This window comes from Bacillus sp. GW823-FHT06A11 (assembly GCF_058795355.1).
The window spans coordinates 803306-859936 of sequence record NZ_JBXAHS010000001.1 but is presented as its reverse complement, the minus strand read 5'-3'; the positions used below and the strand labels follow the sequence as shown (position 1 = coordinate 859936).

The window sequence follows — 56631 nt, the reverse complement described above, 5'->3', positions numbered from 1 at the left end:
TCTATACATTTTGCATACAAAGCTTTACAGTTGTTCACATAAGATTGAAGGGGAGATTTTTATGTATCGAACCACTATTGACGGAAAAGAAATTATCATTACGTTAGCGCCAAAAATCCGAAAAGAAATTACTGATAGAAATCCACTATATGAGGCGGTATTTCATAATGCTGCAAGATTGCTACAAACAAAGCAACCGACGTTTGCAGTAAATCATGAAATATTTGGTCTCATTATTGGAGAAGTACAAAGAGGAGAAGTAACAGTGTTTGCAGTGGAACATATTATTCCGAAGCAAAATATATTTGGACCAAATAATTTTTTCTCGACAATAGAACAGCAGGCAAATTTGTAAAGTGAATAGAATAAGAATAGAAAAGAAATAGTCGTAACGATATGTTGCGGCTGTTTTTTGGGAAAAGGGGGAAACAAGATGAAGAAAGTGGGGAAAGAGTTCTTTTTACAACATGATATCGTTATTATGTATAGCATTCTATTTATTTTCATTATTATTTTAAAAATGCAATTTTTCTCTTGGGTTGGCATGTTAGCATGTATGTTTGGGATTGTTTTCTATACACTTAATGAATATATGACACATCGTTTTTTATTCCATATAAAGCCACCTAAAAACACATTTCTATTAAAAATGTTAAGAAGATTACATTATGATCACCACGTATATCCAGAGGATTTAAAACTTTTGTTTTTACCTGTATGGTTTAGTATACCTAGTTTTACTATTTATTTGCTTATAGCATATGGTATTACAAAAAGTGTTACTATTACACTTTCATTTGGAATCGGAATGATTATCATGCTGCTCGTTTACGAATGGAAACATTATATTGCCCATAGACCGATTCGTCCCGTCACTAAGTTTGGAAGATGGCTAAAAAAACAACATATATTACACCATTATAAAAACGAAAAGTTTTGGTTCGGTGTTTCAAATCCAGTATTCGATTTTATATTTGGAACACTTAAAGACGGAAAAGATGTTGAGTTAAGCGAAACAGCTCGTAATTTGGAAAAGGAAAAAAAGACAAAAGTAGTGCGTTAAGCACTGCTTTTGTCTTAATGAAGAAAAAAAGTAAGGTGTCACTTTATTTTGAAAAAGTATATTAAAAATTTGGGGAAATTTGCCGAAAAATGTCTATCGAAAAATCTTTGCATGAATGTATGGATTGTCTAAAATGAGTATAAGTTTCTGAATATTTATAAAATTTAGTCTTTAGGTATGCGAAGGGGAAGTGTATTTCAAGTAAGAGAGGGGATCGGTTAATGAAACGAGATGATACGTCAGCACGTAAGTTGCAAAATGAGGTGAATTATACAGAGGTCGTTCAGTCGGAAGAATTTCAATTGTTATTAAATACGAAAAAGAAGTTTATCGTTCCAATGAGTATTTTCTTTTTTAGTTTTTTTATTGCACTGCCTATTTTAACGTCGTATTCAAAGGTGCTTAATACACCTGCATTTGGTGACGTTACATGGGCGTGGGTATTTGCTTTTTCCCAATTTATCATGACATGGGCACTATGTATGATTTATAGCAAAAAAGCAGAATCATTTGATGAAATCTCCCGAAAAATTCTGCAAAACATGCAAAAAGGGAGGGGCTGAACTTGAATACTACTGCGTTTGCACTATTTTTAATTATCGTTCTTGGTACGCTAGTCATAACCTATTTTGCATCGAAAAAAACGAAAAATGCGAGTGAATTTTATACGGCCGGAGGGGGATTAACTGGTTGGCAAAATGGTCTAGCCATTGCTGGAGATTACATGTCTGCTGCTTCATTTCTTGGTATAGCCGGAGCAATCGCATTAACTGGGTTTGATGGATTCTTTTATAGTATCGGTTTTTTAGTTGCTTATTTAGTTGTACTGTATCTTGTTGCAGAACCGCTTAGAAATTTAGGAAAGTACACTTTGGCGGATATGATTGCAGCACGCTTTGATGCGAAAAAAGTTCGCGGAGTTGCAGCTCTTAATACGATGACGATTTCTATCTTTTACATGATTGCACAATTAGTTGGCGCGGGTGCACTTATTAAATTATTATTAGGGATTGAATATACGACATCTGTATTAATCGTTGGAACACTTATGACGGTGTATGTTATTTTTGGAGGTATGACAGCAACGAGCTGGGTACAAATTGTAAAGGCTGTATTACTTATGGCTGGTACGTTTATTATTTCTGTTATCGTTTTCGCAAAATTCAACTTCAGCGTGACTGAAATGTTCGCCCAAATGAAAACAGCTACACCTTTAAAAGATTCATTTTTAAATCCAGGTGTAAAGTATAAGGATGGTCTTGATACACTTTCTTTAAATTTAGGACTAGTACTTGGTACAGCTGGATTACCACATATACTAGTCCGCTTTTTTACAGTACGTGATGCAAAAACTGCACGTCAATCTGTCGTATATGCGACGTGGTTAATTGGTGCATTTTATATTATGACGATTTTCTTAGGATTTGGTGCGGCAGCGTTTGTAGGAAATGAAGCGATTATTAAAGCGAACCCAGCTGGTAATATGGCGGCACCTTTATTAGCCAAAGCGTTAGGTGGAGACTTCTTATTTGCTTTCGTATCAGCAATTGCTTTTGCAACGATTTTGGCTGTAGTGGCAGGTCTTGTATTAACAGCAGCATCAGCATTCGCTCATGATTTTTATAATGAAATCATTCGTAAAGGAAAATCAACGGAAAAAGAGCAAGTATCCATGGCTCGTTATGCATCTATTGGAGTAGCGATACTATCTATCATACTTGCATTATTTGCCCAAACATTAAACGTAGCATTTTTAGTATCATTAGCATTTGCAGTTGCAGCGAGTGCAAATCTACCAGTAATTTTATTTACAATATATTGGAAGCGTTTTAATACAACGGGTGCTATTTCGGGTATGATTGTAGGTCTTGTATCAGCAATTGTTCTTGTAGCGTTGAGTCCGAATGTTTGGAACCCTGTAGCTGGAAAAGCTATTTTTGTTGGGGAAGCGTTATTCCCATATACGACACCAGGAATTATTTCAATTCCACTCGGATTTCTTGCAGCATATTTAGGAACGGTTTTATCTAGTAAGAAAGAAGATGCAGCGAAATTTGATGAAATTCTAGTGAAATCTAATACTGGTCATGGCATTAGCGATGCGTCTTCACATTAAATAAAAGAGGAGCTTTTCGATAGATAAGAAAAGCTCTTTTTTCTTTTGTCATTTTCTTGTAAATATTACTGATTTGTAAGTAGGATTTGTCTTAATTTTGTGGAATGAAAATAGCAGGGAGAAATTTAAGTCATCATGGCACCAGCGCAGCTTTTGTGAAAAATAAGTTGTTATGGAAGGTGGAAGTAATGATGAAAACGAAGCAAACTGATGAATTATTAGCAAAAGATGAGCAATATGTTTGGCATGGAATGCGTCCCTTTAGTCCAAATAGTACAATGGTAGGGGCAAAAGCTGAAGGGTGCTGGGTTGAAGATATACAAGGAAAAAGATATTTAGATGGTATGAGTGGCCTTTGGTGTGTGAATAGTGGATATGGAAGAAAAGAGCTCGCAGAAGCGGCTTATAAGCAATTACAAACATTATCATACTTTCCAATGTCACAATCCCATGAGCCAGCTATAAAGCTTGCTGAAAAGTTAAATGAGTGGCTTGGGGGAGAGTATGTTATTTTCTTCTCAAATAGTGGTTCAGAAGCGAACGAAACAGCTTTTAAAATAGCAAGACAATACTATGCTCAAAAAGGTGAACCACATCGTTATAAATTTATGTCACGTTATCGTGGGTATCACGGGAATACAATGGCGACAATGGCAGCGACGGGACAAGCGCAGCGTAGATATCAATATGAGCCGTTTGCTTCAGGTTTTTTACATGTAACACCACCGGATTGTTATCGTATGCCTGAAATTGAAGGGCAGCATATTTATGATGTAGAATGTGTGAAAGAAGTCGATCGTGTTATGACGTGGGAATTAAGTGAAACAATTGCTGCGTTTATTATGGAACCTATTATTACAGGCGGGGGCATATTAATGCCACCACAAGACTATATGAAAGCTGTTCATGAGACGTGTCAAAAACACGGTGCCTTGCTTATTAGTGATGAAGTGATTTGCGGTTTTGGGCGTACAGGAAAAGCATTCGGATTTATGAATTATGATGTGAAGCCAGATATTATTACAATGGCAAAAGGTATTACGAGCGCATATTTACCATTATCTGCAACAGCTGTGAAAAAAGAAATATATGAGGCTTTTAAAGGTAAAGGAGAATATGAATTTTTCCGCCATATTAATACATTTGGTGGGAATCCAGCAGCTTGTGCATTAGCACTTAAAAATTTAGAGATTATGGAAAATGAAAATTTAATTGAGCGATCTGCACAAATGGGTTCCCTTTTATTAGAGCAACTAAAAGATGAAATTGGGGAACATCCACTTGTTGGGAATATTAGAGGAAAAGGTCTATTAGTTGGGATTGAATTAGTAAATGATAAAGAGACGAAAGAGCCAATTGATAATGATAAAATAGCAAGTGTCGTAAATGCTTGTAAAGAAAAGGGCTTAATTATAGGACGAAACGGTATGACAACAGCAGGATATAATAACGTTTTAACATTAGCGCCGCCGCTTATTATTTCAAGTGAAGAAATTGCCTTTGTTGTTGGAACTTTGAAGACGGCGATGGAACGTATTTAATAAATAGAGAGAGGAGCGAGCTGTAATATAAGGCTCGCTTTTGTTTTTTAGTAGGAGGGGACTTTTAATGGAGAAATATGATCCTAACAAACATTATCACATCGGATATTATGAAGACGGATATGATTTAGAAGTGACGGCGTACAAAAGAATAAATGAACCAGTTTGGGATGCTTATATTCCGCACTATGAGGCAGACGATTTTTATAAGAAAGTGGAGGGAATGAAGCTAGGTAAATATATAGATGATTATGGCATTATGGTGTATTCATTTGGGAATGATATTGATGATGATGAAGCACGAATTATTTTTGAAAAATGGTTAAAAAAGAACGGGATCGTTTAAAGATAAAACAAAAAGGAGATTGCTATCTTATAAAATAGCAATCTCCTTCTATTATAGTAAACTTATTTACTTGCTTTCATTACTTTATCTTTTGCACCAAAAGTGTATTTTAACATTGGTGGTGTAATCATTGTAGTTAAAATAACGACAATAACGATAGCTGTAAAGTAATCTTGTGCCAATAGACCTGAAGAAAGTCCTGTTCCTGCGATGATAAGTGCAACTTCACCACGAGAAACCATTCCAGCACCGATAATTGCAGAAGACTTAGCGTCAAATCCAGTCATTCGTGCACCGAATCCACAGCCGATTAATTTCGTTAATACAGCGATAACAGTTAATGCTAAGATGAACCAAATTTGATTGCCGATACCGTCAAATGTAATATTCATACCGATACTAACGAAGAATACTGGAACGAACATAGCGTAAGCGATTGGTTCTACTTTCTTTTCTACTTCATGTTTGTAGTTCGTTTGAGAAATAGCAATACCAGCTGCGAAAGCACCGATAATACCAGCAATTCCTAATAATTCGCCGAAATATGCGAATGAGAAACAGATGATAAGAGCCGCGCTCACGATAGACTCAGATACGCGTAGTGGTGATAACCAGCGCATAATGGCAGGAACACCTTTCCATCCGATTAAAATAATAGAAGCGAAGAATACAACTTTCTTCAAGATAACCATTGTTAAGTTAACATCGTCTGTGCCTAAGAAGCTCATTGCAAATGCTAATAAAATAACAACAAGAATGTCATCAAATACAGCGGCTCCAAGCATCGTCGTACTTTCACGTGTTTTCATTTTACCTAAATCACGAAGTGTTTGTACGGAAATACTAACACTTGTCGCACATAGAAGTAATCCTAAGAATACAGCGTTTCCTTGTTCCATTCCCATCACAAGACCGGAAACGTAACCACCTACGAATGGAAGAATGATACCTCCGAGTGCAACTGCTAAAGAAGAATTACGATTTGCGTTTAATTCTTCTAAGTCTGTTTCAAGTCCAGCCATAAACATTAAAAGAATAACCCCGACATTACTTAATTGAGTTAGAAGCTCTGAATTTTCAATCCAACCTAATACAGCTGGACCGATAACGATACCGACAATTAATTTACCTAGTACAGAAGGTTGACCTAATCTAACACTAAGATCACCAGCAAGCTTTGTACTTAATAAAATAAGTGCAATTTGAAAGAAAAATTCGAATTCCATCTGATCCTCTCCTCGTCATTTTTAATTTTATCATACGATTTCTCGGAATTTGCCTAATGAAAATATGTAAAACCCATTAAACAAAAGGGTCTGATTACAAGTTCTTTTGAACTCGTAATTTGAACCTGTAATTAATATATAATAAAATTTATTAAAAATCAATGAAAAAATAGCAGATTTTCATGATGGAATTTGATTTAGGTATGAAGGGAATGGCTATATAATAAGAAGAAATAAGGCAATATTTTTAATGAATTGGAGAAGGAAACATGTTATTAAATAAACGCTTTACAATTGGAGAAATGGCAAAAATGCATAATATCGCAGAATCTACATTGAGGTATTATGATGAAAAAGGAATTTTTCATCCGTCCATTGTTGATTCTCAAACGAATTATCGTTATTATACAATCGATCAATTTTCACTGTTAGATACGATTAAATTTTTACGCCAGTTAAATATTCCGTTAAAGGAAATTAAGAAATATATTGATGAAAGAAATCCAACATACGCACTCAATTTACTGGAAAAACAACAAGAAATGATGCTGAAGAAACAAAGAGAAATTGAATATGCCTTAGCAAAAATGGAACATAGAATTCATTTAATTAAGGAAGCAACAAAAGCAAAAGCTGAACAAATGGTAATTAAAGAGATTCCGCAGCGGAAAATTACAGCAATTGCGGTTGCTCCAAATACGACGGATGATATGTTTGAGTACTACATCCATTCGTTGCAAAAAAATATGAGGCAAATGGATGATAGTTTATTTTCTGGAGATATTGGTGTAACTGTTGCGAAAAAAGGATTAATGCAAAATGAGTTTCAAGCATATAGTAGTGTTTTCATTCTTTTGGATTACATGCCCTTTCAAGTGAATAGTTCAGATGAAATTAAAGCAGGTATATTTGCCTGTGTATATCACCACGGGCCATATGAAGAAACTGATGAAACATATAAGAAATTAATAAAATATATTGATCAAGAAGGATATGAAATAGACGGAGATTCGATTGAGATTGCATTAATTGATTGGTCTGTAACAGAAAATCCAGAGGAGCAAGTAACAGAAATTCAAATTCCTATAATGAAAAAACCAAGCAATAAGTTATAGGACTCGTATAATTACAAATGAGCATCAAACGCGATAATTAAGTTACCTATTTTTTAATTCCCTATTGACCTTCAAGTTACTTGAAGGTTTAAACTGAGGAAAGAGAGTTGAAAAAAGGAGCATATTAGAGTATGGAAGCAACAGAAAAATTAAGAGAAAAACCGATAAAAAGTTTATTTATTTCTTATTTAATACCAGCTGTTCTAGGAATGGTATTAATGTCAGTTAATATTGTAATTGATGCGGTCATGATTAGTAGAGGAGTTGGGGCGAACGGTTTAGCAGGAGTAAACGTGGCTATTCCAGCGTTTTCGATTTTTTTCTCTATTTCATTATGGATCGGAATGGGCGGGGCAACGTTATATTCCATTGCATTAGGTGAAAATAAACGAGAAAGAGCAAGGTCTATTTTTACTCAATCCATGACGGTAGCAGTTGTTATCGTAGGTGTTTTAGCGGCTATTTGTTTATGGAGAATAGAAGATTTAGCGTACTTATTTGGTGCAAATGAAGTGATTTTACCATATGCGTTAGACTATTTACACGTATTATTAACATTTGGAATGATATACGTTTTAGAAAATATTTTAAGTACATTTATACGAAATGATGGAAATCCTAATTTAGCAATGGCAGGTCTTGTTGTAACGGCTGTATTAAATATAGTATTTGACTATATCTTTATTTTTATCTTTGGATGGGGGGTAACAGGTGCTGCTTCAGCGACTATTCTTTCGGCAGCGATTGGTTTCCTTGTATTATTAACTCATTTCTTTAGAAAAAGTAGTATTTTAAAATGGACGAAATTCCATTTTGAATGGGATACTGTCAAACAAATTATGGTGATTGGTTTCCCAAGTTTTACAGCAGAAAGTACGGTTGCAATCGTAACGATTGGTTTTAATATCGCATTCGTCCAATATGCAGGAGAAGTAGGAGTAGCTTCCTATGCGATGGTGAATAGTATTCATGCAATGGCATTACTACTATTCTTCGGTGTAGGTGCTGCATTGCAACCGATTGCTAGTTTCCATTACGGGGCAAACTTATCAGAAAGATTGCGTGAAGGATTGCAGTTTGCTGTGAAAATTGCTGTTGTACTTGGGGGCATTGCGATAATTGTCGGATTATTCTTCGGGAAATATATCATTGGTCTATTTGATGTCCAATCTCCAGAATTATTGGAGTTAACATTAACGGGTATTAGCTTATTCTTTATTCAATACGTATTTTTAGGCTATAACATTGTGTATGGAGAGTACTTCCAATCAGTGCGACAAACGAAGAAATCAGTACTGATTATAATGAGCCGAGGGTTACTATTTATCATTCCATTGTTATGGATTATGCCGAAATTATTTGGGATAAACGGAATTTGGCTCGTTATGCCAGTTGCTGAAGTAATGACAGCAATTATCGTATTTACGATGAATCGTATGAAACATCCTGTTCCATTAAATATGGCAGGAGAGAAAGAAGCGATATGATGAAGAAAATCCCCTTAAGCAATTAAGGGGATTTTTTTATTCCTTTAAACTAATCGCAAAAGATCCATCCGTTTCTTGAACAGAAGCGAAAGCAACGTTTTTAATATTTGTAATTCCTTTTTCTTTTAATTCTTTATATAACCATTTTTCATCTTTATGGATTAACTTTAAGTTATCGTATTGAATTTGTGAATCGACGATAAGTGCAATTGGTAATCCAGCATACTTAACATCTATGTTTAAATCTTTTGGAGTTAATGGTACAAGTTCTCTTTTTGGTAAAATACTAATAGCTCCGTTCGCTTCTAAAATGGCGTATTCAATTTCATGAACACTCGGATATCCTGCAACGCGAAGATTAGAAAGTAGTTCGGCAATGGGATATCTACTTTTTTGTAAGTTCTCAAAAATAATATCACCATGTTTAATTAAAATGATAGGGTGTCCGAGAATAAAACGATTTAGTTTGTTGAATAGGCTTAATTTTGTAAGGAGTAAATGTAAACATGTAATAACAACCATACCGAGAAATGCTTGTAAAGCACCAGAGACGGGTATGGCCTGGAAAGCTAAATAAGATAAAAAGATTATAGCCCCAAAATCATGAGGAGTTAGTTGTGCTAACGCGGATTTACCGAGTAACTTAAGCGATAGTAAAAATAAGATGAAAAAGAACGACACGTTACATAAAAAGAGAAGCAATAGAGACACTCCTTGGTGTAAAGTTGTACTTACTATTCCCGAAAGTAATATAAATATTACCTTTCAGAGGATAATTTAGGGTTTATTGGAATTTGTCTGTATACAAACAAATAAATGGATATTATCATGAAGGAAGTAAAAGAAAATAGGAGTATATGAGTATGAGAAAGAAGAAAATAATAAAGTGTATTTTAGTTGTTATAATGATTTGCGCCGTATATGCGGGGTTTTTACAATATCACATTTATAAGCATGGACATATGAATGCAAGTGACGATGCTGAGTACATAATTGTACTAGGATCGAAAGTAAATGGAACGAAACCATCTTATTCATTGCAATATCGTATTGATAAAGCAGCTGAATATTTAAAATCACATGAGAAAACAATCGCTATCGTATCTGGAGGACAAGGAAAAGGTGAAGACATTTCAGAAGCATTAGCAATGAAACAAGGACTAATAAAACAAAACATCGCAGAAGACCGTATTATAATGGAGGACAAATCTACGAGTACAGATGAGAATATTACATTCTCAAAACCGTTAATTCCAGCCGATATGAAAAAAGGTATGATCGTAACAAACGATTTTCATATGTTTAGAGCGAAAAAAATAGCTGCCAAACAAGGTTTACAATTAGAAGGTCTTCCGGCAAAAACACCGAAACCAATCATCATTCCATCGAATGTACGAGAATATTTAGCCATTACACAGTATTGGTTTATGAATCGAATATAGTGAAAGTGATCCCGTCTGAAACTTCAGACGGGATTTAATTTGAGGAAAATCTTACAAATATGTCACGTTAGTGAAAGGTAAAGCGATAGTTTCTAGAATGATTTCCTGACATAATGAAAGTAACAAAAACTATTTAGAGGTGAATCGGATGAAAGGAAATAATATTTTATCTTCGTTATGTTACTTTAGTATCTTTTTTGCACCATTTTTACTACCAATTATCGTGTACTTTATTGCAGAAGATGAAGTGAAGTATCACGCGAAAAAAGCATTTTGGTCACATGTTTTCCCATACGCAATCTTATTTGGAGGACTAGCAGTATCAGGAATGTACGGTTTAGGTTTCAATCAATCTGACGGTGCTGGAATTGGAATGATTATCACATATACAGTGTTCATTCTTGTAGGAATTTACTACTTCATTTGGAATATCGTAAAAGGTATTAAAGTCTTGAAAACGGCGTAATAAGACAAGAAAAAATTTCATTTAAATTACCGTTAATATAATTTCATTTACCGTATTCATAGACGTTTTAAAAAAAGAGCAATTCAAAAAGAATTGCTCTTTTTGTGCTTATAAGTTGTGAATATTGAAAAAGATGTGTTAATTTTTCATTATGAAGAGAAAAAGGAGTGATTTTCATGAATGAGATAATACATAAGATAGAGCAACACGTTTCAGTTCGTAAATATAAAGAAGAATCAATTCCGAAAGATGTAGTAGAAAAAATGGTGCACGCTGCACAGCATGCGGCTTCATCACATTTTGTACAGGCGTATTCTGTCATATATGTAACAAATCAGGAATTAAAGGCTAAATTAGCAGAGTTATCCGGAAATCGCCATGTGAAAGACTGCGCAGCATTCTTTGTTTGTTGTGCAGATTTAAAACGACTTGAAATTGCATGTGAAAAACATGGTACAGAGATAAAGCATGAAGGGGTGGAAGACTTTATCGTTGCGACGGTAGATGCTTCACTTTTTGCGCAAAACTTAGCGTTAGCAGCAGAGTCATTAGGATACGGTATTTGTTATATTGGTGGTATTCGTAATAATCCGAGAGAAGTGAGCGAATTGCTTCATTTACCAGATAAAGTATATCCTGTATTCGGAATGACAGTCGGTGTACCAGATGAAGAACATGGAGTTAAACCACGCTTACCGGTAGCAGCGGTTCTTCATGAAAATGGATATGATGAACAAAAATATGATGAATTATTAAACGAATATGATGAAACGATGAGCGCGTATTACAAAGAAAGATCATCAAATCAAAAAAAAGTAACATGGACGGAATCAATGAGTTCGTTTATGTCTAAAGAAAAAAGAATGCATATGAAAGAGTTTTTAAGTGAAAAAGGATTAAATAAGAAGTGAGTAAAGAGGCAAACCTGTGATGCGGGTTTGCCTTTTTTGAAAGGAGAAATACCTAAGATCAGAAAGTTGTCTATTCTTTCTGATCTTAGGTATTTCGTTTGTTATCATATATATAGAAATAAAAGTTAATAAATTTTTACAAAAGTGATAGAAAATGAGAATGAAATACCAATAGTAAGTAAAGGCAGCTGCTAAAGGGGAACTGAGGAAGGAAGATGCATATGATTTTCGATTCTGAAGAGGATTTAATTATAGCTATGAAAAAACATGATCAAGATGCTTTGAAAGAAGTGATTGATCAATATGGAAAATTAATTTTGTACATTATTCATAAATCATTAAGTACCCCTACTGAAAAACAATATGTGGATGATTGTTATAACGATGTATTTACTGTTATTTGGTTTAATATCGACCAATTTGATACAGAAAAGGGAAACTTAAAATCTTGGATGATTGGTATTACTAAATTGAAGGCATTGGAATATAAAAAGAAAGTATATAAAGAGAATAAAATCGATAAGGACGTAGAAATAGATACAAGTGTCCATGATAGGTATGAAATAGAACAAGAAGAAGAGATTATGGAAATTGTTCAAGATTTAAATAAGAAAGATCGATATATCTTTTTAAAGAGGTATGTTGATGGGTATTCCATTGACGATATTGCAAAAGAATTAAAAGTAAAGGCAGATTATATATACAATCGAATTTCTCGTGGGAAGAAAAAACTTCAAAAACTGTGGAAAGGGAGTGTGTAATATGGATAAAAGATTATTATCGATGTTAAATGAGCTCCAATATTCAGAGGAAGAAATTACACGTTTAGAGAAAGAAGCAAATGAGTCTATCGATATAGATAAGTATTATGTGAAAAACGGGGAGTTATTGAAGAAATTAACGGTGCAAATGTTGGAAGAATCAGTTCGGAAAGAGTTGCAAGAAGGAGAGGAAATACAATGTGAAATATTAGTGGAAGAAGGAAGTCTTGTAAATTCTAAAGTTATACCTAATATATTAACCACAGGTGCTACATTTTATTATTACATTGTTTTAACTAATACAAGGTTACAAATTATAGCGTTAGATTGTTATTTTAAAAAGTTAAATGAATACAGTGTATTAGTAAACTCAATTCAAGCAGTTTCGCAACATAAAAAAATGAAAAATGTATATGGAATTAAAATAAATAACAATTATATACAATTAGGAAGTAAAGAGTATAATCAAGAATTAACAGTTTTAATTGGAAAGCTAAAACAATGTGGAGTGAAAGAAGAGAGATATAAAGATTTCGAAAAAAGTTGGATGATTTTTTTCAATGTGTTTGTAATAGCGATAGCTGGGCTTCTAGTTTTAAAATATTTAATGTGAAAATAAAAAGCGGCATAATAGCCGCTTTTTATCGTTTGGTTAGTATTTTATTTATGATTTTGTATTTTGAAAAACTTACTTATAATAAATGCAAACTTTCAATAAGAAGATACATACCCGTGCAACTTAAAAGGATGTACGTAAATATTTTGAAAATTCTTTGATTAAGCCATTTGAAAATAATTTGCCCTATATACAAACCTAGAAATACGATTGGAATAGCGTAAAAACTTGATTCCCAAATTGTTTTGTTTGTGCCAGTAAAGAGTATTTGAGTTAGTAGGCTAATGAAATATATAAATAGATAAAAAGCTAAAGTAGTTGCTCTCAATTTCTCTTTTTTCGTATCAGTTCCTGTAAAGTAAAGTAACAGGGGTGGTCCTGGCATACCGATACTTGTCGTTAAAAGACCGGATAATCCGCCCACTAAGAAATCTCTAGATTTTGTTGATTTAATCTTAAAGTTGCATATTAGCATCAACGTTAATAGTAAAAGCAGGATGCTAATTGCTAATTTAAAAGTGTTGATGTTAATGGAAGTGAAAATGAAAATGCCAAAAGGAACACCAACTATACTTCCGAAAATTAATCTTTTCAGTAGTATAAAATCAATATCTATTCTTATTTTCCAAATGAGTGATATGGAAATAATTAATGATAAAATGATATTTATTTGTATAGCTTCTTGTGGTAGAAATAACATGAGTAAGAAAGGTGTTGCCATAATAGAAAAGCCAAAACCTGTACTTGTTTGTAAAATAGAAGCTACTAATATAATACATATGAAAATGAATATAATTTCCAAAATAGCACCCCTACATAATCAAATTTAATAAATATTTTAACATAAAGTGAAACTTTAATCAGTGGGAGGCTTACTGCACGGCAAATAGCGGCTTTTTATGTGGCATTTAATATTCTAATGATGATCCTGTAGTTTTAAAGTATTTTTCTCGTGAAGGAGTCATTACCCGGATTGCTAATAAACAGGAAAGGAAAAGAATGAGTAACGAGCTACTTATTACAGTAAATTGAACGGAAAGAAATTGTGCGGATGCCCCAATTGCTAAAACGAAAAAGATTTGGATGAAATTTTTTATGGAATCAAACACGCTATCGATACGTCCTATCATATATATAGGGATGTTATTTTGATAAAATGTTATAAAGCCAGTACCAGCAAATGATGAAGAAATACCAAGTAAAATGAAACCACCTGCTGCGACTATAAATGAATTTGAAAAGGCGAAAATTACATAGCCTATTGCTGTGAAAATCATACCTAATCCGATACAATGTTGAATTGGTAATCGTTTGGCAAAGAGAGAGACGAGAAATGAACCGGAAACGTAAGCAGCGCCAGTTATACTAACAAGCATACTGTATTCTATATCGGTTAAAAACAGTACTTGCCTCGTAAAAACAACTTCTTGTGAATCGAGTGCCATAGAAACAAGCATAGTCGCTTGAAATAAAACGAATATGAGAATAATGTACGTTTCTGTTCGAGCGAACGAAAAAACTTGTTTCCAATCACTTCGTAATGTTTGTACAAAAGTATTTGCAACTTCTTCGTTTTGCTTTGTTTGTAATGTAATGTTTGGCAAGAAGTAAATGAGAATGGTAGAAAGTAGAAATGAAAGTGAGTTGCAGTAAATAACAAAGGCTGCTGAGTATGTGGTGAGAAGTATTCCAGCAAGAGCTGGACCGATAATAAAAGCCCCGTTTGTACATAGGCTATTCCATGCATTAAATTGAGCGCGCTCTTCAGCTCGTATGAGCATTGTTTTATAAGTAAATGAAGCTGGATCAAAAAATGATGTAGCGATGCGAGTTAAAAAGATGAACATATAAATGGCCCAAATAGAATCAAATAATGGAATACAGCCAATGAGAGCTGCTCGAATTATATCTGTGATGAGCATAATGGACCGTTTGTTTAATCGATCTACTATACTACCAGACCATATTTTTGTAACAACAGTGGCGATTGGACCAACAATCCATAATCCTGCTACAGCAGCAGGTGAGTTTGTGCTATTTAACACCATTAAGTTTAGAGCGATGAGATACATAAAATCACCTAAACGAGAAATTCCTGTTCCCGACAATAATAATAATTTATTTTTCATGAATAAATGGCCCTTTCTTTCATTGTTTTTTAATCCTGCAGGAAATAGCGTATTCCTCTTCAGAGTTTGATTGACGAGCGGTTTTGTTTTCCCAGCGTAATAAAACTTGTGTAATCTCCCAAGTAAGCTGTTGTAATTCCTCTGGAGTTAAAAATAAATGAGATACAATATGACTACCTGTATTCGTTCCTTCTGTGCCGCTTTCTTCAATATAGAAATGAGCAGCTTTTGCTTTATAATATTTTTCAATAATCCCTCGTTTTTCCTTCGTTTCTACTAATTCAAGCAACCCTCCATCATATAAAATTTGAACGTGATAATGTACGCTTCCAGCAGATTTATTTAGTTTAGTAGCAACTTGTTTTGCAGTAAGTGCTTCATCTTTTAAAAGGTGAAGAATTTGAATGCGAGTTGCATTGGAAATGAGCTTCTGCTGCTCAGCTGAAATAGTAAGTCTATCGTCAAACATTATGGCACCCCTTTTCTTATAATCTAAATTTATTGTACATTCTAAAAAATTAGAACATAAGGAAAATAAATCGTCTTTTTCCTCTGTATTTCGACATAAATAAAAATAGCATGTTTATAAACATGCTATTAAGTAGAAGGAGATTCTTCATTAAATTCCCCGCGATAAAATAAAAACAGCCATATAAAACTTACAAAAATACAACATATAGCTAATAAACTGCCAATCATTTGAGGAGAAAAAATTTCTAACAGCCCTCCTGTAAAAAACATCGATAACTGAATAAGAGATCCGTAAATAGAATAATGGAATGAAAAAACTTTACCTATCATATTTTCGTGTGTGTAAGTTTGAAGTAATGTCGTATCAAGTGGAACCATGATTCCTCCTGCTATACGCATACAGAATAAAGTAATGATACCGATAATAAGTTGATCGGATAGAATGAATCCGAGAAAGAAAATTCCTTGTAATAAGTAGGCCCAACCGAATACTTTTTTCATTTTTTCTTTATTATGGGATATATAAAGATTAACGAGAAGGCTTCCTATCATAAGCCCAGCCCCTTGAACCGTATATAAAATCCCAATGTTCGTATGGAAAATTTTTTCGGCATAGATCGTTAGAAGTAGTTGATAAGCGCCTCCAATAATCCCCCATGAAATGCCGACAAGAATTAATGTTAAAATGATTTTTGTTTGTAATATGTATGTATAACCACCTTTTATATCAGTGAAAAATGCTTTGTTCTTGTTACAAGTATCATGAGCAGGAATACTCATATTATAAATAAAATAGGCTGAAAGAAAGTATGATAGGCTATTTACTAAAAAAGCGAACTCAATATGTAAAGATTGTGCAATTACTCCGCCCAAAGAAGCCCCCATAATAGACATAAAACCAGTAATTGTACTAGAAAGAGAGTTAGCAGTTACGAAATGATTTTGGTGTACGATATTTTTTAGGGTTGCTTGTTTAGCCAGTTCAAATAAACAAGCAAGTACAGATAAACATATATTAGCAATGAAAATAATCTCAATTTTATAGCCTGCGAGTAAGTATGTAAGGACTAGAATTCCCCGTGTAATATCGGTAAAAATCATAATATTCTTTTTAGAGAAACGATCTACAATTCCGCCTATGAATGGACTAAGAAGAAGCTGTGGTAAACTTTTACTTATAAAAGTAAGTGCGATCATAAACGGCGATTCCGTTATGCTGTAGACAAATGTTAATAAAGCTACCGTATGGAACCAATCCCCAAGTACACTTAATGTTTGCCCATAAAATAGTTTATTGAAGTTTTTATTTGTTTTAAGAAGTGTGGAATAAGAAACCGACATAAATAGATTACTCCTTATGTAATGACGATGTTTGAATTTGTTCTTTCCACTCACTTAAATACAATTTTTCCGCTGTAGGAAGTCCAACAGGTAATTGTGCAATCAATTCTAAACTATTTCCATCAGGGTCGTTAAAGTATACGGCTGCATGTGCTAATTCCGGAAAAACAATCGGTTCAATTGGTTCCATTCCAAAGTCTTTTCGTGCTGAAATTCCTTTTTGATTTAGCCAATGAATCGCATTTTCTAAATCATGTAAACTTACTTGAAAGGCGATATGTCGTAAAGAGGGGTGATAATTCACTTTGTATTCTGTGCCTTCCCAAAGGCCGAGGCAACTCTCATTTTCTTTAATCCAAAAGAAAGCAATATTATCTCCTCTTTTATATAATTTTAGCCCTAGTGATTCATAAAAAGGTATTGATACTTTTAAGTTGCGGACAGGTAAATGTGCTTCGTAAAGACCTCTAATCATTGTAATCCCCCTTAGTAAAAATGTTTCTTATTCCATAGTAAACAATATGTTGCTAGTTGAAATCGCAAATAAGAGGGATATAAATTCATACGAAAGTATGAAAAAAACAGCTCAAATATGAGCTGTTTTTCTATAGTTTTTAGTTCATTTGTCAAGGATAGGATATATTAATATCCGTATCCGCCGCCACCCCAACAGCTACATCCGATGATGATTAGAAGGATGAATAGTACGATAAGCAAAGCAAATCCACCGCCGAAACCAGCGCAACTTCCACCATAACTCATATGTTTTCCTCCTTTTTAGTAAGTTAATCTATATGGTTCATGGACTACTATATACAGTATGTTTTTTGTATAGAAAACGAGCCAGTCTCATTTATAATTAGACAAATGCCTGTAGATTCATTAGGATTGTATGTTAGTGATTTGTAAATAAACCTTTACATGATTTGTAATTTAGGCATAGAAAAATAAAAAGTTGTAAAAAAAACCATTTTTTTATTTTTTTATGAGAGAATATGTACTATAATTTTACAAGTAATATTATGGGAAAAGGGAGTTTTAGTATAGAGATGGAGATGGGACAATTACAAAATAAAATAGAAAACAAAAAGAAAGAATTAATTCAACTTGTTGCGAGACACGGATTGGATCATGATAAAGTTTTGTTATTTAGTCGTGATTTAGATATACTAATTAATAAGTTTATGAATATAAAAGACAAAGTGCATAAATAAAAAATTTATAGTTTTTTATATTAAGATGTTTCACAGGAAGGAGAGGACAGTAATTGGAACATTTACAGGAAGAATTGTATAAACAAATAAAAGAAGAAAAAGGTACAGTTACAATTTTCTTAAAGAGTGGCGTTAGAATAGTAGGAGAAGTTGTTGGAGTAGATAAATTTACAGTTTTAATTTTAGTGGATGGAAAACAACAGCTTATTTATAAGCAGGCTATATCAACAATAATGAAATAAGACACTCTTGTTGAGTGTCTTATTTCATTATTGCTTGCATGCCTCAACATCAATGCCGGCAGCAATTAACTTCTTTTCTCCATCTTGTTCAATAATTTTTTGTAATTTAGATAGGAAAGAATCAAAGTTTGTATGCTTTGCTACTTGGAATGTCATTTTATGTTCAATTGGTAGCCACGTATCAATATCAGCTTCGTTATGCTGGATTTTCACCTCAATTTTATCGAGTGCATTAGCAACTTTTGCTTCGTAAGTTTCTTTTGCTTCAAACTCCATCCATAAGTCATATAATTCCTCACCGAGAGAACCTTTTAACGTTTGTTTAATATTTAAAATAGCTTCTAGTTCATTTTTTTGTTTTTGTAGCTGTAATTCGTGACTATTCATCGTATCAAATGCAGGGATATCACCAGCTTCGGCTTCGACTAGGTCGTGAATAATAACCATTTTAAGTAATTTCTCAATATTTACTTTTTGATCCAAATAAGGTTCAACTAAAATGGCCATTAGAGACATACGCCATGTATGTTCGGCAACACTTTCTTGACGTCCGTTGGAAAGCCAGCTATGTCGCATTTCATATTTTAGTTTTTCTGCTAATGCAATGACTTGTAAAATGTTGTGTTCCATCGTGAGCCTCCTCATGTTTTTATACCATAATTCTAATATAGAAATGAAATGTGTCAATTTCATGAGTATATTGCGATAAACAGATGATAAGCGTATAATACATGTTATATGTGAAAACGTATTATTAAAATAAAAAAATGTTATATGAAAATGGAAAGGAAAGGGCAGAAATATGGGAGAAAAAAATCAAGTATTAGCTAGACCACAAAGAAGAAAAAGGAAGTTTGATATTTCTAGCCCAGTGGGCATTATAGTAGGTTTCATCATAGTGATAGCGGCGATTATGCTTGGCGGCGGTGGAATAAAAGCTTTCAAAAACTTTTTAGATATTTCATCTATTTTAATTGTCATAGGGGGAACAACAGCGACAATTGTTGTGGCATATCGATTTGGAGAAATAAAAAAATATACGAAAAGTATTTTCACTGTTTTACATAGAAGAGAAGAAGATTTAGAACAGTTAACGGATTTGTTTGTTGATTTTTCAAAAAAGTCTAAAAAGAACGGCTTGCTTTCTTTAGAGGTTGATGGAGAGCAAGTAGACAATCCTTTTATTCAAAAAGGAATTCGATTAATGTTAAGCGGTTACGATGAAGATGAATTAAAAGAAGTGTTATTGAAAGATATTGAAACGGAAGTGTATGAGTTAAGAAAAGGAGCGGCATTATTAGATAAAATTGGTGATTTTGCTCCAGCTTGGGGAATGATTGGTACGTTAATCGGTCTTATCATTATGCTCCAAAACTTACAAGATACATCGCAAATTGGTACAGGGATGGCAGTTGCGATGTTAACGACATTATATGGGTCTGTACTTGCGAATATGATTGCAATCCCTCTGTCGGAAAAAGTATACCGTGGTATTGAAGATTTATATACAGAGAAGAAGTTTGTAATAGAAGCAATTTCAGAATTGTATCGTGGACAAATCCCTTCTAAATTAAAGTTGAAACTGGATACATACGTATACGAAACAAAGGTAAAAAAGGTAAAAGGAGCAGCCTAATATTTCAAGGAGTGGTATGATGAGTAAAGGACCGCAAAAGGGATCGCCTCGTTGGATGACGACTTTTACAGATTTAACGATGTTATTATTAACTTTCTTCGTATTACTAGTTGCTACATCAAAGCAAGATGCAGTAAAATTGTCAAAGATGCTTGAAAATTTTAGTGATACGGGGCAAGTAGATGCAAAAGTAATGGAAAATACAATACCAGATATTTCACATGAAAAAAATGATGAAAAAATGATCTCAAAAAAGAGAATGGATGAATTATATAAGAAGTTGAAAGCGTATGTAGATAATAACGGTATTAGTCAAGTGAATGTATATCGAGAGGATACAGGGGTAAGCGTCGTTATAGTAGATAATTTAATATTTGATACAGGCGATGCGAACGTTAAGCCCGAAGCGAAAGGGATAATAAGTCAATTAGTTGGATTTTTTCAATCCGTACCTAACCCAATTGTTGTAGAGGGACATACAGATAGTAGACCTATTCATAACGAGAAATTCCCTTCTAATTGGGAGTTATCTTCAGCACGAGCGGCAAATATGATTCACCATTTAATTGAAGTGTATAATGTGGATGATAAAAGGCTAGCTGCGGTAGGATATGCAGACACAAAGCCAATTGTACCAAATGATTCACCGCAAAACTGGGAAAAAAACCGTCGCGTTGTTATTTATATAAAAGAGTAGTATATTATTATTTTAATAATAAAATAATAAAAATACGAAAATTCTTTTAAAAAAATATTAAATTTTATCATTTTATTTTGTATAATGAGTGAGAATGATAAGGTGAAATATTAAGATATATTTATACATAGAAGGAGAGAATTAAAAAGAATGGCACATAAAATTTTAGTAGTAGACGATGCGATGTTTATGCGAACGATGATTAAAAACTTATTAAAAAGTAATGATGAATTTGAAGTTATCGGCGAAGCAGAGAATGGGGTAGAAGCAATTCAAAAGTATAAAGAACTTCAACCTGATATTGTAACATTAGATATTACTATGCCAGAAATGGACGGGCTTGAAGCATTAAAAGAAATTATTAAAATTGATTCAAGTGCAAAGGTTGTTATTTGTTCTGCAATGGGACAACAAGGTATGGTATTAGATGCAATTAAGGGCGGGGCAAAAGACTTTATTGTAAAGCCATTCCAAGCGGATCGTGTAATTGAAGCTTTAACAAAAGTAGCAAATAGTTAATATAGAAGGGGTGCCACAAGGAATCAAAACAGTGATAGCGGATCGACGTGTGGCCCCCTTTTTTCTCATTATAAAACACTAAATTGTTATACATAAATGAAATGTTTGTTAGACAGGTAGGGGATAAAAATGCAAACAGATCTATTAAATATATTTTTCGAAGAGTCAGAAGAACATTTACAGTCGCTAAATGAAAATGTGCTAGTGTTAGAGCAAAATCCTGCTGATATGGATGTTGTAGGAGAAATATTCCGCTCCGCTCATACATTCAAAGGTATGTCTGCGAGTATGGAATTTACAGAGATGGCTGATTTAACGCATAAGATGGAAAATGTGTTAGATGAAATTCGTCATGGAAATATAGTTGTAAATGCGGATATTATTGATGTGATTTTTGAGTGCATTGATAATTTGGAGAAGATGGTTGCAGATGTGCAACAAGGTGGAATGGGCAATATTGATGTAGTCTCAACTAAACAGAAATTAGAAGCATTATTGAACGGCAATGTAGAAACTCCTACGGAACATATAGAGCAAAATCATATAGACAACGATGATGCAGTTTCACATGAAGTGCATATAACAGTTGAACAGCAAGCAATTTTAAAAGCAGTACGTGCCATTATGTGTATTGAAGCATTGCAGAATGTAGGGAATATACAAAAAACAGCTCCGAGTATTGAAGAAATTGAAGCAGATGCTTTCGGATTTGAATTTACGGTATTTATGGATACTGATTGTAGTATAGAAGAATTGAAACAAGTAGTACTTCATGTTTCTGAAATTGAGAAAGTGGAAGTAAAGCAAGGAGAACCTATATCGAGGGAAGTAGCTTCTAAAAAAGTTGTTACACAAGAAGTTGTGCAAGTAGAAGAAATGCTACAACCAGCTGTGGCTACGCAGGTAGAATCACCGATAGTGGCAACGAATCAACCTACAAGTGCTATGCCAGCTAAAAGTACTACAAAAACGAAAAATGCTAAAGTGGAGAATCGTTCAATTCGTGTTCAATTAGAGAAAATCGAAAGATTAATGAATATGTTTGAAGAAAGTGTAATTGAACGTGGGCGCATTGATGAATTGGCTGAAACGATTCAAAACAAGGAGTTAATTGAACATTTAAATCGATTAGGCGATATTTCAAAAGATATTCAAAACGTACTATTAAATATGCGTATGGTGCCGATTGAAACTGTGTTCAATCGTTTCCCACGTATGGTACGTATGTTAGCGAAAGATTTAGGGAAAAAAATCGATTTACAAATTACAGGTGAAGATACTGAAGTAGATAAAATTGTTATTGATGAAATCGGTGATCCGCTCGTTCATTTAATTCGAAATGCAATCGATCATGGTGTTGAAACTGTTGAAAAACGACGTGATGCAGGTAAAAATGAGACAGGTACTATTAAATTAGAAGCCTTTCATAGTGGAAATCATGTCGTTATTCAAATTACGGATGATGGAAACGGTATTAATAAAGGGAAAGTATTAGAAAAAGCGATTAAAAATGGCGTTGTAACTGAAGCAGATGCAAATAGATTAACAGATCGTGAAGTGTTTGATCTTATTTTCCAACCAGGATTTAGTACAGCTGAAGTTGTATCAGATCTTTCTGGACGCGGTGTCGGATTAGATGTTGTAAAACATACGATTCATAGTTTAGGTGGACATTTAATCATTGATTCTGAGGAAGGAAAGGGAAGTACATTTAGAATTGAACTTCCGTTAACGTTGTCTATTATTCAATCTATGCTTGTTCAAACGAATGATAAGCGCTATGCTTTACCTCTTGGAAATATCGTTGAAGCAATTCGAATTAAGAGAGAAGACATCCAATCCTTACAAGGAAAAGATGTGTTAAATTATCGTAATCAAATTATTGAAGTGAAACATTTAAGTACTGTATTTGGTGAAAAAACAGTAGATGAGGCGTTTGCGTCATATGATGGTCAAATGGTTCCTGTGTTAATTGTTCGTAATACACATCGCAGCTATGGACTTATTGTAAACACAATTATCGGTCAAAGAGAAATAGTCTTAAAGTCATTAGGTGACTTCTTTGCAGAGAGTTCTAACTATTTCTCTGGTGCGACGATTCTCGGTGATGGACGAGTGGTCCTCATTTTAAACCCAGAAGGTTTATAATAGGAATGAAGGAAAGCTCCCCACTTGTATACAATTGGGGAGCTTTTTGGCTAATCGTTACTAATCTAATAATGGGAATACATACATATTAACGTTTTATATAATAAGTTTGCTAAAATCAAATGAGAGTTTATATTATTTGATAGAAAAACAGAAATGAGGAGGCAGGGAAAATGCCTGAGCAACACACAAAAGGGGATACGAGCACGATTGTGCTAGAAAAAGAAAATGAGCATTTAACGCCTCAAGAATGCGATATTCTTGGCGAAATTGCAAATATATCATTTGGTTCAGCTTCGACTGTATTATCAACGATTTTAAATAGGCAAGTAAGCATTACTGCTCCTCGCATAGAGTTGGTAGATTTATATGATTCAAGAGATGTCGAAGTTCCACATGTTGTATTAAACATTCATTTTACAAAAGGATTAGATATGGAAAACCTTCTTGTTCTTAAACAAGATGTTGCATTGTCCATTGCTGATTTAATGATGATGGGAACAGGTGAAGTGGAGGATGGAAAAGAACTTGGTGAATTAGAACTAAGTGCTGTACAAGAAGCGATGAATCAAATGATGGGATTCGCAGCTACATCTATGTCGGAATTCTTCCAAGATACAGTAGATATGTCTCCGCCGACGATTAATGTTGTAAAGTTATCAGAAGAAATGGAGAAAATCTCTGAAATCGATGGGAATCATACGATTGTTAAAGTGTCGTTTGATTTAAAGATAGATAATCTTGTAAACTCTAAACTTGTACAAATTGTTTCAGTTGAGCATGCGAAACAAATGGTAAATAAATTAATGCAATTATCTGGTGGAGTAGAAGAAAAAGACGAGCCAGCAGAAGTAGTGGAAACTGAGATTGTAGAAGAAGTTGAAAAAGAGCATTTAACACAAGAAGAGAAAGATGTGCTTGGTGAAATTGCAAATATTTCAATTGGTTCCGCTTCAACAGTATTGTCAACGCTTTTAAATCAGCCAGTTACAATTAGTACACCAAATGTGGAAGCAATCAATGTTCGTCATTATGATGGAGTACCAGTGCCATTTGTTATTTTAAATGTTGACTTTGTTGAAGGGCTAAAGAATGAGAATGTATTCGTATTTACGAAAGATGTCGCCTTAACAATGGTAGATTTAATGATGATGGGAACAGGGGAAGTTGATCCGGAAAAAGAGCTTACTGAATTAGAACTGAGCGGTATTAAAGAAATTATGAACCAAATGATGGGTCACGCTGCTACGGCGATGTCAGAAATGTTCCAAGAAAAAATGGACATGACGCCGCCAAATGTTAAATTTGTAACGTTAAAAGAAGAAATGGAGTATTTGGGAGAATCAATGGAAGTGGACGAACTCGTTCAAATTACGTTCAATCTTGAAATTGGTGATCTGCTTCAATCGAAAATGTATCAAATTTTGCCAATTTCTGAAGCGAAAGAAATGGTAAGGCGACTTCTGTATCCAATGGTGGAAGAAGAAGAGATTGCCACAGAAGAAATTGAAGAAGAAAAAATTGTAGAACCAGTTGTGCAACCTATTGAATTTAAAGAAGTAAAACAAATGGAACCAGTATATATGGACACGTCCATTCTACAAAATGTAGAAATGAACGTGAAATTTGTATTTGGAAGTACAGTGAAAACGATTCAAGATATATTAAGTTTACAAGAAAATGAAGCAGTTGTACTAGATGAGGATATTGATGAACCAATTCGTATTTATGTAAATGATGTATTAGTGGCGTATGGTGAACTTGTAAATGTAGATGGATTTTTCGGAGTAAAAGTGACGAAATCACTATAAGGCATTGAAATAGGAGTTTGAACTAGTAGATGAAAAACGTAAAGTTTTTTCTAATGAGTTGGCTATGCATACATGTGTGCTTGTTCTTCCCCTTGCAAAGTCAGGCTGAGGAACAAATTGAGCCAGATCAAAAAATAAATGAAGTGAATGTACAAGAAGAAAATAAGGAATCTCAAGAACCGCCAGAGCAAGTGGAAACGAAACAAGATGAAGAGAAACCAAAAGAAACAGAACAACAAGAAGTAGCAAATAAACAATTGAGTGAAAAAAAGATAGAAACGGAACAGGGAATTATTACAGTAAATAAGCCGGAGCTTAAAGTTGGCGAAGAAGTGCGGATTGCTGTAGAACCAAATGGGAAAAACATTCAAAGTATGAAAGGTATATTGCAGTTACAAAAAAATGGCGAGCAATATGCGCAAGAAAGAATGTTATCTTTTGAGTATGATGAAGAAACGAAGAGCTGGGTTGCTAACTATAAAGCAGGGGATTTTGATTTGCAAGGTGATTGGAATCTTCAGCTCGTTCAAAGTTACAAAGAGAATGAGAAAGAAGAGCTCATAAAAAATGAAGTGAAAGTCCCGCTCATTCGTATTAAAAATGAAACGCCAACTATAGATAAAGAATTGCCAAAGTTACAGAAAGTTACTATTGATGAAGTAAAAGAGAACTTAGTTGAACGAAAACAGGGAGATTCTATACATATACGAGTAAAAGCGTCAGATATAGAATCGGTTGTAAAAGAAGTGCGCGTTACATTAAAAGGGAAAGAAAATAAAGAGCTTTCCTTTTTATTAGACTACAACAAGCATGATATGGATTGGCAAAAAGTATTTGAAATAACAGAAGCATTGCCGGCTGGGCCATATGAATTACTTGTAGAGATAATAGATGCAGCAGGTAATAAACTTGTTGAGGAAAGTGAATATACCATTTCTGTTTTGGCGCCCAAAAACGAAGATGATAAAAAGATAGAAGAGAAAGAAGAAAAATTAGATAATAAACTAGAAAATGAATTAGAAGATAAGAAAGAAAATGAATTAGAAGATAAGAAAGAAAATGAATTAGAAGATAAGAAAGAAAATGAGAAGCAAGAAGATTCGAAAGTTAAAAACCCGCTTCCAGAAGAAAATTTGCCAGTTGTTCAAATTCCGAAGCAGGATGAGATAGTAAATAAGTTTATAAAAGAACCGTTGAAAGAGAAAGAGGAATTTACTTACGTTATAAAAGAGCCGTTCGAAGACAACAAGGAAGTACATAAGGCGAAGGACCGAAAAGAGAAAAATAACAAACAAGTTGCCTCTAAAAAGAAAGAACAAAAAGAAGAACCGAAAGACAAGAAAGAAGAAAAAGGTGAACAGGGAGTGCAAGCTTCTGATGTGTTTACCATCATGTCAGGTTTATTCGTACTGTTTTTAGTTTTAAAGAGTAATAAAGAATGGGGCTAATTATTTCATAGTAGTGGAGGCGCTTAAATGGAGATTAAACGTACGACAATTGAAGATAAGGCGTTACAACCATTAAAACAGCCTGTAGCTATTTCGGAGCATGAAATCCAGAAAGAACGAAAGCGTAGCAATTTAGTGTTTACTGGACAGTCTAAAATTATTTCGAAAAATAATGAAATAGGTATTTTACTTGCAAGTTTAAGTGATGGAAAGATTATGAAGGAAATTCTTTCTAAAGAGATGGATACAGTGTTACAACTTTTTAAAAAGTTACATACGTTATCTGGAGAAGGTAAGCAAACAGAAAAAATATTTGAACAAGTAATTAGAAGCCTACAAGGGCTTGTTAAGCAGGCGCATATAAAAGAACTTCCTTTGTTAGATGGAACATATGATTTCGCTGAAGTACAACTATCATTTGGTAGAAAAGTACATATTCCGTTACTAGATGTGAGTGCACTTATCTCTAGAGTGGAAGGTGATTCTTCAGAAGGAAATATAAATTTGATGGTAACGGTTATTACTGCTTATATAACGAAACTGTCTAACGAAACAATTTTAATTAGCGTTACAGACCGCATTGCTAAAGATCGGGATGTAAGTGTATGGAGAGCGCTTGCGGAAATGAACATGACACAATTGTCGCAGGCGTTGAAACATACGGTGCAAGAACATAAATGGTCTATGACGTTTCTTTTTCTCTTTATATGGATTGTCGGTATTATTTTAATTCGAGTTATGTAAAAAGGTCGTCACTCCATTGTGACGACCTTTTTTATATTTTTTCGTAGAAGAATGTATCAAATCGCTGAAGATTGTAACGTTCGGGTGTTAAAATTTGTTCCGTACTACCAACAAATAGTACACCGCCTTTTCGTAAAGAACGACTAAATTTTTCATAAAGTTTTACTCTTGCTTCTTCTGTAAAATAAATCATTACGTTACGACAAATAATCAAATCATAATTTGTATCGAACGACTGCATTAAAAGGTCGTGCTGTTTGAACGTAACGTTTTGTTTAATGTTTTGATGCAATGAATATATATCATTCTCTTTTGTGAAATGACGTTCTTTCAAATCATTAGGTAATTCCTTCAGAGAACGTTCTGTATATTGACCGCGTTTTGCGGTTTCTAAAATATGAAAATCAAGATCTGTTGCTTGAATTTCAAAACGAAATGGAGCTAGATGCTTTGATAAAATTAAAGAGAGTGTGTACGGTTCTTCACCAGCAGCGCAAGCGGCACTCCATACCTTTAATTTTCCGCTATTTTGTTCGAGTAATTTTGGTAGTGCTTTCGACTCTAAAGTTTGCCAGCGTTCTTTATTTCTAAAAAACTCTGAAACGTTAATTGTAATATAGTCAATAAAATTTAAAAATAAATTTTGATCAGCGCGTAATTTGTTTAAAAAATTAGTGTAGTTTTCGAAGCCTTTTCTCGAAATGAAAGCATCGATTCTACGGCGCATTCTATCTTGTTTATAAGAAGCGATATCCATATTGAATTGTTGTTTAAAACTCGCGATAAAATGATCATAATCTTGTTCAATTATCATATTTACAATGGGCACAATAATGATATTGTGCCTCCCCCTTTACATCATACGAATTTTTTGTTCAAAGCTTTTTTTCATTTGCTTTTCATGTAATCCTGGTAAATCATAAATGACAGCATCAATACCTGCTTCTTTTGCAACATCGACAGGGATGACAGATGTATGTTTGTCCCCATTATAAAAACAGAGAACTAAATCAGTGTCTTCAATAATTTGTTTAACAAAAAACATATAATCTGATCGGTAAATGGAGTCAGAAGGATGATCAAAAGCAACATATTCGGCTCCGTGTTTTTTTAAGTAATCAACGACTTCTTGAAATTCATCTGTTATTGCTTGCAATGGTTGCAGCGTGTAAAGGCATAAATTTTGAGCGAGTCTTTCATTCTCAACGAAAAAACGAAGAACCTCATTTTCAATAGATTTATAACATAATATGTAAATTTTATGTTTGTGAGCATAGTCAGTTAAAAATTTTTTAATTTCTTCTTGATCTAATGCTGTTAATTGATTTGAACCACAAAGGAAAATATTCATAGAATTGTGCCACCTCATGCTAAATTGTAACATATCTTTTATAAAAAATAACTGCAAAATATTACTGTTCAGAGTATAATTATAAATAACTGGATTTTACGATTAAGTTTAGGAAGAAATAAAAAAATAAATAGGTGATATATATGCTACGTTCTATCTCGCATAATCCAATTTTATCGCATATACCGCCTGCTACTCAAATGCCGAAAGAAGCAAATGTCAGGACAGGACTTGCATTTTCGGATAATTTGCATGCAGATCCGAAAAAAGATAAATTACTAGAACAAATGGAAGCGTTTGTGGATAATATTGGAGAAATTAAAGAGAAAATTGAAATGGAATTAACGCTTGATAATGTAATGGAATACAAAAATACAGTAAAATCATTTTTGAATTTTTACGTTGATAATGTATTGCAGTATAAAGATGTCATGTCTCGTCACCCGCGTTACGGATATTCACAGAAAATGACGATTGTGAAACAGGCAGAAATGGGATTGAATGAATTAGAAGATGTGATGAATTTAATTAATACGAAAACAGGACATTTAGAAATGTTAAATCAAATTGGAGAAATCCATGGTTTAATTGTGAATTTAGTCTTGTAAAAGGAAGGAAGCTATATGTACATACAATTATATGAAAAACTCGTTATTATTCAAAAAGCGTATGAAAATATTCAAGCGCTTGGAGAGCAAATATATGAGAATTTAAAAAATAAAAATGTAAATGCAGTTCAAAAGTTGCAAGTAGAGCAATTGCAGTACATTGATGGTTTAAAAGGGTTATCAAGCTCATTTGAAGAAATGGTTGTTCAGTTCTGTAAAGAACAAGGAGTTGAATCGTTTCGTGTAAGTGCGTTATTTTCGTATTTTTCTCAAGAAGAAATTGAAAAAATGGAAGAATTACAAAAAAACGTAACTGAATTAGAAGAGAATGTAAAAATGATTCTTTTGAAAAATCAATATTACTTAAACGTACTATTAAAAACTACAGAAAGTATTGTGGATTCTGTTTCTGAATATAACTTAGAGCGAAACAATAATTCGCAAATCTTTATGAACGAACTATTGTAAAGGAGAAGTGAAGCTTTATGAGATTATCTGATTATAATACACCGCTATCGGGTATGTTAGCGGCTCAAATGGGGTTACAAACAACGAAACAAAACTTGTCTAACATTCATACACCGGGGTATGTGCGTCAAATGGTGAATTACGGATCTGTTGGAGCAAGTAATGGTCATACGCCAGAACAGAGAATTGGTTACGGTGTACAAACGCTAGGTGTTGACCGTATTACTGATGAGGTAAAAACGAAGCAGTTTAATGATCAATTATCTCAGCTCTCTTACTATAACTACATGAATTCGACTTTATCACGTGTAGAGTCTATGGTTGGAACGACAGGAAAGAATTCATTATCTAGTTTAATGGACGGTTTCTTTAATGCCTTTCGTGAAGTAGCAAAAAATCCAGAGCAACCAAACTACTACGATACATTAATTTCTGAAACTGGGAAGTTCACAAGTCAAGTGAATCGTCTTGCGAAAAACTTAGATACAGTGGAAGCACAGACAGCAGAAGATATTGAAGCGCATGTTAATGAATTTAATCGTCTTGCTGCTAGTTTAGCAGAAGCGAATCATAAAATTGGACAAGCGGGTACACAAGTGCCGAATCAACTGTTAGACGAACGAGATCGCATCGTTACAGAGATGTCTAAGTATGCAAACATCGAAGTATCTTATGAATCTATGAATCCTAATATCGCGAGTGTTAGAATGAATGGTATTTTAACAGTAAATGGACAAGATACATATCCACTTCAATTAAATAAAGAGAAAGACCCAATGTCAGTTGAGATTTACGGTTCAGAAATCTCCGTAAATAGCGGGGCGATAAAATCAGCGATTGATACGAAAGCGAAGATAGTTGATTATAAAAAAAATCTTGAAGACTTAATGAGTTCGATGAAAAATCAAGTGAATACAGTGATGGGAAAAGATTTCTTCGTTGGAGATCATGCGAAAGATATGAAGTTAAATCCAGAATTCCAAAAAGATATTTCGAAAATGAAAATATCTGCTGAAACAGCAAATAAACTAGCAGCAGTTACAGAAGACGATTATAAAGAAGGTCTTTCTTATAAACAAGCATTAGATCAATTTATAGTTCGTGTTGCATCTGATAAAAGTGCAGTAAATGGTTATCAAAAAATTCATGGCGACTTACTAGAAGGTATTCAACAAGAAAAAATGAGCGTTGAAGGTGTAAATATGGAAGAGGAAATGGTAAATTTAATGGCCTTCCAAAAATATTTTGTCGCAAACTCTAAAGCTATTACTACGATGAATGAAGTGTTTGATAGTCTATTTTCGATTATTCGATAAGTGATAATAATTGATTGGAAATATATAAGGAGGAGATAGAAATGAGAGTATCTACATTTCAAAATGCAAACTGGGCAAAGAATCAGTTAATGGATTTGAATGTGCAACAACAATACCATAGAAACCAAGTAACTTCAGGGAAGAAAAACCTTCTTATGAGTGAAGATCCACTTGCAGCGAGTAAATCATTTGCGATTCAACATTCATTGGCGAATATTGAACAAATGCAAAAAGATTTAGCTGACTCAAAAAATGTATTAACACAAACTGAAAATACTTTACAAGGTATTTTTAAATCTTTAACGAGAGCAGATCAATTAACGGTACAGGCATTAAATGAGCCAAATGGTGAAAAAGAATTGAAAGCCATCGGTGCAGAGATTGATCAAATTTTAAAACAAGTTGTATATTTAGCGAATACGAAAGAGCAAGGCCGTTATATTTTCGGTGGTGATAGTGCAGAAAAGTCACCATTTACAGAAGATGGTACGTACCAGGGCGGAAAAAATGATGTGAACTGGCAACTAAATGATGGTTATGAATTAAAGGCATTTCGTAACGGAGAAGCATTATTATCACCGGTTATAAAAACGTTAAAACAGATGAGCGAAGCGATGCAAAAAGGTGACCAAAAAGCGTTACAACCGTTATTAGGAGAAAATAAGAAAAACTTAGATGGCATCATTAACCGTACAACTGAAGTTGGTTCAACAATGAACACAATGGAGACGTTTAAAACAATTTTAAGTGAGCAAAATTTAGCGCTTCAAGAAAACCGTAAAGAAATTGAGGATGTTGATTTAGCGGTCGCAATTTCTGACTTGGCATATATAAATGCAACGTATGAAGCGACGCTTAAAGCGGTTAGTACGATGAGTAAAACGAGTATTTTAGACTACATGTAATCTATAAGGAGTGAGAAAAATGGCAGGAACAACGATGACAGGTATTGGTGGTAGACAACAAATTTGGAACCTCGGAAATAATATGATCGATACTTCTAACTTCGTCGAATTAGAAATGAATGCTTTAGATATGAGAAAAACACCATATACGAAAGAAAAGAATGACCTTACAAATGATAAACTACTATATACAAGTTTAAAATCAGAATTTAGTTCTTTTACACAAACTTTTAAAAACTTAGCGGCTTTTAAAGGAAATGAGAAAAAAGTAACGACAACACAAGACGGTTATATTAATGTAAAAGCTGATGGTGGTGCGATTGCAGGAACTTTTAATATGACGATTACACAGCTTGCACAGCGTCATCAAATAGCTTCAAATGACATTAAAGATATAAATGCGAAGCTTCCTAAAGATGAAACATTAAAACTAGGTGGTAAAGAACTAAAAGTAACAACTGATATGACATATAAAGATTTAATTAATAAGATTAATGATGGAGATTATGGCGTATCAGCTTATACACTTGGAAATAAAATTTTCATGACCTCGAAAAAAGAAGGAACAGATGGAGTAATTAAGTTTGAGGGGAACACATCTACACTATTTCAAGATATTGGTTTAGCTAATGCGGATGGCGTAGCGCTTAATACAATCAATGAAGCGCAAAATGCTATGTATACTATTAATGGTATCAAAGGGGAAGGTTCTACTAATACAATTGAAGCTCTTCCTGGTGTGAAAATTGAATTGTTAAAGGTAACTGAGCCGAAAGTAGAAGGAGCGCCAGATGCTGGTACAACAGATCCAAAAGCAAAAGGTATAGATCTAAAATTTACAGTAAGTGATTCAAACGTAACAGATGCATCGAATGTTATTAAAAAAATGGTAGCTGATTATAATAAAGCTGTTTCTACAGTAGATATCTTTGCCGGAAAAGGTGGAGCTTTCCAAGGTCAAGCTATTATGCAAAGTGTACGTCAGGCAATGAACAATGTCGTAACATTTTCTCAAGATGGTAATTATTTATTCACATTCGGTATTCAATTAAAGCAAGATGGAACGATGGAAGTTAATGATGAAAAATTAACACAAGCATTAAAAGAAAAACCCGATGCAGCGAAGCAATTTTTCTTTAGTTCTAACGGTTTAGGAAAAATGATGGAAGAACCACTTGATAAACTATTCGGTGATAAAGGTGTAGTCGGCGAGAGAGTTAAAAATATTGACTCACGTGTAAGTGATTTAGATAAAAAGATTAAAGATATTGAGACGCAAAACTTGCAAAAGCAAGATGAAATTGTGAAGAAGTATCAAAAGCTAGAGAGTACATTAGCAGCGCTTGATAGCCAATTAAAAACAATTAAAGCAATGACAAAACAAAAAAGTGATGATTAATGAAAGTTGAGGAAGTGATCGTATGCAAGCATGGCAACGTTATATGCAAAATGATATTATGACGAGTAATCCGATTAAAAATACAATTTTTATTTATGAAAGATGTATTGTAGAGTTTCGTAATTTAGAAGAACTTTTACATACTTTTAAACTACAAGAAGGGGACGCACTTCTTGAAAAATTAGAACGTATTTTTGAAGAACTAAAGCTTCAATTAAATCCTGAAATTACGAAAGATTTATATGATAGTCTCTATGGTTTATATGATTGGATCAGCATTCAAATTCAAACGATGAAAGTAACGCGTGAAGCGAAAGATATTGATGCAATTGTGAAAGTGTTACAAGATTTAATAGACGGTTACCGCGGAGCACTTGAAAATGAACAATGATATTTATCGGACGTTTGTCAGCTGTTTTAATGAAATCGGTGAATTGCAAGTGTCAGACAGAGAGTTTGCTGAGAAGAGTGAGATGTTAAATCGCTGGATGATGACATTGGATGAAGAAACGCGTGCGCAAGTTGCGGCAGAAGTAAGCCCGTTCATTATTAAGGCCGCTCAGCATATTCGGGATAAGCAAAAGATTTTGGAAGAAATGATTATGACAAATGATGGGCGAATGAAGGCTAATTCATTTTACGGTAAATATTAATAATAACGTCTGGAAGCAGATCCCCCTTTTAAAAGGGGATCTATTCCTTCGTTTACATAAAGAAATCCGCTGATTGAGGTTTCATTTTATGACTGTGATGAAAAAATAATAGTAATCTAAATAATAGAAAAATGGACTTTAGCTTGTATTTTATATATTGAAATGTTCTATAGATTACTATGTGTATACAGTTTTTTTGCATTCTTTTTTATATTTTTGTATTTTTCTAAAGACAATAATGAAAAAATGGAATAAAATATGTAAGGGTACATAATAGTAAATATTTTAATAAACGCATATAAGAAAATAAATAATGAAGTGAAACTTCTATCAGTGGATCATTACGTTAGAAAAGGAAGGGTGTGGAATATGCCAGATTTAGTGAGTGATGTAAGCCATTATATGAATTATTTAGTGACGAAACGAAATACTGTTTCTAGTAATATTGCAAATGCGAATACACCTGGCTATAAAGCACAAGATGTAACATTTGCTGAGCAGATGAATAAAAGTAGTGCATTATATAAAAACAATGCGGCTGATTTAAAGAGCAATCCAGATTTATATCAAACGAATGAAATGCACTTGCCGACAGTAAATACGAAAAATACATATGCAAAGATTCAAACAAAATCAATGCAAACGAATAAAGACGGAAATAGTGTGGATGTAACGACAGAAATGCTAGATTTAATGAAAACAAATCAGTTATACGGTATTTCAGTTAATGCAATTAATACACAATATGCAATTAACCAAGCGGCACGCGGACGTTAAAAGTAGAAGGAGAGACAACGGATGTTTCAGGCAATTAATGCAAGTGGCTCAGGGCTAACGACAGCGAGAAAGTGGATGGAAGTTACTTCTAACAATATTGTAAATGCAAATACGACGGCGGCTCCGGGGGCAGATTTATATGAGCGTCGTAGTGTGGTGCTAGAATCAAACAATAGTTTTGCAAGTATGCTAGATGGGGCTCCTACTAACGGAGTGAAGATAAAAAGTATTGAAGCAGACAAAACGGAAAATTTAGTGTATGATCCGACGCATCCGCACGCAAATGAAGAAGGATATGTACGTTATCCAAATATTGATGTAACTGCTGAAATGACGAATGTTATGGTTGCTCAAAAAATGTATGAAGCAAATACGAGTGTATTAAATGCAAATAAAAAAATGCTTGATAAAGATTTAGAAATCGGCCGAGGATAAGGGGGAAGATAGTAATATGAAAATCCAACCAATGTTAAATACACAACCATTTGGAGCAATTCAGTCAATTGGTGCATCGAAAACTTCTCAAACATCTGTAGTTGAGGGGAAAAAGTTTATTGATTTATTGGAAGATATGAATCAAACGCAAAACAATGCGCAAACAGCAGTATATGATTTACTAACTAAAGGGGTAGGAGAAACACATGACGTTTTAATTCAGCAAAAGAAAGCTGAGTCTCAAATGAAAACGGCTGCTCTCGTACGTGATAATCTTATTGAAAATTATAAGTCACTAATTAATATGCAAATTTAGGAAAGTGGACGGGTGTGTTTAAATGGAAAAGATGAAAAATGTTATCCAATCGTTAAAAACGTGGCATAAGTTAGTAATTGGTGCTGCGCTTTTAGCGATTGTAACAGGAGCACTTTTATACTTCACCTTGCCAGATAAATATGTTGTTGTATATCAAAATTTAAATGATACAGATAAACAAGAGATTACAGCAGAATTATCGAAGTTAGGTGTCGATTATCAATTAGCGGCCGATGGTTCGATTCGTGTGCAAAAGAATGATGCTCCATGGGTTCGAAAAGAAATGAATGGGATGGGCTTACCGTTTAATTCTAAAAGCGGTGAGGAAATTTTATTAGAAAGCTCGCTCGGTTCAAGTGAGCAAGATAAAAAAATGAAGCAAATTGTCGGTACGAAGAAGCAATTGGAGCAAGATATTGTAAGAAACTTTGCGACAGTTGAAACGGCAAATGTTCAAATTACATTGCCTGAAAAAGAGACAATTTTTGATGAAGAAAAAGCAAAAGGAACAGCGGCGATTACGGTTGGAGTGAAGCGTGGCCAATTGTTAACAGCTGATCAAGTTGCAGGTATACAGCAAATGATTAGTGCAGCAGTTCCTGGCGTGAAGGCAGAAGAAGTAAGCGTTATTGATAGTAAAAAAGGTGTTATCTCAAAAGGGACAGATGAAGCACATTCTAGTAGTTCTTCTTCTTATGAGAAAGAAGTAGAGATGCAGCATCAACTTGAAGGTAAATTAAAGCAAGATATTGATGCAACGTTAATGACGATGTTTAAACCGAATGAATATAAAGTGAATACGAAAGTATCTGTAAACTACGATGAAGTTACACGTCAGTCAGAAAAGTATGGTGATAAAGGTGTACTTCGTAGTAAACAAGAGCAAGAGGAAAGCTCTACTGCGCAAGAAGGGGCAGATACCAAGCAAGGTGCTGGTATTACAGCGAACGGTGAAGTGCCAAACTACGGTACGAACAATAATCAAAATGGTAAAGTTGTCTATGATAATAAAAATGGTAACAAAATTGAAAACTATGAAATAGATAAAACAGTTGAAACAATTAAGAAACACCCAGAATTAACGAAAACAAATGTTGTTGTATGGGTAGATAATGATACGTTAGTAAAACGTAGAATGGATATGACAACTTTTAAAGAAGCAATCGGAACAGCGGCAGGACTTCAAGCTGATCCGAACGGTAACTTTATAAATGGTCAAGTTAACGTTGTAACTGTTCAGTTCGATCAGCCGAAAGCCGAAAAAGAGAAAGAGCCAGAAAAAAGTGGTATGAACTGGTGGTTATTCGGTGGAATTACAGCTGGCTTATTAGCAATCGGTGGTCTAGTATGGTTCTTATTAGCAAGACGTAAGAGAAAGAAAGAAGAAGAGGAATATGAAGAATACTTAGCAGAAGACGAAATTGCTGCAAGTAATGAAAGTATCTTGGAAATTCCTGAAGAAAAAATAGTGCCAGAGCCAAAACCTGAACCAGAAGAACCGAAAGAACCAACGTTAGATGAACAAGTGCAGGATGCTACGAAAGAACATGTAGAAGGAACTGCAAAAGTAATTAAAAAATGGTTAAACGGACAGTAAGGGAGGAACAACGATGTTAGATGAAATCTCCTCCAAAGAAAAAGCTGCCATCCTTATTCGTACATTAGAAGAAGGGGTGGCAGCAAAAGTCATTGAATATATGACAGCTGAGGAAAAAGAAGTATTACTTCGTGAAATCGCAAAGTTTCGTGTATACAAACCAGAAACGTTAGAAAATGTACTAGGAGAGTTCTTATATGAATTAAATGTAAAAGAATTGAACTTAGTCACTCCAGATAAAGAATACATTCGTCGCATATTTAAAAACATGCCAGAAGACGAACTGGAAAAATTATTGGAAGATCTTTGGTATAACAAAGATAATCCATTTGAATTCTTAAATTCACTTACAGATTTAGAACCACTTCTTACAGTGCTTAATGATGAGTCACCACAAACAATTGCAATTATCGCTTCTTATATTAAACCGCAACTTGCGTCTCAATTAATTGAGAGATTGCCAGATCATAAACGAGTAGAGACGGTAATGGGTATTGCGAAGTTAGAACAAGTTGATGGTGAATTAATTAATCAAATTGGTGAGTTGTTAAAATCGAAATTAAATAATATGGCATTCAGTGCAATTAATAAAACTGATGGCTTGAAAACAATCGTAAACATTTTAAATAATGTTTCACGTGGTGTTGAAAAAACAGTCTTTCAAAAGCTGGATGAAGTCGATTATGAGTTATCTGAGAAAATTAAAGAAAATATGTTTGTCTTTGAAGACTTACTTGGTCTTGAAGATCTTGCGCTTCGCCGTGTATTAGAAGAAATTACAGATAACGGTGTTCTTGCGAAAGCACTTAAAATTGCAAAAGAAGAAATTAAAGAGAAATTATTTACATGTATGTCTTCAAACCGTAAAGAGATGATTCTAGAAGAATTAGATGGCTTAGGACCGCTTAAGATGACGGATGCTGAAAAAGCGCAGCAAACGATCACTGGTACAGTGAAAAAGCTAGAAAAAGAAGGAAGAATTATCGTTCAAAGAGGTGAAGAGGATGTCCTTATTTAAAAACAGAATTCCGAAGAATTCTGTTTCTTTTTCTGAAGAAACGTATGAATTACAATTTCCAAAACCAGCTTCAGTTCGAATAGAAGAGGAAGAATTACAAGCTGATCATGCAGAACTTCGCGCCCAGCAAGAATCGTTACATATGGAAATGAATCAGCTAAGGCAAGAGAAGCAAATGCTAGAACGAGAGCGGCAGCAGTTATTACAAGATAAAGAACAATTTCAAATGCATATTCATGAACAAATGGAACAGATGGAAGCAGCGCGTGTGCAGTTTCAAAAAGAACAACAAGAAACAGCATATGAATGGACAGAGTTATTATGGGATCAATCTTTTCATCTAGCAGAAAAAATCGTGAATCAAGCGGTAGATTCACGATCGCTTGATGTGTTACCTATTTTAACTGGCATCGTGCAAACATTGCCAACTTCGTTTGAAAAATTAATCATTACAGTACATCCAGAAACGTTTGAACGTATTCAAGAAGAGAAGGAAAATACGAAAGAATATTGGTTACTACAATTAGTAGAATGGAAATATGATTTCTCCCTGCAGTTTGGTGAATTTGTTCTGGAAGAAGAGAAAGAGTTCTTTGAATTTAAATTTGCACCTATATTTGCGAAACTTCGTCAGAAATGGGAAGAAGAGAAGCTATTTGAGGAGCAAAATGTATGAGCCGTCTGTTAATGAATGAGAACGAAAAATGGAATAAGTTCATTGAAACACCACTGTATACGAAAGTAGGCAAAGTTCATAGTGTACAAGAACAGTTTTTCGTAGCAAAAGGGCCGAAAGCGAAGATTGGAGATGTTTGCTTCGTTGGAGAACATAACGTCTTATGTGAAGTGATTGCTATTGAAAAAGAAAATAATATGCTACTTCCATTTGAACAGACAGAAAAAGTATGTTATGGAGATTCAGTGACATTAGTTTCAGAAGATGTTGTTGTACCACGTGGTAATCACTTGCTCGGAAAAGTGTTAAGTGCAAATGGTGAAGTGTTAAATGAGGAAGCTGAAAACATTCCATTACAGAAAATTAAACTAGATGCACCGCCTATACATGCATTTGAACGTGAAGAGATTACCGATGTATTTGAAACAGGAATAAAATCAATTGATTCTATGCTAACAATTGGTATCGGTCAAAAGATTGGTATTTTTGCTGGGTCAGGTGTTGGTAAATCTACTTTACTTGGAATGATAGCAAAAAATGCAAAAGCTGATATAAACGTTATTAGTTTAGTAGGAGAACGTGGCCGGGAAGTAAAAGACTTTATTCGAAAAGAGTTAGGCGAGGAAGGTATGCAAAAAAGCGTCGTTGTTGTAGCGACGTCAGATGAAAGTCATCTTATGCAACTTCGTGCAGCGAAACTCGCAACGTCTATTGCTGAATACTTCCGTGATCAAGGCAATAATGTATTACTTATGATGGACTCTGTTACTCGTTTTGCCGATGCACGAAGAAGTGTTGATATTGCTGTTAAAGAGTTACCGATTGGTGGTAAAACACTGTTAATGGAAAGTTATATGAAGAAGTTGTTAGAGCGGTCTGGGAAAACACAAAAGGGATCTATAACAGGTATTTATACGGTGCTTGTTGATGGGGATGATTTAAATGGTCCTGTACCAGATTTAGCACGTGGTATTTTAGATGGACATATTGTATTAAAGCGTGAGCTTGCAACGCTTAGTCATTATCCTGCAATTTCAGTATTAGATTCAGTAAGTAGGATTATGGAAGAAATCGTGTCGCCACATCATTGGCAACTTGCAAATGAAATGAGGAAAATTTTATCAATTTATAAAGAAAATGAATTGTATTTTAAGTTAGGAACGATTCAAGAAAATGAAGAAAATGCTTATATTTTTGAATGTAAAAATAAAGTAGAAGGTATAAATACATTTTTAAAGCAAGGTCGATCGGATAGTTTCCAATTTGATGATATCGTTGAAGCGATACACCATATAGTATAAGGCCTCTGCCCAAGAGGTCTTATTTTTTTGTTTTTTAATATTTCACAGATTTTTTTGGAAAAAAACTATATAATAGAAAAAGAGAACGTTATAATAGGAAGGGGCTATGAAAACAGGTGGATAAACAGCAGTACGACACAATAAAATTGCAAATAAATCAAGAAAAAGAACATATTTTAAAAGAAGTGTATGAATTAACAGCTGAAAAAAGAAAAATAGAACAAAAAAAAGAATATGATTTATATGTTGTGAAATCGCGTAGTAAAGTCGTACAAACTGGGCAACGTATTATGGCTGGCATGCTTTCTTCACATACGTTTTCACCTGAAAGAATAGAAGAATGGAATCGAAAAATTAAAAAAACGGAAGGTTTTATTCAAAAAAATGAAAGCCTTTTAGAGCAAGTAAAAGAAAAAGAACGTGTCATTGATGAGATGTATCAAGAAAATTGCAAAAAGCTTGCGAAAGCACAAGAAAAGCTGGAAGAAAAAATGCTTCTGGATTTGAAAATGTGTATGAATGGATGAGGTGAATGTAGTGATACAGTCTGTATTACCGGTGCAACAAAGTTTACCTCCGCAAAAAGAAAAAGGGCTAGAAGTACAATCAAAAAATGAAGATTCTTCATTCGATCGTACGATGAGAATGGAAAATAAAAAACAGCCGCAAACGGAGAAAACGAAACGAGAAGAAGCACCAACAGAAGAGAAAAAAGATTATATTCTTTCTAAAAAATCGGTAACGAAAGAAGAGCCTATTGTAAAGAAAGAAGAAAAAAAAGAGACAGAACAGTTGTTATTAGCTGTATCTGAGCAAATGGTTGCAATTGAGCAATTACATGTGCAGCCGGAATTGTTATATCAATACATACAAAAAATACAAGAGCTATATAAAGAATATGGCAATATTAAACTTAATGAATTACCTGCAGCTGAATTACAACAATTACAAGAACTTCTTTCAAATATGAATATCAAAAATGCTATATGTTTAGAAGATACAATGCAAATGGTATTAGACAAAATGAAGATGCCAGAGCAAACGATGCAAGCATTGAAAGTTGTAGAAACAGAAACTTGTAATATTGCAAAGAAACAAGAAGAGTTTAAAGACGTAGATCTTCCGAAACTTGAGAGCGATGATGCAAAGGTAGAGTTGCCAGAGGTTGATGCATTAAATGATTCGAGCTCTGCAGGTGCAGAGTTATTAAATAAAACGACGAGTACCGAACAAGTAGGGAAATCAAATAGTGGTGCTGAGAAAGTTTCATTACCTGACTTAGGAAAGAAAATGGAAGCACAAGTAGAAGCGCTGCAAAAATTTGTAGTGAAACAAGAACGTGTTTTATTTCAGTTAAATCCAGAAAAACTTGGTACATTAACAGTGTTTATGAAAAAACACGGAGATCAAATTGATGTTCACGTAGAAATGGAAAAACACGATGCGAAAAAACGTGTTGAAATCATTTTTGATGAATTGAAATTAAAGTTAAAAGAAAAAGAAATCAATATTCAAATTAGCTATTCAGATAAAGATGAAAATCGTAAAGAACAGCGAGAACAAGAGCAAAGGCAAAAACAGAAATTAGCAAATACAAATCATGAAAAACAACAATCAACAGAATTTGCGGGATTATTGGAGGAATAAAGCGTGCCAACAGTTGGATTAAATACAACGAGTACAAATCATATTCCGTTACAAGCAGGAGCGCAAAAAAGTAATGTACCTGTTAATGGTGTACAATCGCCAGTGCAACAAAGTAATGGAGTTTCGGCAGGAGCGCAAAAGACTCCTGGGGTAATGGGGAAAGATGATTTCCTAAAATTGTTTTTATCAAGTTTCCAACATCAAGATCCATTTAATGCGATGGATATGAATCAAATGATGAATCAGACAGCGCAGTTATCTCTTATGGAACAAGTACAGAATATGACGAAAGCAGTAGATAAGCTGCAATCAACGATGTATTCAACAGCACTTGATGGTGGAATGAAGTTTTTAGGTAAATACGTAAGAGGTGTTGACGGTGACGGAAACAAAGTAACCGGTCAAGTAGAAACAGTTCGCCTTGCGGAAAATAACGATGTACAGCTCGTTATTAATAATAAGGTTGTATCTCTTCGTTTCGTTGAGAGAGTGTCTGATAAACCGATTGGGGAAACGAACCCAGAAGACGCAAAGAAAGACGATCAAAAAGTAACTGAAGAAGTAAAAACTACAAATTCATAAGGAGTGTCCATACGTTATGATTAAAGCGTTATATACAAGTATTACAGGGATGAATGCAACACAAAATGCATTAAGTGTAACTTCAAATAATATTGCCAATGCACAAACAGTAGGTTATAAAAAACAAAAAGCAATGTTTGATGATTTACTATATAACAATTCGATTGGTGCAAAAGGTGACGGTAAATACGCAGGAACAAATCCGAAAAGTATTGGTAATGGTGTGAAAATGAGTGGTACAGTTACGGATTATAGTGATGGTACAATTACGTTAACAGGTGGCAAAACACAAGCCGCAATGGAAGGTAATGGTTTCTTCGTTGTAGGTGATTCAAAAGGCGGAAATATGGAATTTACTCGTAAAGGTACGTTTGGGATATCTTCAGATTACTATATTACGAATACTGAAGGTCAATATGTATTTGCATACCCTGCGAATGAGGCAACTGGTGAAGTTGATTTATCTGGAATTCCAGGACCGTTGCAAATTCCAATGGGAACAGCAATTGGTGGTATTCGAACATCGAAAGGGACAATTAAAGGTAATATTCCAACTGGTGAAAAACAAATTACACAAGATTTACCTGTATATGATAATGCGGGGAATACATGGACAATGCGTGTCGAGTTTAAACAAACGAGCGAACATAATTATACATATAAAGTACAAATGCGTAATGACTCGAAAAAAGAAACAGAGTTTAAGGATGTTCCAGGTGCAGGTGGTAATATGACATTTGATGCTGTTGGAAATCCAAATCCGAAAGAGCAAGGGGCCAATATTCCATTTGATGGCGGCTCTATAAAATTAGACTTAAGTCATTTAACAAACCATCCAACAGATAAAACATTATCAGTAACAGACGTAGATGGTAGAGCAGCAGCGACGGTTAAAGATTGTTTCATTGCTGACGGTGGATATGTGATGGTAAAATATTCTGATGGAAGTATGAAATCAGCTGGTCAATTAGCTGTTGCGATGTTCCCGAACGAAGGCGGACTAATGAAAACAGGTAATGGTAACTATACAGCGACGAATACAACAGGTATTTTAGCTCTTGGTGCATCTGGTCAAAACGGTGCGGGTAAAGTACGCGGTGGTGCACAAGAAGGTGCCAATGTAGATTTATCTGTAGAATTCGTTGACTTAATGTTATACCAACGCGGATTCCAAGGAAATGCGAAAGTGATTAAAGTTTCAGATGAAGTATTAAATGAAGTTGTAAACTTAATTCGATAATATATCGTAAAGAAAAAATGTAATGGAGTAGAAAGGGTTTTTTATTCGTATGACAAGACAAGAGCGAATTTTACAATTGCCTTTTTTCGAAAATAAACGTGAACTTGCCGAGCAAGTATTAAAAATAGAACGAGAAGAGCATGTATATTTACCAGATCAATTTGAAATTAAGCAAGTGCCTCCATATTCATTTGGCGAAAAACAAGCAATCATTGGCCGCATCCATGAGTTTTATTTCATAAGTGTTGGTAGCGATAGCGTTTGGAAGTATCAACTGTTTAAGGATGAGATGAAGTGTCGTGAGTTTTTTGTTATGTTGCCAAATATTACGGATCAGCAGATAGCGTTTTGGTTTAATAACATAGAGTTATTGAAAGGTTCTTAAAAGCACTTTTTAGGTTTTGAGAGAGGACCTGGCGATGTTTTGGAGCAGTTAGTGCCTAATAGAGTCCCGACCGATGTGTAAGACCAGAGATATGTAGCGTTACTAGAGTAGTATGGTAGTGTAAGAAGTGGTAATATAAAATAGTTTAAGTTAATTTAAGGTAGTTGTAGTATACAATTAGACTGAATTTCTATAAAAGGAGAGGTGAGGAGGATGGCGCAAAATAAGTATCGCGTTACATTCATTTCGCCGAGTGAGGTTGAGCAGCGGACTGTAATGGCGGCGAATAGTTTGCCGGATTTAATTCGTAAAGTAGAGAGTATTATTGCAGATCCAAACGGTTATTTTGTGAATGATAAAAAAAATAATTGTTATTTTAAAGTGATTAAAGAAAATGTTACGTTTATTCAATATGAGTTACTATTTTCGGATAAGGAAATTCATATTGAAAAATTAAAACATATAGCACCGGTGGTATTAAAACGATTATTCGAAGAAATAAATGACCCGGAATTATATGCACTTGCGCTACTTGATGTTGATATAGCAACGAAAGAATATGTGCTAGCAGAAATGAATTCTGAGCTGAGAATAAGAGTAGAGACCGAGCTTTCGAAAAAATGGGAAGCAATGCCGACGGAAGTTGTAGGAGCACAAGAAGTGTTATTAGAGGCACTTGCTTCGTTTATACAAGATTAATTGTTTTTTAATAAAATGAATCGATCGACTATCTATATTTTTTATATAGGTAGTTGACTTTTTCTCTTTTATAAAGCTTAATAATTAGATATACGGAATTAATGGAAGGGGAGCGACACCTTTATGTCACAAGCACAAAGTATTTTATTAGAAAGCGGAACAAATGAATTAGAGATTGTTACGTACACTGTTGGTGAAAACCTATTTAGTATTAATGTAATGAAAGTACGTGAAATCATTAATCCATTCCCTGTTACAACTGTGCCAGAATCTCATCATGCAGTTGAAGGTGTTGTTCAAGTACGTGGTGAAATTTTACCTGTTATTAACTTAGCAATGGCTCTTAATTTAAAGTCAACAAAGCCACTTGATCAAACGAAATTTATCATCTCAGAATTAAACCAAATGAAAGTTATTTTCCGCGTTGATGAAGTGCATCGTATTCAACGTATTTCATGGGAACAAATTGATGAACCAGCTTCATTATCTATGGGACTAGAAGAAACGACATCTGGTATTGTAAAACTAGATGGAAAAATCATCTTACTATTAGATTATGAAAAAATTGTATGTGAAATTAGCGGCACTGGTTATGACAATACATCAATTGCAGGGTTAGAACAAAAAACAGATCGAGCTGAAAAAGTAATTTATATTGCAGAAGATTCAGCGATGCTTCGCCAAATATTAGAAGAAACATTATCATCAGCTGGATATACAAAAATGAACTTCTTCAGCAATGGTGCGGAAGCGTTAGCACAAATTGAAAAATTAGCGAAAGAGCAAGGCGAAAAAATGTTTGAACATATTCACCTGCTAATTACGGATATTGAAATGCCAAAAATGGATGGACATCATTTAACGAAAGTGGTTAAGGATAGTGAAGTAATGAATCGTTTACCAGTCATTATTTTCTCTTCATTAATTACAAATGAATTATTCCATAAAGGTGAAGCTGTAGGAGCAAATGCTCAAGTAAGTAAGCCAGATATTCAAGAGCTAATTGGTTTAGTTGATAAGTTAGTGCTTTAAAAGCTTCTATTTAGCCAGAATAGAAGCTCTAGCTAAGTGTTGAGCGGTCAATGCTTAATAGAGCCCTATGCGATGTTGAGACCAGAGATATGGAGTGGTTATAGGTAAGTAGAAGAGCTGGCGTATAACATTTTTCTATTTAGTAGGAATAGGGGAAACTACTTATGTAAGTAAGTTTTCAGTGATTAATAGAGTCTCATGCGATGTGAGTTCAGAGGTATGAAGTAGTTTTAGGTAAGAAGAAGTGAGACTTCGATTGAGGATTTGAAGATTGGGTTTATAACTCTATTCTGTTAGAGAGAGGAAGGAATTAGCCATATGTAGCATTGGCTAATTCCTTTTTGGTATTCTATACTCTAACCTGGCAGAAAAATGAAAGGTTTCTAAGATGTTTGGCGCTGTATGTATGAAAAAATCTTCAAATGAAGATTTTTGATTTGAAAATATAAGCAAACGTATTTTCGAAGGTTATTTTAGTAACATTTCGTGGTAACGCAAATTTTTTCGGTGAAAAAATATTCAAAATACCATATAATATAATTAAATGTAATTAATATGCAATTTTACATATTAATAAAAAAACATTTTCCAAATTTTTATACTTTCTATACATTTTTGTATGTTAATTATTTGACAGATAATTTCGAACTGTTATAATATGGATATGTAAAAATTGCTATTTTCTTAAAAGACATGGGAGTCAGATGAGAATTGTGAAAGGATGAGGGGGAGTGGCACAGATTATGTATCACCACACAGCAATTAATGTATTAGGTCTTTTACAAAACATGTCAAATAATAAAATGAACGATATGCAACTAGAGGTGGAATTAAAAAAAATAGAAAAAGAATTCCAAGTAAAGTATGAAGAATTAGTTGATTTACATAATAGAATGGTATTATTTCAAATAGATATAGAAAAAAATGGCGGGATGCGAGCGTACGAAAAATCAGCAATTACATGGCTGAAATCTGAACTAGAGCTACTGTATGAAGTGTATCAATTTTGTCAGCGTCACGGTTTAAACATTTTAAATATTTCAAAATACGTAAGTAAAAATGAACTAAATCTTTTTCCAAAAACAGAAAGTCAATTGCAAAATACGTATTATAAATTGAAAAAACGTGAAATACCGTTTGAAAATATTGAAAAACAGAAACCAGGACGAAAGCGAAAATATATACCAGTAAAAGAGACAATCGTTGCAAGAAAACAAGAAAACGAGTACGAATTAAAAGAAGAAATCCAGCATAAAGAAGATGAAAAAAATCTTGTAACAGTTATATCTGGTATCGTTGATAACTTTGAAACAATTAATCAATGTAGTGAAAGGAAAGAAGACGAACTACATCAGTTTATGGAAGGTATTTATAAGCTTTCTAGTATGGCGGCAGGGCGTTTTAGAGAAGCGAAGAATACACGTAGCCTAGAAGGTGAATTGCAGTCGTTACAACTAGAAAATGAAAGGTTAAAACGAGAGAAAGAAGAGCTTGTACAAGATATTAAAGGCATGACGCAGCTTTTAATTCATTTCATTACAAGTTCTGATATCGATCAAATTCGTAAATTACCAACTTTCGTACAAGATTGTAAAATGGAATTACATAAACTAGGGCTATATAATGCACAAGACGGTAAAATGAAAATTATGGTTGATCGTAGCGGACAAGTTATGACCGTAACACAGTAATAAAATTTGGGTACAAAATAAAAGGGAGATACATAGTTTATATGTATTTCCCTTTTATTTTGTATGGAATCGTTCCAAAGAAGGAAGATGAATTTTTAAGATTGTAGTAGTTTAGAAAGCATTTGCGGAATTTGGTTCGCTTGTGAAACCATACTAAGGGCAACTTCAGTTAATAATTTGAACTTTAAAAAATCACTCATCTCCTGCGCCATATCTGCATCTTCAACTTGAGATGCAGCATCTGTTAACGCCATACTTTGGCTATTTAAATTTTCAATATTGAGCTGTAAACGATTTATCATAGCTCCAAGATCAGCACGATGAAGTGATAAACTTTGCAAAGCCTCTTCAATTTTACGAATTGCCGTTCTTGCTTCTTGTTCTGTTGAAATCTTGATGTCATGTTGTGTAGGGGAAGGGGGGATAGATTTTGATATATGTACCGTATGACCGATATCGTTTAATGTAACAGGACGGTTTTGGCCGCCAAATACGGATAAATCATTAAACTCCGTCGTCTCACCGATATAGCCAATTTGCTCTGTTAAAGATTGAAACTCTTTATTTAACGAATCACGGTTTTTATTTGAATTTGGATAGTTCGCAGACTGAACAGCTAAATCACGCATACGATGTAAAATATTCGTCACAGTTTGAAGAGCAGCTTCCGCTGTCCGAAGCATTGATAGCGCATCCTCATTATTACGAATCGCCACGCGCATACCACTCGCTCTCGCATGCATACGAGTCACAATCGCTATGTTTGCTGGATTATCAGAAGCATGACTCAACTTCTTACCAGTCGACAAATGCTCCATTGTCACATTCATACGTTTCTCATTCTCATACAACGACTGCCTAGCATTCATACTTAAAACATTCGTACCAATACGCATAATAGACACTCCTTATAGATTGATATAGTTAGTGTTCTAAAGCTAATAAACGGTTATGAAAAGAAAAAGGGGCGTATGCTCACTATATCTTTTTGTTTTCATACACGGAACTAGGATAAAACAGGCCCTGACCGCTACTAAATATGATTAGAGCTTCTCTTTAAGTTAAAAAATCTTTCAATCTATCTATATAGAAAAAATAAACCTCTCCGCAAGCAGAGAGGTTTATTCAAGAAACTAGCTCAAATGGCTTATTGTAATAATTTAGAAACCATTTGTGGAGTTTGGTTTGCTTGAGAAAGCATGCTGATTCCAGCTTCGTTCAAGATTTTGAACTTAGTCATTTCAGACATTTCTTTCGCCATATCAGCGTCTTCGATTTGAGAAGCAGCTGAAGCCATAGAAGAAGATTGGCTCTTAAGGTTGTTTACGTTAAAGTCAAGACGGTTTAATGTAGCACCTAGAGTTGCACGGTTAGAAGCGATTGTATCTAATGCAGAATCAATTGATTTGATCGCAGCGCTAGCGTTTGATGATTTTTTTGTAACTTCACCAGCTTTAAGCATTGCTGCATCATCAAATGCAGTGCCAATTGCCTGTGCTGTAGTCACAGATTTAGAAGCTTCAAAAGCGTCAATTTTGTCCTGTACTTTTTTTACATCAGTATCATTCATGAAACCTTTAACTTTTTCAAAAGTTTCTTTGAATTTTTCAACTGCAGCTGCAGTTTCTTCAGGAGATGATGGTACTGCTGGAGCAGTTGCAGTTGCTTTTAAGTCAGCTAATCCTTGTTTCGCAGCTTTTACAGCGTCGATTTCTGGTTTAGCATCTTTAAGCTGATCAGCCGTAATCGTGATTTTTTGATCATCGCTTCCTTCAATAGATAACTTTTCAATATTTAATGCTTTAGTAGATGAATCAGCTAAATTAATATTGATTTGTTTCGTTGTATCAGCGTTATCTAGAGTTTGAATAGCAATAGATTTGTTATCGCCATTTAATAATTTTTTATCATTAAACTCTGTGTTTTTAGAAATGTAATCGATTTGATCTTTTAATGCAGCAAATTCTTTATCTAATGCTTTTTGGTTATCACCAGTGTTCGTACCATTCGCAGATTGGTTAGCGATGTCACGCATACGAAGTAAGATGTTAGATACAGAGTTTAAAGCTGAGTCAGCTGTACGGATTAAAGACATACCGTCTTGTGTGTTGTTAGCTGCTACTCCTAATCCACTTTCACGAGCACGCATACGAGTTGCGATTGCAAGACCTGCTGCATCGTCAGAAGCGTTGTTGATACGTTTACCGCTTGATAAACGGTCCATAGCGTTGCTCATTTTTGCTTGGTTTTGGCGCATGTACTCTTGAGTACGCATGCTGTTAATGTTTGTATTAATTCTCATGTTAAGAAACCCCCATTTTTTTATATTGACTTTTCTGCAAATTGAAAAACGGTAATATGCGAAAAAATCAATTTCGAGATTTATTGTAATCCTTGCTACAACGGGTGTCAACTAAAAATTCGAATTAATAAATATAAAAAAATAACAGTTTAACAATATATTCATTTTTTTATTACATAATTATTAAAAGGATTATTGCAAACTTTAAAAAAAAACTCTAATATTAGATTATCTTTGTTTACCGAAAAGGTGATATTATGTTAGTTGGAAATATAGTAAAAGAAGTGCTTGCATATAAAAAAGGGCAAATTCAGCAAAAGCTAAGTAGTCCACAAGCATTCGTTAGTAGTCGTTTTCAAGAGAAGTTGCAGAGTGAGCCTGCGAAGGAGACGAAAGAAACTACGCAACCGGCAAAAGTAGAAGATATGAGTCAGCCGGTACAATCTACGAAAATAGAAGCGGTTGTTAATAAGCCGGTAGAAACTATTAATAAAGTAGAGGAAGCGAGTAAGTCTGAAGAAAAGGCTGAAGCGAAGAAAGCAGATGAAGTGCAAGTTGCGCAAAAAGAGTTTGAACGACGTTTCCCAGAAACGAAAAATGAGGCTGTTGATACGTGGGGATTAACGAAGAAGTATAATATTCAAAAAATACGTTCTTCCAATGAAGGGAAGTATGAGGATATTATTGATCGTGTAAGTCGTACATACGGAATTCCGAAAACGTTAATTCAAAAAATGATTGAAGTAGAGTCTAATTTTAATCCGAAAACGGTGTCACATGCCGGTGCGATGGGTCTTATGCAGCTTATGCCAGCGAATGTGAAGGAGATGGGTGTGAAGAATCCATTTTCACCAGCTGAAAGTATTGAAGGTGGCGTAAAAGAGTTAAGCGGTTATTTAAAGAAAAATAACGGCGACTTAGTATTGGCGCTTGCTTCTTATAATGCTGGTCCTGGGAATGTGAGGAAGTACGGAGGCGTACCGCCATTTAAAGAAACGCAAGGATATATTAAAAAAATATTAAATATCGACGTTTCAAAATAAGAAGTTTCATATATAGAGAGAACATGAAATTTTCGTGAACATGATATGGGAGTTGGCTAGATTTGAAATTACAAGATGATATTCCGTTAACAATTTATTTTGAAATCGGAAATACGAAAAAGAAAATTGAAGATCTGCTTCATATTACGAAAGGTACATTGTATCGTCTTGAAAATTCAACGAAAAATACGGTGCGTCTTATGCTTGAGAATGAAGAGATTGGAACCGGAAAGATTTTGACGAAGAATGGGAAGATGTACGTTGAAATCGTTGAATTGAAAAGGTAGGGAAGGGGATTGTCATGAGTGGCGAAAAATTAAGCCAAGAGCAAATTGATGCCCTGCTGAAGGCGGTAAATGAAGGCGAGGAAATGCCAGCTTTCGCACAAGAAGCAGGAAAGCAAGAGAAATTTCAAGAGTATGATTTTAATAGACCAGAGAAGTTCGGTGTTGAGCATTTACGTAGTTTGCAAGCGATTGCTTCTACGTTTGGAAAGCAGACGTCACAAACGTTATCAGCGCGTATGCGTATTCCGATTGAACTAGAGCCTTCAACAGTTGAGCAAGTTCCATTTACGAGTGAGTATGTGGAGAAGATGCCGAAAGATTATTATTTATATTGCGTAATTGATCTCGGTTTACCAGAGCTTGGAGAAATTGTTATTGAGATTGATTTAGCATTCGTTATTTATATTCATGAATGTTGGCTTGGCGGAGATAGTAAGCGTAACTATACGATGCGCAGACCGTTAACAGCGTTTGAGTTTTTAACGCTTGATAATATATTCTTGCTTCTTTGTAAAAATTTAGAGCAATCATTTGAAAGTGTTGTTGCGATTGAACCAAAATTTGTAACGACGGAAACAGATCCGAATGCATTAAAGATTACGACAGCGAGCGATATAATTTCATTACTTAACGTAAATATGAAAACAGATTTCTGGAATACGACGGTGCGTATCGGGATTCCGTTCTTATCTGTTGAAGAAATTATGGATAAGTTAACGTCTGAAAATATTGTCGAACATTCTTCGGACAAACGTAGGAAGTATACGTCTGAAGTGGAAGTGAAAGTAAATCAAGTGTACAAACCTGTTCACGTTGCAATTGGTGAGCAGAAAATGACAATGAGTGAGATTGAACAAATTGAAGAAGGCGATATTATTCCGCTTCATACGAAAGTTTCGGATGAATTACTTGGTTATGTAGATGGAAAGCATAAATTTAATTGTTTTATTGGAAAAGATGGAACGCGTAAGGCGCTCCTATTTAAAAGTTTTGTAGAGTAGGAGGATCCATATGAAGCATGAAGTATCTCCTGTGTCATTAATGGGATTAGAAGATTTTGCAGGAAAGCGAAATGAAGCAGGCAAAGCACATATCGATACTGTTTCAGATATTTCGATTGAACTTGGTGTAAAGCTTGGAAAGTCATCTATTACGCTTGGTGATGTAAAGCAGTTAAAAGTTGGCGATGTTCTTGAAGTAGAGAAAAACTTAGGACATAAAGTAGATGTGTATTTAAGTAATATGAAAGTCGGCATCGGTGAAGCAATTGTAATGGACGAGAAATTCGGTATTATCATTTCTGAAATTGAAGCTGATAAGAAACAAGCGGCGCTTATGAAAGCGCAAAGTCAAATGCAAGATAAAGAGTAGAGGAGGAGTCATATGTCGTATATGACGACCTTATTTCAAGTCGTTTTACTGTTTGGTGCGCTCGGTTACGGTGCATATTATATGACGAAAAAGACGCGCAAACAGCAGTTTTTTAAGCAGGGTGAAAATGGCCATATTCAAGTAAAAGACGGCGTGTATTTAAATCATCAAACGAGTGCCTTTTTATTTGAAGTGGACGGAAAGCAAGTGTTCACTGTTATTAGTAATAACGGTGTGCAGTCTGTGCAATTAACCGGAACAGGAAATCAGTTTCAACAAGCACTAGAAGACGCGGTGAAGACTGAAACGAAAAAAGTAGAGGATCCATCATGAGAATAAAGAAACAGTTATCATTATTAGCCGTTATTTTCGTATTTTCTATCGTTTTTTCAATTATTTTTGTAAATCCAGCGTATGCGGCCCCGAACGGTTTTATTAATTTCGAAAATGGAAAAGAGTTTACGAGTAATTCAAGTGTACAACTATTTGCGCTCGTTACCCTTTTATCATTATCTTCTTCTATCGTTCTATTATTTACACATTTTACTTATTTTATGATCGTTCTTGGGATTACACGTCAAGGACTTGGGGTAATGAATTTACCACCAAACCAAGTGCTTGTTGGACTTGCATTATTTTTATCACTCTTTACGATGCAGCCTGTACTCGGGCAACTGAAGAGCGATGTGTGGGATCCGATGACGAAAGAGAAAATAACAGTAAGCCAAGCTGCGGAAACGACAGCTCCTATTATGAAAGAATATATGTCAAAGCATACGTATAAGCATGATTTGAAAATGATGCTGAAAGTACGCGGAGAAGAGTTGCCGAAAGATTTGAAAGATCTTTCCTTATTTACACTCGTACCATCCTTTACGTTAACGCAAATTCAAAAAGGTTTACTAACAGGGATGTTCATTTATTTAGCGTTTGTATTTATAGATTTGATTATTAGTACACTTTTAATGTACCTCGGGATGATGATGGTACCGCCGATGATTTTAAGTTTACCGTTTAAAATACTCGTTTTCGTATATTTAGGTGGATATACAAAAATCGTCGATATTATGTTTAAGACGGTCGCCTGAAGCGCTTGATGCTATGTGATAGGAGTCATATAAATGAATACGTCACCAATTATAGATATTTTCCAAACCTTTTTTTATAAAGGGGTTATGATTTTAATGCCGATTGCCGTTGTAAGTCTGATTGTCGTTATTATTATCGCGGTTATTATGGCAATGATGCAAATTCAAGAGCAAACGCTGACGTTTTTACCGAAAATGGCGAGTATTGTGCTCGTTATTATCATTTTAGGTCCGTGGATGTTCCAAGAGTTAACGATGCTTATTTTAGATTTATTTGATAAAATCCCATCGCTATTGCGTTCGTACTAAGATAGGTGAACTGAAATGAATATGGAATTATGGGCGGCGACGTTTTTTGCGTTTTGTCGCATTACTTCATTTTTATATTTTTTACCGTTTTTCTCAGGCCGATCCATTCCAGCAATGGCGAAGGTTACAGTTGGACTTGCTCTTTCAATTACAGTGGCCGATCAAGTGGATGTCTCTCACATCAAGACAGTTTGGGACGTTGCAGCTTATGCAGCAACGCAAATTGTAATTGGTTTATCACTTTCAAAAATTGTAGAGATGCTGTGGAACATTCCGAAAATGGCAGGGCATATTTTAGACTTTGATATCGGTTTATCACAAGCAAGTTTGTTTGATGTAAATGCGGGCTCACAGTCTACTTTACTATCAACCATTTTTGATATATTTTTTCTCATTATTTTTATTTCACTTGGCGGCATTAACTATTTCGTTGCCACGATTTTAAAGTCGTTTCAATATACAGAGGCGATTTCAAAATTGTTGACGACTAGTTTTTTAGATAGTCTACTCGCAACGTTATTATTTGCGATAACATCAGCGGTTGAAATTGCTCTGCCGCTTATGGGAAGTTTATTCATCATTAACTTTGTTCTAATTTTAATTGCAAAAAATGCTCCGCAATTAAACGTTTTTATGAATGCATACGTAATTAAAATTACGTGCGGTATTTTGTTTATTGCGATGAGTGTACCGATGCTCGGTTATGTGTTTAAAAATATGACGGATGTATTACTTGAAGAGTATACGAAACTATTTAACTTTTTCTTAACGAAGTAGGGGGACGCGCATGGCAAAGGATAATAAAACAGAAAAGGCCACCCCGCAGAAGCGTAAAAAATCGCGTGAAGAAGGGAATATTGCCCGGAGTAAAGATTTAAATAATTTATTTTCCATTCTCGTATTAGCAGTTGTCGTTTACTTTTTCGGAGATTGGCTAGGTTATGAGATTGCAAATTCCGTAGCGGTGCTGTTTGATCAAATTGGAAAAAATACAGATTCAACCGAGTATTTTTATTTAATGGGGATTTTATTACTGAAAGTATCGGCTCCGATATTAATACTCGTATATGCTTTTCATTTATTCAATTATATGATTCAAGTCGGCTTCCTATTTTCTTCTAAAGTCATTAAACCGAAAGCGTCACGTATTAATCCGAAAAACTATTTTACGAGATTGTTTAGTCGTAAAAGTTTAGTAGATATTTTGAAATCACTGTTCTATATGGGATTAATCGGTTACGTTTCGTACGTTCTTTTTAAAAAGAATTTAGAGAAAATCGTCAGTATGATTGGTTTTAACTGGACTGCGTCACTTACTGAAATTATTAGGCAAATTAAATTTATCTTCTTAGCAATTTTAATTATTTTAATCGTTCTTTCTATTATCGATTTCATTTATCAAAAATGGGAGTATGAACAAGATATTAAGATGAAAAAAGAAGAAGTGAAACAAGAGCATAAAGATAATGAAGGGGACCCGCAAGTAAAGGGGAAACGAAAAAACTTTATGCATGCGATCTTGCAAGGGACAATCGCGAAGAAGATGGATGGTGCAACGTTTATTGTAAACAACCCGACGCATATTTCAGTGGTGCTTCGGTACAATAAACAAGTTGATGCGGCGCCTATTGTCGTTGCAAAAGGGGAAGATGAGCTCGCATTATATATACGAACGCTTGCCCGTGAACATGAAATACCAATGGTGGAAAACCGTCCGCTTGCTCGTTCTTTATATTATCAAGTCGAGGAAGATGAGACAATTCCTGAAGATTTATACGTAGCTGTAATTGAAGTTATGCGCTATTTAATTCAAACGAATGAACTTGAAGTATAATAGCGCGTTTGGAGGGGATCTCTTTGTTTAAGATGGATTCTGCAAGAACCTATTTTTCTATCTTTTTAGCAGCGTCATTCGTTGTGGCGCTCTTAATTCCACTTCCACCATTTATACTTGATATCGTTATCGTTTTTCTACTAAGTATGTCAGTGCTTATTTATATGCGAGCGACAAGTATTAACGAGTGGGATGAGTTAAAGTCATTTCCGACGATGTTGTTATTAATCGGGATTTTCCGCGTATCGATTAACGTTTCGACGACGCGAGCGATTTTAACAGACGGAAATGCGGGTCATGTTATTGAAGAGTTTGGCCAGTTCGTAATTGGCGGGAACTTATTAATTGGTATCGTTATTTTTATAGTTTTAATCATATTCCAGTTTATCGTTGCAAACGGTGCATCTCGTACAGCTGAAGTAGCAGCTCGTTTTACACTTGATTCTTTACCAGGGAAACAAATGTCTATCGATGCTGATTTAAACCAGCGTATTATTTCAGAAAAAGATGCACAGGCAAAACGTAAAAAATTAAATATGGAAACAGAGTTTTACGGAGCGATGGATGGTGCCGGGAAGTTCATTAAAGGGGACGTTATTTTCGGGATTGTCATTTTATTCGTAAACATTATTTTCGGTTTAATTGTCGGCATGATGCAGCAAAGAATGAGCTTTGCAGATGCAGCTCTTCATTATACACAGTTAACTGTCGGTGACGGAATCGTAAACCAAATCGGTTCATTAATGCTTGCAATTTCAACAGGTATTATCGTAACGCGTGTATTTGACGGCTCACCGGATACAGTAACAGA

68 protein-coding genes (2 of these 68 only partly in view) are annotated in these 56631 nt (G+C 34.4%); 55 read left to right on the top strand and 13 right to left on the bottom strand.

The genetic code is table 11. From position 1 onward, the window contains the following. The 7 genes from AC1Q8L_RS04205 to AC1Q8L_RS04175 form a co-directional block, all read left to right on the top strand. Positions 1-42: the 3' portion of a LysE family transporter gene (locus tag AC1Q8L_RS04205; RefSeq protein WP_001196847.1), read on the top strand. 702 nt of this gene lie to the left of the window's left edge; 42 of the gene's 744 nt are visible here — the last part of the coding sequence; the start codon falls outside the window, past its left edge; its stop codon occupies positions 40-42. Positions 43-61: 19 nt separating this feature from the next. Beyond that, positions 62-355 carry a hypothetical protein gene (locus AC1Q8L_RS04200; RefSeq protein ID WP_000286361.1) on the top strand — a complete coding sequence of 98 codons (294 nt, stop codon included), beginning with the start codon at positions 62-64 and terminating at the stop codon, positions 353-355. A gap of 78 nt (positions 356-433) precedes the next feature. After that, positions 434-1063, top strand: coding sequence for a sterol desaturase family protein (locus AC1Q8L_RS04195; protein WP_000755393.1), 630 nt, complete (start codon positions 434-436; stop codon positions 1061-1063). A gap of 221 nt (positions 1064-1284) precedes the next feature. Then, positions 1285-1626 (top strand): DUF485 domain-containing protein, encoded by a 342-nt coding sequence (locus AC1Q8L_RS04190; RefSeq protein WP_000817372.1) that lies wholly within the window; start codon positions 1285-1287, stop codon positions 1624-1626. A gap of 2 nt (positions 1627-1628) precedes the next feature. Next, complete coding sequence (locus AC1Q8L_RS04185; protein WP_001098239.1) at positions 1629-3179, top strand: solute symporter family protein; 1551 nt, start codon at positions 1629-1631, stop codon at positions 3177-3179. A 191-nt stretch (positions 3180-3370) separates the two neighbouring features. Next, positions 3371-4720 (top strand): aspartate aminotransferase family protein, encoded by a 1350-nt coding sequence (locus AC1Q8L_RS04180; RefSeq protein WP_000850960.1) that lies wholly within the window; start codon positions 3371-3373, stop codon positions 4718-4720. Between the two features lie 67 nt (positions 4721-4787). Then, complete coding sequence (locus AC1Q8L_RS04175) at positions 4788-5066, top strand: DUF3986 family protein (RefSeq protein ID WP_000417068.1); 279 nt, start codon at positions 4788-4790, stop codon at positions 5064-5066. Between the two features lie 62 nt (positions 5067-5128). On the opposite strand, the gene AC1Q8L_RS04170 is transcribed toward AC1Q8L_RS04175, so the two are convergent. Then, entirely contained in the window at positions 5129-6292 is a 1164-nt protein-coding gene (locus AC1Q8L_RS04170) for a cation:proton antiporter (RefSeq protein ID WP_000393902.1), read from the bottom strand. 269 nt (positions 6293-6561) lie between these two features. Here AC1Q8L_RS04170 and AC1Q8L_RS04165 point away from each other — a divergent pair, with 269 nt between their 5' ends. Then, complete coding sequence (locus tag AC1Q8L_RS04165) at positions 6562-7407, top strand: MerR family transcriptional regulator (RefSeq protein WP_000925943.1); 846 nt, start codon at positions 6562-6564, stop codon at positions 7405-7407. Between the two features lie 131 nt (positions 7408-7538). After that, positions 7539-8894, top strand: a complete 1356-nt coding sequence (locus AC1Q8L_RS04160; protein ID WP_000388396.1) for an MATE family efflux transporter — start codon at positions 7539-7541, stop codon at positions 8892-8894. 36 nt (positions 8895-8930) lie between these two features. Here the strand turns inward: AC1Q8L_RS04160 and AC1Q8L_RS04155 are convergent, their stop codons facing one another. Further along, the gene (locus AC1Q8L_RS04155) at positions 8931-9596 is read right to left on the bottom strand and encodes a DUF421 domain-containing protein (RefSeq protein ID WP_000923922.1); all 666 of its coding nucleotides are present in this window, start codon (positions 9594-9596) and stop codon (positions 8931-8933) included. A 161-nt stretch (positions 9597-9757) separates the two neighbouring features. On the opposite strand from AC1Q8L_RS04155, the gene AC1Q8L_RS04150 reads away from it, so the two are divergent. The 5 genes from AC1Q8L_RS04150 to AC1Q8L_RS04130 all read left to right on the top strand — a co-directional run bounded on the left by AC1Q8L_RS04150 (position 9758) and on the right by AC1Q8L_RS04130 (position 13087). After that, entirely contained in the window at positions 9758-10336 is a 579-nt protein-coding gene (locus tag AC1Q8L_RS04150) for a YdcF family protein (RefSeq protein WP_001227657.1), read from the top strand. 148 nt (positions 10337-10484) lie between these two features. Further along, positions 10485-10802: a magnetosome magnetite crystal formation protein family gene (locus AC1Q8L_RS04145; protein WP_000678035.1), complete on the top strand. Its 318-nt coding sequence runs from the start codon at positions 10485-10487 to the stop codon at positions 10800-10802. A 176-nt stretch (positions 10803-10978) separates the two neighbouring features. Beyond that, complete coding sequence (nfsA, locus tag AC1Q8L_RS04140) at positions 10979-11713, top strand: oxygen-insensitive NADPH nitroreductase (RefSeq protein ID WP_001002380.1); 735 nt, start codon at positions 10979-10981, stop codon at positions 11711-11713. A 215-nt stretch (positions 11714-11928) separates the two neighbouring features. Next, positions 11929-12474, top strand: coding sequence for a sigma-70 family RNA polymerase sigma factor (locus AC1Q8L_RS04135; protein WP_002153170.1), 546 nt, complete (start codon positions 11929-11931; stop codon positions 12472-12474). A gap of 1 nt (position 12475) precedes the next feature. Next, complete coding sequence (locus AC1Q8L_RS04130; RefSeq protein WP_000361351.1) at positions 12476-13087, top strand: flagellar motor switch protein FliG; 612 nt, start codon at positions 12476-12478, stop codon at positions 13085-13087. Positions 13088-13166: 79 nt separating this feature from the next. On the opposite strand, the gene AC1Q8L_RS04125 is transcribed toward AC1Q8L_RS04130, so the two are convergent. The 6 genes from AC1Q8L_RS04125 to AC1Q8L_RS04100 form a co-directional block, all read right to left on the bottom strand. Then, positions 13167-13892, bottom strand: a complete 726-nt coding sequence (locus AC1Q8L_RS04125; RefSeq protein ID WP_000402526.1) for a sulfite exporter TauE/SafE family protein — start codon at positions 13890-13892, stop codon at positions 13167-13169. Positions 13893-13998: 106 nt separating this feature from the next. After that, positions 13999-15219, bottom strand: coding sequence for an MFS transporter (locus AC1Q8L_RS04120; protein WP_000791674.1), 1221 nt, complete (start codon positions 15217-15219; stop codon positions 13999-14001). A gap of 19 nt (positions 15220-15238) precedes the next feature. Beyond that, positions 15239-15688, bottom strand: a complete 450-nt coding sequence (locus AC1Q8L_RS04115) for an ArsR/SmtB family transcription factor (protein WP_000459089.1) — start codon at positions 15686-15688, stop codon at positions 15239-15241. Between the two features lie 128 nt (positions 15689-15816). Then, positions 15817-17031: an MFS transporter gene (locus tag AC1Q8L_RS04110; protein ID WP_086387228.1), complete on the bottom strand. Its 1215-nt coding sequence runs from the start codon at positions 17029-17031 to the stop codon at positions 15817-15819. A 7-nt stretch (positions 17032-17038) separates the two neighbouring features. Next, the gene (locus AC1Q8L_RS04105) at positions 17039-17506 is read right to left on the bottom strand and encodes a VOC family protein (RefSeq protein WP_086387229.1); all 468 of its coding nucleotides are present in this window, start codon (positions 17504-17506) and stop codon (positions 17039-17041) included. Positions 17507-17673: 167 nt separating this feature from the next. Further along, positions 17674-17793, bottom strand: coding sequence for a YjcZ family sporulation protein (locus AC1Q8L_RS04100; protein ID WP_000120179.1), 120 nt, complete (start codon positions 17791-17793; stop codon positions 17674-17676). Between the two features lie 233 nt (positions 17794-18026). On the opposite strand from AC1Q8L_RS04100, the gene AC1Q8L_RS04095 reads away from it, so the two are divergent. Together AC1Q8L_RS04095 and hfq are read left to right on the top strand one after the other, a co-directional pair. Continuing rightward, the gene (locus AC1Q8L_RS04095) at positions 18027-18245 is read left to right on the top strand and encodes an aspartyl-phosphate phosphatase Spo0E family protein (protein ID WP_000291691.1); all 219 of its coding nucleotides are present in this window, start codon (positions 18027-18029) and stop codon (positions 18243-18245) included. A 53-nt stretch (positions 18246-18298) separates the two neighbouring features. Continuing rightward, a complete protein-coding gene (gene hfq, locus AC1Q8L_RS04090; protein WP_000400665.1) occupies positions 18299-18487 on the top strand; it encodes an RNA chaperone Hfq in 189 nt (62 codons plus the stop codon). A gap of 27 nt (positions 18488-18514) precedes the next feature. Here the strand turns inward: hfq and AC1Q8L_RS04085 are convergent, their stop codons facing one another. Continuing rightward, entirely contained in the window at positions 18515-19117 is a 603-nt protein-coding gene (locus AC1Q8L_RS04085) for an HD domain-containing protein (RefSeq protein WP_000400761.1), read from the bottom strand. Positions 19118-19289: 172 nt separating this feature from the next. Between AC1Q8L_RS04085 and AC1Q8L_RS04080 the strand changes: the two genes are divergently transcribed. The 7 genes from AC1Q8L_RS04080 to AC1Q8L_RS04050 all read left to right on the top strand — a co-directional run bounded on the left by AC1Q8L_RS04080 (position 19290) and on the right by AC1Q8L_RS04050 (position 27490). Then, a complete protein-coding gene (locus AC1Q8L_RS04080; protein WP_000504186.1) occupies positions 19290-20123 on the top strand; it encodes a flagellar motor protein MotP in 834 nt (277 codons plus the stop codon). Positions 20124-20142: 19 nt separating this feature from the next. Then, positions 20143-20820: an OmpA family protein gene (locus AC1Q8L_RS04075; RefSeq protein WP_000033628.1), complete on the top strand. Its 678-nt coding sequence runs from the start codon at positions 20143-20145 to the stop codon at positions 20818-20820. Between the two features lie 150 nt (positions 20821-20970). Next, positions 20971-21339 carry a response regulator gene (locus AC1Q8L_RS04070; RefSeq protein ID WP_000940569.1) on the top strand — a complete coding sequence of 123 codons (369 nt, stop codon included), beginning with the start codon at positions 20971-20973 and terminating at the stop codon, positions 21337-21339. A 129-nt stretch (positions 21340-21468) separates the two neighbouring features. Beyond that, positions 21469-23487: a chemotaxis protein CheA gene (locus tag AC1Q8L_RS04065; RefSeq protein WP_001192623.1), complete on the top strand. Its 2019-nt coding sequence runs from the start codon at positions 21469-21471 to the stop codon at positions 23485-23487. 173 nt (positions 23488-23660) lie between these two features. Continuing rightward, complete coding sequence (locus AC1Q8L_RS04060) at positions 23661-25298, top strand: flagellar motor switch protein (protein WP_001115016.1); 1638 nt, start codon at positions 23661-23663, stop codon at positions 25296-25298. A gap of 29 nt (positions 25299-25327) precedes the next feature. Beyond that, positions 25328-26746, top strand: a complete 1419-nt coding sequence (locus AC1Q8L_RS04055) for a transglycosylase (protein WP_492339407.1) — start codon at positions 25328-25330, stop codon at positions 26744-26746. A 27-nt stretch (positions 26747-26773) separates the two neighbouring features. Next, positions 26774-27490, top strand: a complete 717-nt coding sequence (locus tag AC1Q8L_RS04050) for a hypothetical protein (RefSeq protein WP_000403955.1) — start codon at positions 26774-26776, stop codon at positions 27488-27490. 31 nt (positions 27491-27521) lie between these two features. Here the strand turns inward: AC1Q8L_RS04050 and cheR are convergent, their stop codons facing one another. Both cheR and AC1Q8L_RS04040 read right to left on the bottom strand, forming a co-directional pair. After that, entirely contained in the window at positions 27522-28304 is a 783-nt protein-coding gene (gene cheR, locus AC1Q8L_RS04045) for a protein-glutamate O-methyltransferase CheR (protein ID WP_000582875.1), read from the bottom strand. A gap of 39 nt (positions 28305-28343) precedes the next feature. Then, complete coding sequence (locus AC1Q8L_RS04040; RefSeq protein WP_001020110.1) at positions 28344-28841, bottom strand: flagellar motor switch protein FliG; 498 nt, start codon at positions 28839-28841, stop codon at positions 28344-28346. A 143-nt stretch (positions 28842-28984) separates the two neighbouring features. Here AC1Q8L_RS04040 and AC1Q8L_RS04035 point away from each other — a divergent pair, with 143 nt between their 5' ends. From AC1Q8L_RS04035 to AC1Q8L_RS03930, 22 genes are all read left to right on the top strand, one after another. Beyond that, positions 28985-29449, top strand: coding sequence for a YaaR family protein (locus tag AC1Q8L_RS04035; protein WP_000946323.1), 465 nt, complete (start codon positions 28985-28987; stop codon positions 29447-29449). A gap of 15 nt (positions 29450-29464) precedes the next feature. After that, positions 29465-29917 (top strand): hypothetical protein, encoded by a 453-nt coding sequence (locus AC1Q8L_RS04030; protein ID WP_000275878.1) that lies wholly within the window; start codon positions 29465-29467, stop codon positions 29915-29917. A gap of 17 nt (positions 29918-29934) precedes the next feature. Further along, entirely contained in the window at positions 29935-31233 is a 1299-nt protein-coding gene (gene flgK, locus AC1Q8L_RS04025; RefSeq protein WP_001239709.1) for a flagellar hook-associated protein FlgK, read from the top strand. Between the two features lie 41 nt (positions 31234-31274). After that, the gene (locus tag AC1Q8L_RS04020; protein WP_001266403.1) at positions 31275-32138 is read left to right on the top strand and encodes a flagellar hook-associated protein 3; all 864 of its coding nucleotides are present in this window, start codon (positions 31275-31277) and stop codon (positions 32136-32138) included. A gap of 19 nt (positions 32139-32157) precedes the next feature. Then, positions 32158-33537, top strand: coding sequence for a flagellar hook-associated protein 2 (locus AC1Q8L_RS04015; protein WP_000929290.1), 1380 nt, complete (start codon positions 32158-32160; stop codon positions 33535-33537). Positions 33538-33559: 22 nt separating this feature from the next. Then, positions 33560-33928, top strand: a complete 369-nt coding sequence (locus AC1Q8L_RS04010) for a flagellar export chaperone FliS (protein ID WP_001149516.1) — start codon at positions 33560-33562, stop codon at positions 33926-33928. Beyond that, positions 33918-34190 (top strand): hypothetical protein, encoded by a 273-nt coding sequence (locus AC1Q8L_RS04005; protein WP_001058088.1) that lies wholly within the window; start codon positions 33918-33920, stop codon positions 34188-34190. Before AC1Q8L_RS04010 ends, AC1Q8L_RS04005 begins: the two co-directional genes overlap by 11 nt. A 318-nt stretch (positions 34191-34508) precedes the next feature. After that, positions 34509-34967, top strand: coding sequence for a flagellar basal body rod protein FlgB (gene flgB, locus AC1Q8L_RS04000; RefSeq protein WP_074789290.1), 459 nt, complete (start codon positions 34509-34511; stop codon positions 34965-34967). Positions 34968-34988: 21 nt separating this feature from the next. Continuing rightward, complete coding sequence (flgC, locus tag AC1Q8L_RS03995) at positions 34989-35402, top strand: flagellar basal body rod protein FlgC (protein ID WP_000484680.1); 414 nt, start codon at positions 34989-34991, stop codon at positions 35400-35402. 16 nt (positions 35403-35418) lie between these two features. Beyond that, complete coding sequence (fliE, locus tag AC1Q8L_RS03990) at positions 35419-35718, top strand: flagellar hook-basal body complex protein FliE (protein WP_000701684.1); 300 nt, start codon at positions 35419-35421, stop codon at positions 35716-35718. A gap of 22 nt (positions 35719-35740) precedes the next feature. Beyond that, a complete protein-coding gene (locus AC1Q8L_RS03985; RefSeq protein ID WP_000413958.1) occupies positions 35741-37315 on the top strand; it encodes a flagellar M-ring protein FliF C-terminal domain-containing protein in 1575 nt (524 codons plus the stop codon). Between the two features lie 13 nt (positions 37316-37328). Next, positions 37329-38333 (top strand): flagellar motor switch protein FliG, encoded by a 1005-nt coding sequence (gene fliG / locus AC1Q8L_RS03980; RefSeq protein WP_000883364.1) that lies wholly within the window; start codon positions 37329-37331, stop codon positions 38331-38333. Continuing rightward, positions 38320-39009 carry a FliH/SctL family protein gene (locus tag AC1Q8L_RS03975; protein WP_000051706.1) on the top strand — a complete coding sequence of 230 codons (690 nt, stop codon included), beginning with the start codon at positions 38320-38322 and terminating at the stop codon, positions 39007-39009. The genes fliG and AC1Q8L_RS03975 overlap by 14 nt, the downstream gene beginning before the upstream one ends. Then, entirely contained in the window at positions 39006-40310 is a 1305-nt protein-coding gene (gene fliI / locus AC1Q8L_RS03970) for a flagellar protein export ATPase FliI (protein ID WP_000088687.1), read from the top strand. Before AC1Q8L_RS03975 ends, fliI begins: the two co-directional genes overlap by 4 nt. A 116-nt stretch (positions 40311-40426) precedes the next feature. Continuing rightward, complete coding sequence (locus AC1Q8L_RS03965; protein WP_000360860.1) at positions 40427-40837, top strand: hypothetical protein; 411 nt, start codon at positions 40427-40429, stop codon at positions 40835-40837. A gap of 10 nt (positions 40838-40847) precedes the next feature. Further along, the gene (locus AC1Q8L_RS03960) at positions 40848-41957 is read left to right on the top strand and encodes a flagellar hook-length control protein FliK (RefSeq protein WP_000616457.1); all 1110 of its coding nucleotides are present in this window, start codon (positions 40848-40850) and stop codon (positions 41955-41957) included. Positions 41958-41960: 3 nt separating this feature from the next. Then, a complete protein-coding gene (locus tag AC1Q8L_RS03955) occupies positions 41961-42539 on the top strand; it encodes a flagellar hook assembly protein FlgD (protein WP_001143462.1) in 579 nt (192 codons plus the stop codon). A 16-nt stretch (positions 42540-42555) separates the two neighbouring features. Next, entirely contained in the window at positions 42556-43779 is a 1224-nt protein-coding gene (locus tag AC1Q8L_RS03950) for a flagellar hook protein FlgE (protein ID WP_000588320.1), read from the top strand. A gap of 49 nt (positions 43780-43828) precedes the next feature. After that, entirely contained in the window at positions 43829-44164 is a 336-nt protein-coding gene (locus AC1Q8L_RS03945; RefSeq protein WP_000198166.1) for a DUF3964 family protein, read from the top strand. Positions 44165-44377: 213 nt separating this feature from the next. After that, entirely contained in the window at positions 44378-44863 is a 486-nt protein-coding gene (locus AC1Q8L_RS03940) for a hypothetical protein (protein WP_000068299.1), read from the top strand. A gap of 123 nt (positions 44864-44986) precedes the next feature. Then, positions 44987-45895, top strand: coding sequence for a chemotaxis protein (locus AC1Q8L_RS03935; RefSeq protein WP_000075944.1), 909 nt, complete (start codon positions 44987-44989; stop codon positions 45893-45895). A gap of 743 nt (positions 45896-46638) precedes the next feature. After that, positions 46639-47586, top strand: coding sequence for a DNA-binding domain-containing protein (locus tag AC1Q8L_RS03930; protein ID WP_000274693.1), 948 nt, complete (start codon positions 46639-46641; stop codon positions 47584-47586). A gap of 95 nt (positions 47587-47681) precedes the next feature. On the opposite strand, the gene AC1Q8L_RS03925 is transcribed toward AC1Q8L_RS03930, so the two are convergent. Both AC1Q8L_RS03925 and AC1Q8L_RS03920 read right to left on the bottom strand, forming a co-directional pair. Next, positions 47682-48482, bottom strand: a complete 801-nt coding sequence (locus tag AC1Q8L_RS03925) for a flagellin N-terminal helical domain-containing protein (protein WP_492339406.1) — start codon at positions 48480-48482, stop codon at positions 47682-47684. A 251-nt stretch (positions 48483-48733) separates the two neighbouring features. Continuing rightward, complete coding sequence (locus AC1Q8L_RS03920; protein WP_001222349.1) at positions 48734-49888, bottom strand: flagellin N-terminal helical domain-containing protein; 1155 nt, start codon at positions 49886-49888, stop codon at positions 48734-48736. A 257-nt stretch (positions 49889-50145) separates the two neighbouring features. Between AC1Q8L_RS03920 and AC1Q8L_RS03915 the strand changes: the two genes are divergently transcribed. The 10 genes from AC1Q8L_RS03915 to flhA all read left to right on the top strand — a co-directional run. Then, entirely contained in the window at positions 50146-50931 is a 786-nt protein-coding gene (locus AC1Q8L_RS03915) for a lytic transglycosylase domain-containing protein (RefSeq protein ID WP_000960066.1), read from the top strand. 62 nt (positions 50932-50993) lie between these two features. Beyond that, the gene (locus AC1Q8L_RS03910) at positions 50994-51218 is read left to right on the top strand and encodes a flagellar motor switch protein FliN (RefSeq protein ID WP_000775712.1); all 225 of its coding nucleotides are present in this window, start codon (positions 50994-50996) and stop codon (positions 51216-51218) included. A 14-nt stretch (positions 51219-51232) separates the two neighbouring features. Continuing rightward, positions 51233-52219 (top strand): flagellar motor switch protein FliM, encoded by a 987-nt coding sequence (fliM, locus tag AC1Q8L_RS03905; protein WP_000012369.1) that lies wholly within the window; start codon positions 51233-51235, stop codon positions 52217-52219. Between the two features lie 10 nt (positions 52220-52229). Beyond that, a complete protein-coding gene (gene fliN / locus AC1Q8L_RS03900) occupies positions 52230-52589 on the top strand; it encodes a flagellar motor switch protein FliN (protein WP_000680010.1) in 360 nt (119 codons plus the stop codon). A 12-nt stretch (positions 52590-52601) separates the two neighbouring features. Continuing rightward, positions 52602-52922, top strand: coding sequence for a hypothetical protein (locus tag AC1Q8L_RS03895; protein WP_000121178.1), 321 nt, complete (start codon positions 52602-52604; stop codon positions 52920-52922). After that, the gene (locus tag AC1Q8L_RS03890) at positions 52919-53677 is read left to right on the top strand and encodes a flagellar type III secretion system pore protein FliP (RefSeq protein WP_001220582.1); all 759 of its coding nucleotides are present in this window, start codon (positions 52919-52921) and stop codon (positions 53675-53677) included. The genes AC1Q8L_RS03895 and AC1Q8L_RS03890 overlap by 4 nt, the downstream gene beginning before the upstream one ends. 33 nt (positions 53678-53710) lie before the next feature. Then, positions 53711-53986, top strand: coding sequence for a flagellar biosynthetic protein FliQ (locus AC1Q8L_RS03885; RefSeq protein WP_001098080.1), 276 nt, complete (start codon positions 53711-53713; stop codon positions 53984-53986). A 15-nt stretch (positions 53987-54001) separates the two neighbouring features. Beyond that, complete coding sequence (locus AC1Q8L_RS03880) at positions 54002-54763, top strand: flagellar biosynthetic protein FliR (protein ID WP_001055717.1); 762 nt, start codon at positions 54002-54004, stop codon at positions 54761-54763. A gap of 10 nt (positions 54764-54773) precedes the next feature. Further along, complete coding sequence (gene flhB / locus AC1Q8L_RS03875; RefSeq protein WP_001040119.1) at positions 54774-55820, top strand: flagellar type III secretion system protein FlhB; 1047 nt, start codon at positions 54774-54776, stop codon at positions 55818-55820. Positions 55821-55843: 23 nt separating this feature from the next. Then, a protein-coding gene (gene flhA, locus AC1Q8L_RS03870; RefSeq protein ID WP_000475626.1) for a flagellar biosynthesis protein FlhA crosses the window boundary here: on the top strand, positions 55844-56631 show its start. It continues 1279 nt past the right edge of the window; the window shows 788 of its 2067 coding nt (coding positions 1-788); the start codon lies at positions 55844-55846; its stop codon lies beyond the right edge, outside the window.

What these genes read in the sequence shown, in the direction of transcription:
- AC1Q8L_RS04200 (WP_000286361.1), top strand. Translation starts at nt 62, where the DNA reads ATGTATCGAACCACTATTGACGGAAAAGAAATTATCATTACGTTAGCG.
- AC1Q8L_RS04195 (WP_000755393.1), top strand. Translation starts at nt 434, where the DNA reads ATGAAGAAAGTGGGGAAAGAGTTCTTTTTACAACATGATATCGTTATT.
- AC1Q8L_RS04190 (WP_000817372.1), top strand. Translation starts at nt 1,285, where the DNA reads ATGAAACGAGATGATACGTCAGCACGTAAGTTGCAAAATGAGGTGAAT.
- AC1Q8L_RS04180 (WP_000850960.1), top strand. Translation starts at nt 3,371, where the DNA reads ATGAAAACGAAGCAAACTGATGAATTATTAGCAAAAGATGAGCAATAT.
- AC1Q8L_RS04175 (WP_000417068.1), top strand. Translation starts at nt 4,788, where the DNA reads ATGGAGAAATATGATCCTAACAAACATTATCACATCGGATATTATGAA.
- AC1Q8L_RS04170 (WP_000393902.1), bottom strand. Translation starts at nt 6,292, where the DNA reads ATGGAATTCGAATTTTTCTTTCAAATTGCACTTATTTTATTAAGTACA.
- AC1Q8L_RS04165 (WP_000925943.1), top strand. Translation starts at nt 6,562, where the DNA reads ATGTTATTAAATAAACGCTTTACAATTGGAGAAATGGCAAAAATGCAT.
- AC1Q8L_RS04160 (WP_000388396.1), top strand. Translation starts at nt 7,539, where the DNA reads ATGGAAGCAACAGAAAAATTAAGAGAAAAACCGATAAAAAGTTTATTT.
- AC1Q8L_RS04150 (WP_001227657.1), top strand. Translation starts at nt 9,758, where the DNA reads ATGAGAAAGAAGAAAATAATAAAGTGTATTTTAGTTGTTATAATGATT.
- AC1Q8L_RS04145 (WP_000678035.1), top strand. Translation starts at nt 10,485, where the DNA reads ATGAAAGGAAATAATATTTTATCTTCGTTATGTTACTTTAGTATCTTT.
- nfsA (WP_001002380.1), top strand. Translation starts at nt 10,979, where the DNA reads ATGAATGAGATAATACATAAGATAGAGCAACACGTTTCAGTTCGTAAA.
- AC1Q8L_RS04135 (WP_002153170.1), top strand. Translation starts at nt 11,929, where the DNA reads ATGCATATGATTTTCGATTCTGAAGAGGATTTAATTATAGCTATGAAA.
- AC1Q8L_RS04130 (WP_000361351.1), top strand. Translation starts at nt 12,476, where the DNA reads ATGGATAAAAGATTATTATCGATGTTAAATGAGCTCCAATATTCAGAG.
- AC1Q8L_RS04120 (WP_000791674.1), bottom strand. Translation starts at nt 15,219, where the DNA reads ATGAAAAATAAATTATTATTATTGTCGGGAACAGGAATTTCTCGTTTA.
- AC1Q8L_RS04115 (WP_000459089.1), bottom strand. Translation starts at nt 15,688, where the DNA reads ATGTTTGACGATAGACTTACTATTTCAGCTGAGCAGCAGAAGCTCATT.
- AC1Q8L_RS04110 (WP_086387228.1), bottom strand. Translation starts at nt 17,031, where the DNA reads ATGTCGGTTTCTTATTCCACACTTCTTAAAACAAATAAAAACTTCAAT.
- AC1Q8L_RS04105 (WP_086387229.1), bottom strand. Translation starts at nt 17,506, where the DNA reads ATGATTAGAGGTCTTTACGAAGCACATTTACCTGTCCGCAACTTAAAA.
- AC1Q8L_RS04100 (WP_000120179.1), bottom strand. Translation starts at nt 17,793, where the DNA reads ATGAGTTATGGTGGAAGTTGCGCTGGTTTCGGCGGTGGATTTGCTTTG.
- AC1Q8L_RS04095 (WP_000291691.1), top strand. Translation starts at nt 18,027, where the DNA reads ATGTACTATAATTTTACAAGTAATATTATGGGAAAAGGGAGTTTTAGT.
- AC1Q8L_RS04085 (WP_000400761.1), bottom strand. Translation starts at nt 19,117, where the DNA reads ATGGAACACAACATTTTACAAGTCATTGCATTAGCAGAAAAACTAAAA.
- AC1Q8L_RS04080 (WP_000504186.1), top strand. Translation starts at nt 19,290, where the DNA reads ATGGGAGAAAAAAATCAAGTATTAGCTAGACCACAAAGAAGAAAAAGG.
- AC1Q8L_RS04075 (WP_000033628.1), top strand. Translation starts at nt 20,143, where the DNA reads ATGAGTAAAGGACCGCAAAAGGGATCGCCTCGTTGGATGACGACTTTT.
- AC1Q8L_RS04070 (WP_000940569.1), top strand. Translation starts at nt 20,971, where the DNA reads ATGGCACATAAAATTTTAGTAGTAGACGATGCGATGTTTATGCGAACG.
- AC1Q8L_RS04065 (WP_001192623.1), top strand. Translation starts at nt 21,469, where the DNA reads ATGCAAACAGATCTATTAAATATATTTTTCGAAGAGTCAGAAGAACAT.
- AC1Q8L_RS04060 (WP_001115016.1), top strand. Translation starts at nt 23,661, where the DNA reads ATGCCTGAGCAACACACAAAAGGGGATACGAGCACGATTGTGCTAGAA.
- AC1Q8L_RS04055 (WP_492339407.1), top strand. Translation starts at nt 25,328, where the DNA reads ATGAAAAACGTAAAGTTTTTTCTAATGAGTTGGCTATGCATACATGTG.
- AC1Q8L_RS04050 (WP_000403955.1), top strand. Translation starts at nt 26,774, where the DNA reads ATGGAGATTAAACGTACGACAATTGAAGATAAGGCGTTACAACCATTA.
- cheR (WP_000582875.1), bottom strand. Translation starts at nt 28,304, where the DNA reads ATGATAATTGAACAAGATTATGATCATTTTATCGCGAGTTTTAAACAA.
- AC1Q8L_RS04040 (WP_001020110.1), bottom strand. Translation starts at nt 28,841, where the DNA reads ATGAATATTTTCCTTTGTGGTTCAAATCAATTAACAGCATTAGATCAA.
- AC1Q8L_RS04035 (WP_000946323.1), top strand. Translation starts at nt 28,985, where the DNA reads ATGCTACGTTCTATCTCGCATAATCCAATTTTATCGCATATACCGCCT.
- AC1Q8L_RS04030 (WP_000275878.1), top strand. Translation starts at nt 29,465, where the DNA reads ATGTACATACAATTATATGAAAAACTCGTTATTATTCAAAAAGCGTAT.
- flgK (WP_001239709.1), top strand. Translation starts at nt 29,935, where the DNA reads ATGAGATTATCTGATTATAATACACCGCTATCGGGTATGTTAGCGGCT.
- AC1Q8L_RS04020 (WP_001266403.1), top strand. Translation starts at nt 31,275, where the DNA reads ATGAGAGTATCTACATTTCAAAATGCAAACTGGGCAAAGAATCAGTTA.
- AC1Q8L_RS04015 (WP_000929290.1), top strand. Translation starts at nt 32,158, where the DNA reads ATGGCAGGAACAACGATGACAGGTATTGGTGGTAGACAACAAATTTGG.
- AC1Q8L_RS04010 (WP_001149516.1), top strand. Translation starts at nt 33,560, where the DNA reads ATGCAAGCATGGCAACGTTATATGCAAAATGATATTATGACGAGTAAT.
- AC1Q8L_RS04005 (WP_001058088.1), top strand. Translation starts at nt 33,918, where the DNA reads ATGAACAATGATATTTATCGGACGTTTGTCAGCTGTTTTAATGAAATC.
- flgC (WP_000484680.1), top strand. Translation starts at nt 34,989, where the DNA reads ATGTTTCAGGCAATTAATGCAAGTGGCTCAGGGCTAACGACAGCGAGA.
- fliE (WP_000701684.1), top strand. Translation starts at nt 35,419, where the DNA reads ATGAAAATCCAACCAATGTTAAATACACAACCATTTGGAGCAATTCAG.
- AC1Q8L_RS03985 (WP_000413958.1), top strand. Translation starts at nt 35,741, where the DNA reads ATGGAAAAGATGAAAAATGTTATCCAATCGTTAAAAACGTGGCATAAG.
- fliG (WP_000883364.1), top strand. Translation starts at nt 37,329, where the DNA reads ATGTTAGATGAAATCTCCTCCAAAGAAAAAGCTGCCATCCTTATTCGT.
- AC1Q8L_RS03975 (WP_000051706.1), top strand. Translation starts at nt 38,320, where the DNA reads ATGTCCTTATTTAAAAACAGAATTCCGAAGAATTCTGTTTCTTTTTCT.
- fliI (WP_000088687.1), top strand. Translation starts at nt 39,006, where the DNA reads ATGAGCCGTCTGTTAATGAATGAGAACGAAAAATGGAATAAGTTCATT.
- AC1Q8L_RS03950 (WP_000588320.1), top strand. Translation starts at nt 42,556, where the DNA reads ATGATTAAAGCGTTATATACAAGTATTACAGGGATGAATGCAACACAA.
- AC1Q8L_RS03945 (WP_000198166.1), top strand. Translation starts at nt 43,829, where the DNA reads ATGACAAGACAAGAGCGAATTTTACAATTGCCTTTTTTCGAAAATAAA.
- AC1Q8L_RS03940 (WP_000068299.1), top strand. Translation starts at nt 44,378, where the DNA reads ATGGCGCAAAATAAGTATCGCGTTACATTCATTTCGCCGAGTGAGGTT.
- AC1Q8L_RS03935 (WP_000075944.1), top strand. Translation starts at nt 44,987, where the DNA reads ATGTCACAAGCACAAAGTATTTTATTAGAAAGCGGAACAAATGAATTA.
- AC1Q8L_RS03930 (WP_000274693.1), top strand. Translation starts at nt 46,639, where the DNA reads ATGTATCACCACACAGCAATTAATGTATTAGGTCTTTTACAAAACATG.
- AC1Q8L_RS03925 (WP_492339406.1), bottom strand. Translation starts at nt 48,482, where the DNA reads ATGCGTATTGGTACGAATGTTTTAAGTATGAATGCTAGGCAGTCGTTG.
- AC1Q8L_RS03920 (WP_001222349.1), bottom strand. Translation starts at nt 49,888, where the DNA reads ATGAGAATTAATACAAACATTAACAGCATGCGTACTCAAGAGTACATG.
- AC1Q8L_RS03915 (WP_000960066.1), top strand. Translation starts at nt 50,146, where the DNA reads ATGTTAGTTGGAAATATAGTAAAAGAAGTGCTTGCATATAAAAAAGGG.
- fliM (WP_000012369.1), top strand. Translation starts at nt 51,233, where the DNA reads ATGAGTGGCGAAAAATTAAGCCAAGAGCAAATTGATGCCCTGCTGAAG.
- fliN (WP_000680010.1), top strand. Translation starts at nt 52,230, where the DNA reads ATGAAGCATGAAGTATCTCCTGTGTCATTAATGGGATTAGAAGATTTT.
- AC1Q8L_RS03895 (WP_000121178.1), top strand. Translation starts at nt 52,602, where the DNA reads ATGTCGTATATGACGACCTTATTTCAAGTCGTTTTACTGTTTGGTGCG.
- AC1Q8L_RS03890 (WP_001220582.1), top strand. Translation starts at nt 52,919, where the DNA reads ATGAGAATAAAGAAACAGTTATCATTATTAGCCGTTATTTTCGTATTT.
- AC1Q8L_RS03885 (WP_001098080.1), top strand. Translation starts at nt 53,711, where the DNA reads ATGAATACGTCACCAATTATAGATATTTTCCAAACCTTTTTTTATAAA.
- AC1Q8L_RS03880 (WP_001055717.1), top strand. Translation starts at nt 54,002, where the DNA reads ATGAATATGGAATTATGGGCGGCGACGTTTTTTGCGTTTTGTCGCATT.
- flhB (WP_001040119.1), top strand. Translation starts at nt 54,774, where the DNA reads ATGGCAAAGGATAATAAAACAGAAAAGGCCACCCCGCAGAAGCGTAAA.